Source organism: Fusibacter sp. JL298sf-3 (assembly GCF_053842995.1).
Window position 1 is genome coordinate 1551241 of sequence record NZ_CM132608.1, and the last position, 57671, is coordinate 1608911.

The 57671-nt window shown below is 48.3% G+C and carries 55 protein-coding genes and 2 riboswitches (2 of these 57 only partly in view); of the genes, 12 read left to right on the top strand and 43 right to left on the bottom strand.

Features of this window, described 5'->3' with window-relative positions; all coding sequences use genetic code 11:
* On the top strand, window positions 1-397 hold the 3' portion of the coding sequence (gene pdxT / locus ACR6HW_RS07520) for a pyridoxal 5'-phosphate synthase glutaminase subunit PdxT (RefSeq protein ID WP_455730533.1). The gene continues 197 nt to the left of window position 1, outside the view; the window shows 397 of its 594 coding nt (coding positions 198-594); its start codon lies beyond the left edge, outside the window; its stop codon occupies window positions 395-397.
* Window positions 373-1017 (top strand): lipoyl(octanoyl) transferase LipB, encoded by a 645-nt coding sequence (lipB, locus tag ACR6HW_RS07525; RefSeq protein ID WP_455730534.1) that lies wholly within the window; start codon window positions 373-375, stop codon window positions 1015-1017. The genes pdxT and lipB overlap by 25 nt, the downstream gene beginning before the upstream one ends.
* Window positions 1018-1131: 114 nt before the next feature.
* Here the strand turns inward: lipB and ACR6HW_RS07530 are convergent, their stop codons facing one another.
* The 31 genes from ACR6HW_RS07530 to pflB form a co-directional block, all read right to left on the bottom strand.
* A complete protein-coding gene (locus ACR6HW_RS07530; RefSeq protein WP_455730535.1) occupies window positions 1132-1983 on the bottom strand; it encodes a DMT family transporter in 852 nt (283 codons plus the stop codon).
* 76 nt (window positions 1984-2059) lie between these two features.
* Window positions 2060-2653: a CDP-diacylglycerol--serine O-phosphatidyltransferase gene (gene pssA, locus ACR6HW_RS07535; RefSeq protein ID WP_455730536.1), complete on the bottom strand. Its 594-nt coding sequence runs from the start codon at window positions 2651-2653 to the stop codon at window positions 2060-2062.
* 713 nt (window positions 2654-3366) lie between these two features.
* On the bottom strand, window positions 3367-3525 hold the full coding sequence (locus ACR6HW_RS07540) for a FeoB-associated Cys-rich membrane protein (RefSeq protein WP_455730537.1): 159 nt from the start codon (window positions 3523-3525) through the stop codon (window positions 3367-3369).
* A gap of 15 nt (window positions 3526-3540) precedes the next feature.
* The gene (feoB, locus tag ACR6HW_RS07545; protein ID WP_455730538.1) at window positions 3541-5481 is read right to left on the bottom strand and encodes a ferrous iron transport protein B; all 1941 of its coding nucleotides are present in this window, start codon (window positions 5479-5481) and stop codon (window positions 3541-3543) included.
* A 71-nt stretch (window positions 5482-5552) separates the two neighbouring features.
* Window positions 5553-5768 carry a FeoA family protein gene (locus ACR6HW_RS07550; protein ID WP_455730539.1) on the bottom strand — a complete coding sequence of 72 codons (216 nt, stop codon included), beginning with the start codon at window positions 5766-5768 and terminating at the stop codon, window positions 5553-5555.
* 245 nt (window positions 5769-6013) lie between these two features.
* Window positions 6014-6238 (bottom strand): hypothetical protein, encoded by a 225-nt coding sequence (locus ACR6HW_RS07555; RefSeq protein ID WP_455730540.1) that lies wholly within the window; start codon window positions 6236-6238, stop codon window positions 6014-6016.
* Window positions 6235-6705, bottom strand: a complete 471-nt coding sequence (folK, locus tag ACR6HW_RS07560) for a 2-amino-4-hydroxy-6-hydroxymethyldihydropteridine diphosphokinase (protein WP_455730541.1) — start codon at window positions 6703-6705, stop codon at window positions 6235-6237. The genes ACR6HW_RS07555 and folK overlap by 4 nt, the downstream gene beginning before the upstream one ends.
* Window positions 6698-7063, bottom strand: coding sequence for a dihydroneopterin aldolase (gene folB / locus ACR6HW_RS07565; RefSeq protein WP_455730542.1), 366 nt, complete (start codon window positions 7061-7063; stop codon window positions 6698-6700). Before folB ends, folK begins: the two co-directional genes overlap by 8 nt.
* Complete coding sequence (gene folP / locus ACR6HW_RS07570) at window positions 7051-7869, bottom strand: dihydropteroate synthase (protein WP_455730543.1); 819 nt, start codon at window positions 7867-7869, stop codon at window positions 7051-7053. The genes folB and folP overlap by 13 nt, the downstream gene beginning before the upstream one ends.
* Window positions 7870-7871: 2 nt before the next feature.
* The gene (gene folE, locus ACR6HW_RS07575; RefSeq protein WP_455730544.1) at window positions 7872-8438 is read right to left on the bottom strand and encodes a GTP cyclohydrolase I FolE; all 567 of its coding nucleotides are present in this window, start codon (window positions 8436-8438) and stop codon (window positions 7872-7874) included.
* A gap of 11 nt (window positions 8439-8449) precedes the next feature.
* Entirely contained in the window at window positions 8450-9253 is an 804-nt protein-coding gene (locus tag ACR6HW_RS07580) for an aminotransferase class IV (RefSeq protein ID WP_455730545.1), read from the bottom strand.
* Entirely contained in the window at window positions 9238-10629 is a 1392-nt protein-coding gene (gene pabB, locus ACR6HW_RS07585) for an aminodeoxychorismate synthase component I (RefSeq protein ID WP_455730546.1), read from the bottom strand. Before pabB ends, ACR6HW_RS07580 begins: the two co-directional genes overlap by 16 nt.
* Window positions 10620-11213, bottom strand: coding sequence for an anthranilate synthase component II (locus ACR6HW_RS07590; RefSeq protein WP_455730547.1), 594 nt, complete (start codon window positions 11211-11213; stop codon window positions 10620-10622). Before ACR6HW_RS07590 ends, pabB begins: the two co-directional genes overlap by 10 nt.
* A 20-nt stretch (window positions 11214-11233) precedes the next feature.
* Window positions 11234-11710 (bottom strand): HD domain-containing protein, encoded by a 477-nt coding sequence (locus tag ACR6HW_RS07595; protein WP_455730548.1) that lies wholly within the window; start codon window positions 11708-11710, stop codon window positions 11234-11236.
* Window positions 11697-12293, bottom strand: a complete 597-nt coding sequence (thpR, locus tag ACR6HW_RS07600) for an RNA 2',3'-cyclic phosphodiesterase (RefSeq protein ID WP_455730549.1) — start codon at window positions 12291-12293, stop codon at window positions 11697-11699. Before thpR ends, ACR6HW_RS07595 begins: the two co-directional genes overlap by 14 nt.
* Window positions 12294-12315: 22 nt before the next feature.
* Window positions 12316-13674 carry a sigma-54 interaction domain-containing protein gene (locus tag ACR6HW_RS07605; RefSeq protein WP_455730550.1) on the bottom strand — a complete coding sequence of 453 codons (1359 nt, stop codon included), beginning with the start codon at window positions 13672-13674 and terminating at the stop codon, window positions 12316-12318.
* 168 nt (window positions 13675-13842) lie between these two features.
* Entirely contained in the window at window positions 13843-14490 is a 648-nt protein-coding gene (locus tag ACR6HW_RS07610) for a 3-oxoacid CoA-transferase subunit B (protein ID WP_455730551.1), read from the bottom strand.
* Between the two features lie 10 nt (window positions 14491-14500).
* Entirely contained in the window at window positions 14501-15148 is a 648-nt protein-coding gene (locus ACR6HW_RS07615) for a CoA transferase subunit A (RefSeq protein ID WP_455730552.1), read from the bottom strand.
* 185 nt (window positions 15149-15333) lie between these two features.
* Window positions 15334-15687, bottom strand: a complete 354-nt coding sequence (locus tag ACR6HW_RS07620) for an Hpt domain-containing protein (protein ID WP_455730553.1) — start codon at window positions 15685-15687, stop codon at window positions 15334-15336.
* Window positions 15684-16103, bottom strand: coding sequence for a response regulator (locus tag ACR6HW_RS07625; protein ID WP_455730554.1), 420 nt, complete (start codon window positions 16101-16103; stop codon window positions 15684-15686). The genes ACR6HW_RS07620 and ACR6HW_RS07625 overlap by 4 nt, the downstream gene beginning before the upstream one ends.
* A 10-nt stretch (window positions 16104-16113) precedes the next feature.
* The gene (locus ACR6HW_RS07630) at window positions 16114-19194 is read right to left on the bottom strand and encodes an ATP-binding protein (RefSeq protein ID WP_455730555.1); all 3081 of its coding nucleotides are present in this window, start codon (window positions 19192-19194) and stop codon (window positions 16114-16116) included.
* A gap of 7 nt (window positions 19195-19201) precedes the next feature.
* Window positions 19202-19672 (bottom strand): chemotaxis protein CheD, encoded by a 471-nt coding sequence (locus ACR6HW_RS07635; protein ID WP_455730556.1) that lies wholly within the window; start codon window positions 19670-19672, stop codon window positions 19202-19204.
* Entirely contained in the window at window positions 19669-20685 is a 1017-nt protein-coding gene (locus tag ACR6HW_RS07640; protein WP_455730557.1) for a protein-glutamate methylesterase/protein-glutamine glutaminase, read from the bottom strand. Before ACR6HW_RS07640 ends, ACR6HW_RS07635 begins: the two co-directional genes overlap by 4 nt.
* Window positions 20686-20703: 18 nt before the next feature.
* A complete protein-coding gene (locus tag ACR6HW_RS07645) occupies window positions 20704-21519 on the bottom strand; it encodes a CheR family methyltransferase (RefSeq protein ID WP_455730558.1) in 816 nt (271 codons plus the stop codon).
* On the bottom strand, window positions 21519-23192 hold the full coding sequence (locus tag ACR6HW_RS07650) for a methyl-accepting chemotaxis protein (protein ID WP_455730559.1): 1674 nt from the start codon (window positions 23190-23192) through the stop codon (window positions 21519-21521). Before ACR6HW_RS07650 ends, ACR6HW_RS07645 begins: the two co-directional genes overlap by 1 nt.
* 13 nt (window positions 23193-23205) lie before the next feature.
* A complete protein-coding gene (locus tag ACR6HW_RS07655) occupies window positions 23206-23703 on the bottom strand; it encodes a chemotaxis protein CheW (RefSeq protein ID WP_455730560.1) in 498 nt (165 codons plus the stop codon).
* Between the two features lie 13 nt (window positions 23704-23716).
* Window positions 23717-25777 carry a chemotaxis protein CheW gene (locus ACR6HW_RS07660; RefSeq protein WP_455730561.1) on the bottom strand — a complete coding sequence of 687 codons (2061 nt, stop codon included), beginning with the start codon at window positions 25775-25777 and terminating at the stop codon, window positions 23717-23719.
* A gap of 281 nt (window positions 25778-26058) precedes the next feature.
* Window positions 26059-27192, bottom strand: coding sequence for a SpoIIE family protein phosphatase (locus ACR6HW_RS07665; RefSeq protein WP_455730562.1), 1134 nt, complete (start codon window positions 27190-27192; stop codon window positions 26059-26061).
* A 77-nt stretch (window positions 27193-27269) separates the two neighbouring features.
* On the bottom strand, window positions 27270-27908 hold the full coding sequence (locus ACR6HW_RS07670) for a Crp/Fnr family transcriptional regulator (protein WP_455730563.1): 639 nt from the start codon (window positions 27906-27908) through the stop codon (window positions 27270-27272).
* Window positions 27909-28005: 97 nt separating this feature from the next.
* The gene (pflA, locus tag ACR6HW_RS07675; RefSeq protein WP_455730564.1) at window positions 28006-28755 is read right to left on the bottom strand and encodes a pyruvate formate-lyase-activating protein; all 750 of its coding nucleotides are present in this window, start codon (window positions 28753-28755) and stop codon (window positions 28006-28008) included.
* Window positions 28756-28758: 3 nt separating this feature from the next.
* Complete coding sequence (gene pflB, locus ACR6HW_RS07680; protein WP_455730565.1) at window positions 28759-30990, bottom strand: formate C-acetyltransferase; 2232 nt, start codon at window positions 30988-30990, stop codon at window positions 28759-28761.
* 209 nt (window positions 30991-31199) lie between these two features.
* Window positions 31200-31295, top strand: a riboswitch (SAM riboswitch).
* 270 nt (window positions 31296-31565) lie between these two features.
* Window positions 31566-31663: riboswitch (SAM riboswitch) on the top strand.
* 116 nt (window positions 31664-31779) lie between these two features.
* On the opposite strand from pflB, the gene ACR6HW_RS07685 reads away from it, so the two are divergent.
* The 4 genes from ACR6HW_RS07685 to ACR6HW_RS07700 all read left to right on the top strand — a co-directional run bounded on the left by ACR6HW_RS07685 (window position 31780) and on the right by ACR6HW_RS07700 (window position 34916).
* A complete protein-coding gene (locus ACR6HW_RS07685; RefSeq protein WP_455730566.1) occupies window positions 31780-32772 on the top strand; it encodes a methionine ABC transporter ATP-binding protein in 993 nt (330 codons plus the stop codon).
* Window positions 32765-33415: a methionine ABC transporter permease gene (locus ACR6HW_RS07690; protein ID WP_455730567.1), complete on the top strand. Its 651-nt coding sequence runs from the start codon at window positions 32765-32767 to the stop codon at window positions 33413-33415. The genes ACR6HW_RS07685 and ACR6HW_RS07690 overlap by 8 nt, the downstream gene beginning before the upstream one ends.
* 3 nt (window positions 33416-33418) lie before the next feature.
* Entirely contained in the window at window positions 33419-34219 is an 801-nt protein-coding gene (locus ACR6HW_RS07695) for a MetQ/NlpA family ABC transporter substrate-binding protein (RefSeq protein WP_455730568.1), read from the top strand.
* Window positions 34220-34280: 61 nt separating this feature from the next.
* On the top strand, window positions 34281-34916 hold the full coding sequence (locus tag ACR6HW_RS07700; protein ID WP_455730569.1) for a nitroreductase family protein: 636 nt from the start codon (window positions 34281-34283) through the stop codon (window positions 34914-34916).
* Between the two features lie 150 nt (window positions 34917-35066).
* On the opposite strand, the gene ACR6HW_RS07705 is transcribed toward ACR6HW_RS07700, so the two are convergent.
* Window positions 35067-35495, bottom strand: a complete 429-nt coding sequence (locus ACR6HW_RS07705) for a flavodoxin (protein ID WP_455730570.1) — start codon at window positions 35493-35495, stop codon at window positions 35067-35069.
* Window positions 35496-35519: 24 nt separating this feature from the next.
* On the bottom strand, window positions 35520-36071 hold the full coding sequence (locus ACR6HW_RS07710) for a DUF3793 family protein (protein ID WP_455730571.1): 552 nt from the start codon (window positions 36069-36071) through the stop codon (window positions 35520-35522).
* A 250-nt stretch (window positions 36072-36321) separates the two neighbouring features.
* Here ACR6HW_RS07710 and ACR6HW_RS07715 point away from each other — a divergent pair, with 250 nt between their 5' ends.
* Window positions 36322-36999 (top strand): uracil-DNA glycosylase, encoded by a 678-nt coding sequence (locus tag ACR6HW_RS07715; protein ID WP_455730572.1) that lies wholly within the window; start codon window positions 36322-36324, stop codon window positions 36997-36999.
* 91 nt (window positions 37000-37090) lie between these two features.
* Here the strand turns inward: ACR6HW_RS07715 and ACR6HW_RS07720 are convergent, their stop codons facing one another.
* The 3 genes from ACR6HW_RS07720 to ACR6HW_RS07730 are packed head-to-tail and all read right to left on the bottom strand — an operon-like array spanning window position 37091 to window position 41380.
* A complete protein-coding gene (locus tag ACR6HW_RS07720; protein WP_455730573.1) occupies window positions 37091-38908 on the bottom strand; it encodes an ABC transporter ATP-binding protein in 1818 nt (605 codons plus the stop codon).
* Complete coding sequence (locus ACR6HW_RS07725; RefSeq protein WP_455730574.1) at window positions 38908-40944, bottom strand: ABC transporter ATP-binding protein; 2037 nt, start codon at window positions 40942-40944, stop codon at window positions 38908-38910. The genes ACR6HW_RS07720 and ACR6HW_RS07725 overlap by 1 nt, the downstream gene beginning before the upstream one ends.
* The gene (locus ACR6HW_RS07730; RefSeq protein WP_455730575.1) at window positions 40928-41380 is read right to left on the bottom strand and encodes a MarR family winged helix-turn-helix transcriptional regulator; all 453 of its coding nucleotides are present in this window, start codon (window positions 41378-41380) and stop codon (window positions 40928-40930) included. The genes ACR6HW_RS07725 and ACR6HW_RS07730 overlap by 17 nt, the downstream gene beginning before the upstream one ends.
* Before the next feature lie 214 nt (window positions 41381-41594).
* On the opposite strand from ACR6HW_RS07730, the gene ACR6HW_RS07735 reads away from it, so the two are divergent.
* Both ACR6HW_RS07735 and ACR6HW_RS07740 read left to right on the top strand, forming a co-directional pair.
* Window positions 41595-42929, top strand: coding sequence for a TldD/PmbA family protein (locus ACR6HW_RS07735; RefSeq protein ID WP_455730576.1), 1335 nt, complete (start codon window positions 41595-41597; stop codon window positions 42927-42929).
* A 9-nt stretch (window positions 42930-42938) separates the two neighbouring features.
* On the top strand, window positions 42939-44171 hold the full coding sequence (locus tag ACR6HW_RS07740; RefSeq protein WP_455730577.1) for a metallopeptidase TldD-related protein: 1233 nt from the start codon (window positions 42939-42941) through the stop codon (window positions 44169-44171).
* Between the two features lie 146 nt (window positions 44172-44317).
* Here ACR6HW_RS07740 and ACR6HW_RS07745 read toward each other — a convergent pair whose 3' ends face one another.
* The 5 genes from ACR6HW_RS07745 to ACR6HW_RS07765 form a co-directional block, all read right to left on the bottom strand.
* Window positions 44318-45067, bottom strand: a complete 750-nt coding sequence (locus ACR6HW_RS07745) for a nitroreductase family protein (protein ID WP_455730578.1) — start codon at window positions 45065-45067, stop codon at window positions 44318-44320.
* Window positions 45068-45126: 59 nt separating this feature from the next.
* Entirely contained in the window at window positions 45127-46551 is a 1425-nt protein-coding gene (locus ACR6HW_RS07750; protein ID WP_455730579.1) for a flavocytochrome c, read from the bottom strand.
* Window positions 46538-47224: a response regulator gene (locus ACR6HW_RS07755; protein WP_455730580.1), complete on the bottom strand. Its 687-nt coding sequence runs from the start codon at window positions 47222-47224 to the stop codon at window positions 46538-46540. Before ACR6HW_RS07755 ends, ACR6HW_RS07750 begins: the two co-directional genes overlap by 14 nt.
* A 12-nt stretch (window positions 47225-47236) precedes the next feature.
* Complete coding sequence (locus ACR6HW_RS07760) at window positions 47237-48784, bottom strand: ATP-binding protein (RefSeq protein WP_455730581.1); 1548 nt, start codon at window positions 48782-48784, stop codon at window positions 47237-47239.
* 169 nt (window positions 48785-48953) lie between these two features.
* Window positions 48954-50714, bottom strand: coding sequence for a flavocytochrome c (locus ACR6HW_RS07765; protein WP_455730582.1), 1761 nt, complete (start codon window positions 50712-50714; stop codon window positions 48954-48956).
* 280 nt (window positions 50715-50994) lie between these two features.
* On the opposite strand from ACR6HW_RS07765, the gene ACR6HW_RS07770 reads away from it, so the two are divergent.
* The gene (locus tag ACR6HW_RS07770; RefSeq protein WP_455730583.1) at window positions 50995-51177 is read left to right on the top strand and encodes a DUF6199 family natural product biosynthesis protein; all 183 of its coding nucleotides are present in this window, start codon (window positions 50995-50997) and stop codon (window positions 51175-51177) included.
* A 38-nt stretch (window positions 51178-51215) separates the two neighbouring features.
* On the opposite strand, the gene ACR6HW_RS07775 is transcribed toward ACR6HW_RS07770, so the two are convergent.
* Together ACR6HW_RS07775 and ACR6HW_RS07780 are read right to left on the bottom strand one after the other, a co-directional pair.
* A complete protein-coding gene (locus ACR6HW_RS07775) occupies window positions 51216-51740 on the bottom strand; it encodes a V4R domain-containing protein (protein ID WP_455730584.1) in 525 nt (174 codons plus the stop codon).
* A 17-nt stretch (window positions 51741-51757) separates the two neighbouring features.
* Window positions 51758-53854, bottom strand: a complete 2097-nt coding sequence (locus ACR6HW_RS07780; protein ID WP_455730585.1) for a methyl-accepting chemotaxis protein — start codon at window positions 53852-53854, stop codon at window positions 51758-51760.
* A gap of 169 nt (window positions 53855-54023) precedes the next feature.
* On the opposite strand from ACR6HW_RS07780, the gene ACR6HW_RS07785 reads away from it, so the two are divergent.
* Together ACR6HW_RS07785 and ACR6HW_RS07790 are read left to right on the top strand one after the other, a co-directional pair.
* Entirely contained in the window at window positions 54024-56789 is a 2766-nt protein-coding gene (locus ACR6HW_RS07785; protein ID WP_455730586.1) for a bifunctional diguanylate cyclase/phosphodiesterase, read from the top strand.
* Window positions 56790-56846: 57 nt separating this feature from the next.
* On the top strand, window positions 56847-57671 hold the 5' portion of the coding sequence (locus ACR6HW_RS07790) for a phosphotransferase (RefSeq protein ID WP_455730587.1). The gene runs 39 nt beyond the window's last position; the window shows 825 of its 864 coding nt (coding positions 1-825); it begins with the start codon at window positions 56847-56849; its stop codon lies off the right edge, out of view.

Below are 57671 nucleotides of genomic sequence, written 5' to 3' on the forward strand. Positions count from 1 at the left end.
ACATTTATCTGCGGGCCTTCCCGTTATGGGCACTTGTGCGGGTCTGATTCTCTTGTCAAAAACGCTGAGCAATAGTACACTAAAGACACTGGGAACAATGAACATCGTTTCAAAACGCAACGCCTACGGCAGGCAGCTTGCAAGTTTTGAGGCCAAAGCAGTGGTCCCTGTACTCGGTAGGGAACCGTTTCCCCTCGTCTTTATCAGAGCGCCTCATATTGAAGCTTTAGAAGCCTCTGTGACACCTTTGCTCTACTACGACGGCAGAACTGTCGCCGCGCGGGAAAAGGCCGCGTTAGCGCTCGCTTTTCACCCAGAGCTGACTGACGACCTCCGGTTCCACGAATATTTTGTAAAGGAAATGGTCGCGCGATGCAATTACATTATCAAGACTTAGGGCAGCGCCCCTATATGGAAGCGCTGAAAATTCAAGAAGAGACGCTGGCATCGGTTCAAAACGGTGCTGTGGATACGCTGTTTCTACTGGAACATCCCAAGGTGATTACACTTGGCTTAAACGCCGACGCCAATCACCTTTTGATGCCGGTAGAAACGCTCGTGGCAAAGGGGTACGAGGTCCTGTCAATTAAACGTGGCGGCGACGTCACCTACCATGGCCCCGGTCAAATCGTGGGGTACACTATTTGTGACCTCAAACGCCATCACGGACGAAGCATTAAACGGTTCGTCCACCAACTGGAAGGGCTGTTTATCGACTTTTTAAACGACAGTTATGGCATTGAAGCCAGACGCGATCCCGTTAATGCCGGTGTGTTTGTCAGCAACGATAAAATCACCGCTATTGGCCTCGCCGTAAAACGCGGTGTTACCATGCACGGCTTTGCCTTTAATGTCAACACCGCATTGGGCGATTTTGACGCCATTGTCCCCTGTGGCTTAAAAGACAGAGGGGTCACTTCTCTTGAAGTGCTTACCGGTTGCAAACACAGCATTCCACATGTAAAAAAACAACTGAGGGAACGCTTCGAAAAGACGTTCAGTTACACGCGTTTCTAATACAATCAAATGTTGCAAAGCCCCCAAAAACCTTGTGTTTTGAGGGCTTTTCTCAATTTATACGAATCCACTTTTGGTAAATTTAAGTGTTTTCGAGCACAAAAGAACCGTCCCCTAAAGACGGTTTCTTTGTATTTTGTAGTTGAGTACCCCGGCCGCAACGATACAAAGGCCTCCGAGTAGCGTCCACTGATCCGGCAGCTCTCGCCAGATAAGCACACCAAACAACAGTGAGAAAATGGTATCTGAATACGTGTATACGGAGATTTCTGAAGCCGGTGCATGCTGATACGCCGTGGTCATAAACAGTTGGGCAATAAGCGCCGATACACCAATTCCCGATAAAAAGAGGAGTTGGGAGACATTGGGAACAACAAAGCCCTGAATCGCCATAAACGGTATCATCACCACACTTGAGAACAAGCAGAAATAGAAGACGATGAGTACTGGTTTATCGTAGGCGGTAAGCTTTCGGATAACGGTGTAAGCCGCCCCTGCAAACATGGCCGACCCCACGCCGATAAGTCCCGGCAGCATATCGATGTTAAATGTCGGCTTCACCACCAAGAGTGCCCCTGCAATGGCAATCCCCATCGCCATCTTTTGCTTCGCTGTCACATGCTCTTTTAAAAATGCCATGGCGAAAATCATGACGAACACGGGCGAGAGCTTGTTGAGGATTACCGCATCTGCCAGTCTGAGTTTGGCAATGGCCGTGTAATAAAGCCCCACGCCGATAAGCCCGAACAAACATCTCAAAAACATCAGCTGTTTGTTTTTGGGGACGAGGGATACGCGCTTCCTAAAAAGCGTCACTGAAATGGCAACCAGACCGATAAAATTTCTGAAAAACATCTTTTGAGACAGTGGGATTTCAGGAACGGATTTAACAAACACCGCCATGAGTGAAAAGAATAATGCCGACATTAAGATGTATAAAATCCCTTTATTTTTTTCTTTGATCATTAAATATCTCCTTTAAAAACAGTCGCAGGGCGATGCTCAAAGCCCACTAACGCACTAAAAAAGAGCGACGCGACAATTATCGAGACGCTCTTTTAGACATGCGTTTACACTTGTAATACGTCCAGTTGATTCTCATGCGACAGATCATGTTAAAATCGTCAATGCGCTTAAAGCGCACGCGACTGACCATAGCCACCGCGAGAACGCCCATGAGCAATGCCGTCGGCAACGCGTCGTACCGATAAGAAGTCAAGTAATACAGGGCGAGCAAGATACCGCCACACGTAATGGGCATACCGCTGAACACCGTACAATCTTCTGAAGCGTTGTAACGCGCCAACCGATACGCACCGGAGGCCACGTAGAGCAACACGACAACTGCAAACCTCGAATCAAAGCTCGACAGTGCCGAGTGCCACAGCATCACAGCAGGTGCGACGCCAAATGTGACCAAGTCGCATAGCGAATCCAATTCCTTGCCGAGCTGACTCTGAGCGTTCAGACTTCTCGCCAGTTTGCCGTCTAATGTATCCAGCACAGAGGCTATAAGTATAAAAACCGCCGGCCATGCCGTGCCGTTGTTTTCAGTAATGAGCATGATAGACGCCACTCCAAGGCAAAGATTGGCCAATGTCAACCCATTGGGTATTTTTTTAGTTAACGATTCCATTGTCCCCTCTCTTTCTATACCCCTATAGAATATACGTACCTCTATTTTACCTAATTCTAACTGCTTTTGCACGCGATTTTAACGCTTTTCATCTAATTTTAATATTTTAGAAATTATTGTCAATAAAGCCGCATGCTGTTGACCGCAAAATCACTTTGCGCGTACAACAACATTTGACACACTTTCAGTGTATCAAAACGCCTTTCACTGATGTGTTCTCGCGTTGAACATTCGCGAGAACGCTTTAGGCTCAACGCTTGTTGTTTACAACATTTGACGCGCTTTCAGCGTATCAAAACGCCTTTCGCTGATGTGTTCTCGCGTTGAACATTCGCGAGAACTCTTTGGGCTCAACGCTTGTTGTTTACAACATTTGACACACTTTCAGTGTATCAAAACGCCTTTCACTGATGTGTTCTCGCGTTGAACATTCGCGAGAACGCTTTAGGCTCAACGCTTGTTGTTTACAACATTTGACGCGCTTTCAGCGTATCAAAACGCCTTTCGCTGATGTGTTCTCGCGTTGAACATTCGCGAGAACGCTTTGGGCTCAACGCTTGTTGTTTACAACATTTGACGCGCTTTCAGCGTATCAAAACGCCTTTCGCTGATGTGTTCTCGCGTTGAACATTCGCGAGAACTCTTTGGGCTCAACGCTTGTTGTCTAATTAAAAAAGCGCCCTTCTTATCAAAGAGCGCTTTAACAAAGTTGACTAGAACTTAATATCGCAAGTATCGGATTTCTTCGTCTTTTTCGAGTCGGAGCAGCTGCTGCACCCCGCACACTTTCCGCTTTTTAACGTACGTCTTGCATGGATAAAAGCCCATGCGAAAATCGCTAAAAACAATCCGCCTATTACAAAAGTTCCCATAAGCGCCACCTTTCTTTATTTCATATTAGAAGCCACTGTCGCTTGCTTCGGCCGCTTAATTAAATACGTAATCAGAACGGCGTAAGCTGCCAGAATAATCATAGCCGGTACGAAGCCCGTTGCCACCTTGCCGTAAATCACCAGCGAACCGACGTGGCTAAATAAAATCGCCAACAAGTAGCCGACACTGAATTGGAATGCCAGTCCTCGTGCAAGCCATTTTCCTGAACCGAGTTCTGAGCGCATTGCGCCAATTGCCGCAAAACACGGTGGTGTAAACAAGTTAAACACTAAGAACGCATAGGCAGTAACCGGGTTGAAAAGTTCCGCCATTGGGCCGCCGGACATGTGGAGCATATCTTCAGAAGCGGCGAGTAAGATACCAAACGTCGCCACGACGTTTTCTTTGGCTACAAACCCTGTAACAGATGCTGCACCTAACTGCCAGCCCACAAAGCCAAGTGGCAACAGAATTGGTGCAATCCATCCCCCGACACTTGCGAGGATACTCATGCTCTGGTCTTCAACAGGCTGAAGCGCCCAGCTGAACTCTTGCATAAACCAAACGAGTGTATTCATAACGAGAATAATGGTCGTCGCTTTGTAAATAAAGCCTTTTGCTTTTTGAAGCATCTGCGTCAATGCGTATTTAAGGCTCGGTACCTTGTACTCCGGCAACTCCATAATAAATGTCGATGTCGCTTCCCACTTGAATGCATTCTTAAGGAAGAGACCACCCAAAATGATGACGACAATCGCCAAAATATACATACTTGGGCCAACCCAAGAGGCATTCGGGAAAAACGCCGCAGAGAACAACGCAATAATCGGTAATTTCGCACCACATGGCACAAACGGTGTCAACAACGTGGTGATTTTCTTTTCATTTTCATCTTCAATGGTACGCGTCGCCATAACGCCCGGAATGGCACATCCTGAACCGACAATCATCGGAATAATCGACTTCCCAGACAGGCCGATGCGTTTAAAGTAACGGTCCATAATGACGGCAACTCTAGACATATAGCCACTGTCTTCCAACAGCGACAAACAGAAAAAGAGAACCATAATCAGCGGCAAGAACCCGATGACTGCCCCCACACCTGCTACGGCGCCATCGACAATCAGGCCTTGTAACAGTGGGTTGACCTCCACGGTTTCAAACAGACCGTTCAGTGCATTCGGAACGATTTCACCAAAGAGTGTGTCGTTAAAATACCCCGAGAGATAACCGCCTAGGCCTTCAATTGAAAACCAATACACGCCCCACATCACGAGGAAGAAAATCGGCAGACCTAAATACTGATGGGCGACAATTCGGTCGACCTTATCGGAAAACGTCACTTTGCTGAGATCTTTGGTACGCTTCATAGCGCTTTTAACGACCTCATCGACGTAGTTTTGTCTTTCTAAATCGGTACAGCTCTTTGCTAGGGAAAGGGCTTTTGGCGTCTCGCCCTTATCGACGAGTTCGACAGCTTTATCGATTAATTCGTTTAAGCCTTGGTTGCGATGCGCCACTGTTCGTATCACCGGACATCCCAATGTCGACTCGAGCTTCTTAATATCGATTTGATCGCCGCGACGGTTGAGGACATCGTCCTTGTTCAAGGCGATAACCATCGGCAAACCGAGCTCTATCAACTGTGTGGTGAAAAATAAGCTCCGCGACAAGTTGGCGCCGTCGACGATGTTGATAATGACGTCTGGGTTCTCGTCCATTACGAAATCTCGGGTGATGCTCTCTTCACTGGTGTAAGGTGAAATGGAATAAGCTCCCGGTAAATCCACGACGTGAATCTCTCGATCTTTCGACGTGTACTTGCCTTTTAACTTGGCTGCCTTTTTGTCAACTGTTACTCCCGACCAGTTACCAACTTGTTCTGTCTTACCTGTCAATGCGTTGTATAAAGTTGTTTTACCTGAGTTGGGGTTACCGGCTAATGCTATGCGCATACTGTTCCCTCCTAGCTATTAGTGATAATCATTATCGTAGATGTGGCTTAAAAAAATGCCGCTTTCGGCATTTAGTCTGTAATTTCAATGCTTTTCGCCATTTTTTTGTCAATGGCGTATCGGCTGTCTTTGATGTTGATGACGTAATTACCGGCCAATATAGAAACCAGTGTAATTTCCTGACCTTCATAACACCCCAGTGAAAACAAAAACTTCTTAATTTTTTCACTGCCGTCGATCTTTACTACTTTCCCCTGATGTCCTACACTTGCCTTGGTCAATAACATGCTTCCACCTATCTACTTTAAAAAAGTTTGTCTGTTTAATCTTTAACACGTCGCTCCGAAAAAAGTCGAGCATCGCTTTTTGTACAAGATAACAATTATCAGTTTCATAATCTATAGGTATTATAACACGCACTTTTCTGATTGACAACACAAAAAGAGGGTACTTTTATCTTTTTGGAGCATATTAATGTGTCGCGCGGGAGAACACGCCTTTTAGCCCGTTGCCCCCACGCGCGTAACGCCTTCTACTTGTGTTTGTTCTTAAAAATAGCTGCAATAAGAAACCCGTTGACACCAAGCAGTACCGCAATGCAAATCGTTATGGCGTAGTACGCCACTGTTCCGATTAAAGGCGTCGCCTGAAAGCGTTCGGGAAACAAAATCTGAAAGAGCGCAATGACAAGTACCAATACAAAGGCGATGTACTGAAACGTCCGCGCAAGTTTTCTCAAAAATTCAATGCGATTCATAAGGGGGTATTTTCTCCTTCCAATTCGTCGAGCCATTGGCGCACGGTTTTCCCCTTGAAGGATACCGTTTCATCTAAGGCGGCCAACGGCGTAAGTACAAAACCTCTTTCGTGCATTCTCGGATGTGGAATGGTCAACTCCGGATCATCGGATACGAAGTCGTCGTACAGGAGTACGTCGACATCAATGGTTCTCGGTCCCCATCGGATGAGGCGTTCGCGTTTTAAAGCAGTTTCCACAGCCTGACAGATGCTCAGCACCTCCAGGGGCAAAAGCGTGGTCTCTATGCAAACCACCGCATTGACAAAGGACGCTTGATCGAGGTAGCCCACCGGCGCTGTTTCGTAGTAAGGGGAACACGTCACTGCACAGACACCTTTAGAAGCTTCTATTTGCTTAACGGCGCTGTCGAGGTGCGCCCGTTTTGGCTCGATGTTGCTGCCAAGCCCTAGGTACACCTTATGCATGTCGCCTCCTTGTAATAACCACTTCAAAACTCTCGAAAATCCCGCTTACAGGTGCCTTTGGTTTTTTTACCGACACCGTCACTTCACTTATGCGCGCAAAGGTCGCGAGCAAATCGGTGGCGATGTTTTCGGCGAGGGCCTCTATCAGCCGGTAGGTCTTCTCCGTCACATGACGCTTGACCACTTCATAGGCCTCGCCGTAGTGCACAGTATCCACAACGTCGTCAGACCGCCCTGCTGCCACGAGATCAACCGCCATGCACACATCCAGTACAAAGGGTTGCCCCAAGCGATTTTCCTCTGCTAAAGCGCCGTGGTAGCCGTAGAAAGCCAAACCGTTCATTTTTATTCTGTCCACATCTGACCTCCTCTGACGATGGCGTCCGCCATTCGACACGCACGCACATTGGCCTGAATGTCGTGAACTCTGACGATTTCAACGCCGCTTTGAATCCCCATAGCTGTTGTAACCAGTGTGCCTACCAGTCTTTCATGCGCCGGCAAGTCGAGGACTTTGCCTATCATAGATTTCCGAGACGTCCCCAAAAGAACTGGGTATCCCAAAGCACAAATTTCGTCTAGTCTGCGCATCACTTCTAGGTTTTGACTTAAATTTTTTCCAAAGCCAATCCCGGGGTCCAACACAATTTGGTGCTTGGCCACACCGGCTGCCTCGGCTATTTTAAGTGAGGTCTCAAAAAACGCCGTCATCGCTGCCACGATGTCGCCCGCGTAGTGCGTCCCCACTTGATTGTGCATTAATATGGCGGGCACGTTGTAAGCTGCCGCCACTTTTGCCATCTCGCGGTCTTTTTGGAACCCCCAGACGTCGTTGATGATTTGAGCGCCCGACGCCAGTGCGGCTTCAGCCACTGACGCCTTGTAGGTATCGATGGATATAGGGGTATCCGTCACTTGGCGAATGCCCTCGATAACGGGAATGACCCGAGCGATTTCTTCTTCTGCGCAAACCGGTGTCGCCCCCGGTCGCGTACTTTCCCCGCCGACGTCTATAATGTCTGCGCCTTCTCGAACCATCTGCTCCGCGTGTGTCACCGCTTTTGAAACGCTCAGGTACTGCCCGCCGTCCGAAAAAGAATCGGGCGTTGCATTGAGAATGCCCATAACGTAAGTTTTTTTGCCGAACTCAAATTGAAACTGCATGTTTAACTCCTAAACTGAATCAGTGCCATCGCTTCTGCACGCGATTTGGCATCGGTTTTAAAAACCCCTCTCACCACCGACGTCAACGTCTTTGACCCAGGTTTTTTCACACCGCGCATGGTCATGCACATGTGCTCGGCTTCGACGACGACAATGACGCCGTGAGGGTTCAACTGCTCTTCTATGGCGTCTGCAATTTGTGCCGATAACCGCTCCTGAAGCTGCGGTTTCTTGGCCACGGTTTCGACGACGCGCGCCAATTTGCTCAATCCTGTCAACTTGCCTTTTCTCGGCAAATACCCCACATGCGCTTTTCCGTAAAACGGCACCAAGTGGTGCTCACATACCGAATAAAAGGGAATATCCTTTACAAGTACCAGTTCTTCGTGATGTTCTTCTTGAAAAAAGACTTCCAAATACTTTTTAGGGTCTTCATCGAGCCCCTTAAAAATTTCCTCGTACATATTGGCAATCCGCTTCGGCGTATCCAAAAGTCCTTCTCTGTCGGGATTTTCGCCAATGGCCTCTAATATATCCCGTACAGCGCGTTCTATTTTAGGTTTGTCCATATGAAGCCTCCTTAAAAAATGATGTTACAGCGCTGCATCAGCGCCGCTGTCTGAGCATCTGAAATAACGGGGAACACCTTGTCCTCCACGGCATTTACAGGCATCACCCCCATGAGGGCGTTGGTGAGAAATACCGATTCCGCCGCTTCAAAAGTCCCGCGATCAAACCGGCCTTCTACAACTTCGCCGCCGAGAGATGCCCATTCGGCCATCACCTTGGCGCGCATAGTCCCCGCAAGAATGCCGCAGGCCTGTGCCGGGGTGAACAAGCGCCTCCCGACTCTAAAAAAAATATTGCTCACAGCGCCTTCAGCGAGTTCTCCGCGTTCGTTAAAGAACAACACTTCGTCAAAGCCCTTGTCTCCTGCGGCTTTCTTTTCAAAAAGTGCCGCTGTGTAATTGGTGGATTTCACTCTGGAGAGGATGCTCGACGACGGCTTCACCGTCGTGCTAACTGAGACCCGAAGCCCTTTTTCATACTGCTGGGCCACGTAGGGGTACGGCGCCGTTTCTATTAAAAATACCATGCTTTTCAACAGAGGTAAATAGCGCCATTTCATTTTCCCTGTAACGACGCCATCGCGTTTCGCCGCAGTAAGCGAGGCTTCTAAAACAAATTCGTAAGGCGGAACCGCGGGAAGTTTCAACGCATCCGCACTCACCTTTAAGCGCCGATAGTGTGCCTCTAAAGCCTCGGGCACACCGTCTGAAAGGCGCAATGTTTCAAATAGTCCCGTTCCATAATGAGAAAAAGGGGCCGTCCACCAGTCGATGGTTTCCAGCGCCACCGGAACACCTTCTATATAGCCGTACATGGCGCCTCCTCCACTGTGGCGTTTAGCGCCTTTAAAAGAGCACGTCCCTTGTCGAGGGACTCTTGATACTCCGCCGACGGGTCCGAATCCCAAACGACACCGCCGCCGATGCCGAGATGCGCCCACCCGTCTTGGCAAAGCAAGGTTCGAATCACGATGTTGAAATCGGCATCGCCGTTGAGAGCGATATAACCGATGGCACCGGTATAGAGGTGCCTAGAAGTCGGCTCCAGTTCGTCGATGACTTCCATCGCCCTTATTTTAGGCGCGCCGGTTATGGAACCTCCCGGAAAAACAGCTTTGAGACACGACACGGCGTTGACATCGCTTCTGAGTTCACCGGTGACTGCGGCGACGAGATGGTGAACCGTCTCGTATGTCTCCAGTTTAAAGAGCTCCGGCACTTTGACCGTCCCGACTTTGGACACGCGACCTAAGTCGTTGCGTTCTAAGTCGACAATCATCAAGAGTTCCGAGCGGTCTTTTTCACTGTTTAAAAGGGCGGTTTGAATCCGCGCATCTTCCAAGGGGTCTAAGCTCTTTTTTCGCGTCCCCTTAATCGGCCGCGTCTCCACCACGCCATTTTGAATCTGTATAAAACGCTCCGGAGAGCTGCTGACAATATGTGCATCTCCTAAATTAAAATAGGCGGCAAACGGCGCCGGATTTACGGTTCTAAGCTTTCGGTACACCTCGTAGGGTGTCGCTGAAAGCGGCGCCTTCAACTGTTGTGTAAAATTCACCTGATAGATGTCGCCGCGCCGGATGTAGTCCCGTACCGACGCCACGGCTTCGAGGTATGCCGACTTAGAGAGGTTCGGATACGCCGCGCAAGATGCATTGGGGCGCGGCGGTACGTCGACAGCCACTGCACCGCTCAGCTTTTCGGACAGAGAAGCCACTGCCGTTTCGCCACTGCCAAAGCATTCGAGAGAGGCCAAGTACGCTTTTTCTTCAAGGTGGTCGTATATCAGTACCCCGTCGTACAAGCCGAAGAAGGCGTCGGGAATGGCCACCGCAGGTGTCGTCGTCTCGGGGAGCACTTCCGCATGATGCGCCATCCCATAGCCCAAGTACCCGACAAAGCCCCCCATAAAGGGCAATGTGGCGCGATAGGCCTTTTGGTATTTTTTAAACAGCGCTTCCAAAACGCCAAAGGCGTCACCTTCTGTTACTTGACGCTTACCGCAATCGTCCACTGTTATTTCTCGTCCCCTCACCGCATACGTCACTTCCGGGCAACACCCCATCATTGAGTAGCGCCCCTTGGTGACGTCGTAACGCGCGCTGTCCAAAAAAAACGCATAGGGTTCGTCTTTAATGGTCTCAAACAATTGTGCCGGCGATGCCACCGTCTCCAATAGCCTTATATACATGATTTTCCCTCCTGTTGCCGCACGGCGCTTAAAAAATTCGCCATTAACTCATGGCCGCATTCTGATAAAATGGCTTCCGGATGGAACTGCACCCCTTCTATGGCATATGTGCGATGCCGAAGTCCCATAATCTCTCCCGAGGCACTCCAAGCCGTCACCTCTAAAGACGCCGGTAACGTCTCCGGTGCCACTACAAGCGAATGGTACCGCGTTACATTTAAGGGCGACGGCAGTTCGCTAAAAACCCCTTTCGACGCGTGTTCAACGGCGTGTACTTTCCCGTGAACGGGTTCTTTAGCACGCACGATTTCGCCCCCAAAAGCAGCGGCAATGGTCTGGTGCCCCAGACAAATGCCCAGTATCGGGATTTTGCCCTTAAAATGCCGAACGATATCGAGACAGATGCCCGCTTCTTTGGGACTCTTTGGGCCCGGAGACAAGACGATGACCTCTGGGGCCAGCGTATCAATCTCGCTCACCGTAATGGCATCGTTGCGAAAGACGGCCACTGTTTCGCCGAGCTCAGACAAATACTGTATGAGGTTATAGGTAAACGAATCGTAGTTGTCAATCATCAGTATCATAGTACACACTCCTCGATAGTTTAATACATCAGCGGCTGCTGTTTTTGATTGTCATTTTTACAAAGCGCTTTTGACGGACACGAAAAACAAGGCCTCGAGGCCTTGTCTGCACGATAAACAATCGATTCAAGGGCATTTGCGTCCGGCGTCTCTTTTCTATGCTTTGCGATGGCCGCGCACACGGCTTCTACATCGGCCTTGCCGAATCCGGCTGAAATCAAGATAGGGCGTGCAAGCCGTACACTGGCAAGGGCGTGGTCCTCGCCGGTCTCGTACTGCACAAATCGCCCGATATCGTGTAGCAGGCCACAGGCGTAGTACACGGCCTTGTCGATACCGGCCTCGGATTCGAGCCCCATAATGTAGGCGATTCTGGAAACACTTAAAAAATGGTTCATATCGTGTCTGCAAAATGGGCGTTCGCTCTCGTGTTTCTCTATTTCAAGTACATAACGCCGATACCGCTCATCTTCTAAAATTCGGTTAACGCGCTCCATCTAATGGGTCTCCTTTCAACGCATGGGCACTCAGCGGTGTGTAAATGCGGCGAATCCCTTCGTGCTCGCTTTTAAACAGGGAGGCGGCGTCTATGACAATGCGTTTGTTCAATTGGCTGACGGCCTTTCGGATGTGTCTGAAATCGCAGTTGAAAACCATTTGTTCGCCAAGGGCGATATGGGGCACATACCCTCTCAAATTAGCGCTGAACCCATGGCGTATTAACGCCATTTCGATGTCGTACTGCAACGCCTTCAGCGCTTGAGTGTCCCCGTGTACACCAATCCAAAGGGTCTTCATGCCACACATGCCATTAGGCGTGAGTTTGGGGTCCAATCCGTAGGCGCCTACAGAGTGAAGTATCAGTTCAAACGGCGGCGTTTTTTGCGTCACTTCCGTCAGTTTCTCTTCCACTAATTGCCGCTGACCATCACTGATCTCACCCAAGAACTTAAGATTGAGATGGTAGTTGTATTTCGACGTCCAACGTCCTTTGAGGGCATGCGGATTCAACGTCTCTTTTAAGCGGTAGATATCTTCTTTCACATCGTTCGGCAAATCGATACCGATAAAACTTCTCATAAACAACCTCCCAAGTCTTTTTCTACGGCTTCGACAACTTTTTGTAGAGCCCCGTTCTGTGTATACCCAGTTCCCGTGCGGCCAGCGCTTTATTCCCCCCGCAGGCCGCCAACGTCTCTTCTATAATCTTGCGCTCGTAGTAAGCGAGCTGTACCTTTAAACTCTTGCCTTTTAAAGCAACCGGCGCTTCGGGAAGGTCTTGGATGTTGAGGTCCTCCGATTCAATCACCGAATGATTGGTCAGCGCTACAGCGCCTTCAACGACGTTTCGAAGTTCCCGAATATTCCCCGGCCACGTATAACTGCGCAGCGCCGTCCAGGCGCCATCTGAAAAGCCCGAAATCTCTTTTTGCGCCTTCTGTGCGTAGATTTTCAAAAAATGCACCGCCAAGAGGTCGATGTCGCGCGCTCTGTCTGCCAATTTGGGCAGTGCAATGTGGACGACGTTGATTCTGTAGTACAAATCCTTTCTGAATCGCCCTTCGGAAACGGCTTTTTCAAGGGGTTCGTTACTTGCGGCAATAAGGCGAATATCCAGTGGGATCCGCTCGTGACCACCGACCCTCTCAACTTCACGTTCTTCTAAAACGCGCAACAACTTAGACTGCATTTCTAGAGGCATCGAGGTAATTTCATCTAAAAACACCGTACCGCCACTTGCCAACTCAAACTTACCGAGTTTGCCATGGGTACTGGCGCCGGTAAAAGCACCGGCTTCGTAACCAAAGAGCTCTGATTCAAACAAGGTCTCGGGGATGCTGGCGCAATTAACCCGTACAAACGCGCCGTATCGCCGCGTGCTCTCACCGTGTATGGCATGTGCAAAATATTCTTTACCCGTGCCGCTATCGCCTTCGATGTAGACACTGGAGTCCGTCTGAGCAGCGCGACGCGCCAAAGTCATCACGTGATGCATGTTCGAATCATTGGTTAAAATGCTGTCGAATGAATACTTTGCCATGTGCAAACGCTTGAGGTCTTTTTTGTATTTGCTCACATACTGTTTCATTTGGTCAAAATGTTCAGCCATATACCGGACTTCGGCGACGTCTTTAAATAAAATCGTCCCCACCACGCCCACTACGCGACCTTCGCGTTTGATGGGGATGCGAGACGTCACCACGCGGTGCCCTTTAATCAACTGGATGTCGCCGAGCTCCGGTTCGCCGGTCTTCAAAACATGGTGCAATCTGGTGTTTTCTATAACTTCTGTAATCGGCTTTCCGAGAACCTCTTCTTCCTTTATACCCAAAAGTTTCTCGTACTTAAATTTGACAATGAGGCCTTTATCGTCAATAATAACCAGGCCCTCATAGGCTTTTTCTATAAACTCATCTATCAGCGCCATCTCCCACTGAAGCTGCGCGTATGTCTTCTTCATGGCATTAATCTCCTTACTATATAATATACCACAAAGGAATGCCGTCTGTAATTCGAATTTTTAGGCAATTCAAAAGGACCCCTCGTGTACGATTCGCTAAAGGCGCTCGACGTCGTTTTCAAAAAACAAAAAAACCGACGCTTTTGCGCCGGTCTGCTCAATTTCAACTTAAAGCATAGGCTTTAACTGTGGCGAAACCTTTAGTGTCGCCTCAGTTACCGCCTGAATTTCTTCCACGGTGTATTCGGGGTTGTACTCTACAAGTTCAAGGCCCTCTGGCGTAACATCGATAACCCCCATCTCCGTGACAATTTTACGCACTTTTTTTGCCGCTGTCAAAGGGAGGTTGCATTTCTTCATTATTTTAACAGCGCCTTTGGCTGTATGAGTCATTGCGACGATAACGTTTTTAGCACCGCCTACCAAATCCATTGCGCCACCCATACCGGGCACCAGTTTCCCCGGAATCATCCAGTTGGCGAGATTGCCTTCTTCATCTACTTGTAAGGCACCGAGCACCGTTGCGTCGAGGTGTCCCCCTCTGATAATGGCAAACGACATGGCGCTATCGAAAAACGTCGCACCAGGAATGGTGGTTACAGGTTGACCGCCTGCGTTGACCATATCCATATCGATGTCCTCTTCTGCCGGTGCCGGGCCAATACCTGTAAACCCGTTTTCAGACTGTAGAATTATTTCTACATCTTTGTCGATGTAGTTGGGAACCATTGTCGGCAATCCGATTCCGAGGTTCACCACATCGCCGTCTTTAAATTCTTTGGCCACTCTCTTTGCAATAATCTCTTTTGCGTTCATTGGAAACCTCCTAACCTTTTACAATATAGTCGACAAATAACCCCGGTGTCATAACGAGATGCGGGTCGAGTTCCCCCACCGGTACCAGCTTTTCCGCTTCAACGATAACCGTTTCCGCCGCAGTTGCCATTAACGGGTTGAAGTTGCGCGTCGCCTTATTGTAGAAGATATTGCCTTTTTCATCGACAATTGAGCCAAAGATTAACGCCACATCGGCTTTTAAAGCTTTCTCCAGCAAATACGTCTTGCCGTCGATGAGCAAATGGTCTTTGCCCTCTGCCACAGGGGTACCGATTCCAATTGGCGTCAAGACACCTCCGAGTCCGGCCCCACCGGCGCGCACTTGCTCTGCAAGGGTGCCTTGAGGAACGAGTGCCACTTCCATCAGCCCCTCGTTCATTAGCCTACCCGTCTCTTTGTTGGTGCCAATGTGTGAGACGATGACTTTTTTCACTTGGCCGTTGACAACTAAGCGACCGATGCCACGGTCGACAAAACTCGTGTCGTTGCCTATGATAGTTAAGTTTTTAACGTTTTTTTTGACAAGAGCATCGATGATTTTATGCGGTGTACCGCAAGCTAAAAAGCCGCCGATCATCAACGTCATGCCGTCTTGAACAGACGCCAGCGCCTCGTCCATACTCACTGTTTTCTTCATAGATTGACCTCCCACTGATAAACTGCTCTATGTGCTTACACCTTCTGGTGTTGCAAAATGGATGCCAGTATCCCCCCTATTGGCTGAAAGGCGCCTCGTTGCCAATTTATCTTGCAATATAAAAGCTGAACAGACAACCGTTCAGCTTAAAAAGTGTCGTTTTTTTTATACAGTCGATGCATGATTTATACACCTTTCAACAGAGCGGCTTCAAGCAGCATCAGCTCTTTTCGAATGGCCTTCACCACTTCCGCTACCCCTTTTAAATCCCTTAACCGGCAGCGCTTCTCACCGTTCTGCGCCAAATCATAAACGCGAACAATGCGGACGTTGCCTGAAGACCCTTTGAGTTTATGAAACTGCTCTTTTAAATTCTCAAAATCAAAGCGGTATTGTGTCACACTGGCCTCCATGATGTCGAGAATCTCTTTTGACTGACGCACATAAGCCTCTAAAATGGTGTAGCTGGCGCTTTCGTCCAGCCCCACAGCTTCCATTAGCGCCTTTAAAGACGCATTGACATCGTAGGGCTCGCTCATACTTCTACCTCGGCACTTTTTTTCTGAATGCCCAACTTGCTGAGCACATTAGACAGTTTTAGCGTGTCAATCGGTTTTGAAGCATAGGCGTCGCAACCGAAGTCAAAGGCGCGCTGAACAATTTCCGTTTCCCCCAGCGCTGTGGTCATGACAATTTTAACGCGATCGGCCTTTGGCACATCGTTTTGATTTTCAAGCTCTCGAATGGCTTTTAACACTTTGACACCATCGACTTTCGGCATCATAATATCCAGACAGATTAAGTCATAAGGTGTCTGTTCTTTAATTGAAAGCAGAAAGGCATCAATGGCTTCGAGACCGTCTACCACCATGTCGCATTCCCCGTAGGCGCTGAGAAAGCGGTTTAAAAATTTTCTGCTAATCATATCGTCCTCGACAATTAGAATCCTGTTCATCTTCACCCTCCTATGCATCGGGATACTCAAACATCCCCAATATATTATTAATCTGCTCGGCGATGGTCGTCGCTTCGCTCAGACGCTCTTTCCTTATTTCGAGTTCCATTTTAAACGCCAACTGTTTCAGTTCCTCTGCCCCCATTTTTTCAAACGTCTGTTTGAGACCGTGTGCTTCCGACTCCAGAGCGCCCCAGTCTTCTACAGTCAAGTGTGTAAGAATCATTTCAAGTCTGCGATTGGCCTTGTGTACGTCTTCAGCTTTTAACTTAAGCTTCTGCTCTGTCTCAAAAGCTTCTATGCGCTCTTTGAGCAACACGTCTACTTCTGGCGACTTGGTGTATTTTTTAATAACTTTGGTAAGGGTTGCGCTCTGTACGGGTTTCGACATATAGCCGTCCATGCCACTGGCCATGAAAATCGCCTCGTCCCCTTCTAAAGCATAGGCCGTTAGTGCGATTATCGGCGTCTTTTTTCGTCCGCTTCTCTTTTCGAGCGTCCGAATGCGTTTGGTCGCCGCTATCCCGTCCATTTCCGGCATTTGAATGTCCATAAAAATCAAGTCGTACACATTTTCTTCCCATTTGGCAACGGCAATCTTGCCGTTTTCCGCATAATCAACTAAAATTTTCATTCTGTCGAGAATTTTCCTCATGACCACTTGATTCACGCGGTCGTCTTCTACTAACAGCAACCGCACGCCTTCAAAGTGTTCAATTTTTGGTGCCTGGACATCGCTTTCCTTTTTAAACGACGTACTGAGTTTCAGCGGCACAGAAAATTCGAAGGTACTGCCTTTACCGGGGTCGCTCTTAAAGCTGATGGCACCGCCCATGAGTTCAATCAACTGCTTGGAGATAACGAGGCCGAGTCCCGTGCCGCCGTATTGCCGCGTATACGACCCATCAATTTGAGTAAAGCTTTTGAAGAGCTGGTGTTGCTTGGACTCTGGAATTCCGATGCCGGTGTCCACCACTTTTACATGGAGCGCAAATGTATCCAGCATAGCGGTGACTTCTTCTCGAACCAGTACGTCAACCGATCCGCTTTCTGTAAACTTAACCGCATTGCTGATGAGGTTGTTCAGCACTTGCCTGATACGCTTGCCATCTCCAACGAGCAACGGCGTCATCGGCGTCAAATAAGAGACGCCGAGCTCTACAGCCTTTATTTCAGCGTGCGGGACATGGGGCTTAACTGTAGCGTCTATAAGCGCTTTAACATCGATGTTCTCCGGTTTAATGGTGAGTTTCCCCGCTTCTATTTTGGAGAACTCCAAGACGTCGTTAATAATGTCCATTAACGTCTTCACGCAATCCTTTGCCGTATAGAGGTTTTCTCTCTGTTCTTCTGAAAGCGCCTCTAAAAGTGTCAAATCAATCATGCCGACAATGCCGTTCAGCGGCGTTCTAATTTCATGGCTCATATTGGCCAGAAAATCGCTTTTCGCCCGACTGGCTTCTTCAAATCGCTCCTTTGAAGCCTTGAGTTCCAGTTCTGCGCGCTTTTGAAAGTCCACATCCGACGCGAGGACGGCGACGTAATCTTTTTCAGGCGAGTATATAGAGATGTCAATCCATTTTTTAATCGGTTCAAAATACAAATCGCTGAGCCGTATGCTGACGTTATCCGTCAACGCCTTTCCAAAGCGGTTGAGCAATTTTGCCTTTAGCGCCTCTGGAAAACTGGCAATCTCTGAAAGCTTCTTGCCTTTCCACCCCGCCGAAGTTTCCCCAAAGAGTTGCTCTGTGGCGGGATTCGTCTCGATTATCTCAAAATCGACCACGCGGTCGCCTTCATCTTTAATCACGCGGTGATAGCTCATGCTCGACTCGAGATTTTCAAAGAGCAATTGATACTTGGTCTGACTCTTCTCATAGAGAGCCTTTGCAGTCTTCATTTCGTGTATGTCCAAGAATATGCCGATGACACCGGCGAGTCCCAGCTCGTCTTCAATCAGCGGCGTCATCAAGGTCAACATCGACCTGAATTCACCGGTTTTAGAGCGAATGGCCGTTTCAAACTTGCACACTTTGTGTTCGTAAAAACAATGGTTTAAATGCCGTCTAAAGTGCGCATAATCCTCTGCGGACATCTTGTCTTCTAAAAAGTGATCAAAGGCGCCGACTTCCATCGTCATCTCCAAGTACCCTCTAAAAGTTTGATTTACAAAGGTACATTCTTCATTGGAGCTGTATCTAAAAATCATCACAGGCAGATTGTCGAGTAGGAGCAAACTGTTATTCCGCGCTTCTTCCAGCGCCCTTTCATGATAGACGCTGTCTGTAACGTCGTCGACCGTCATCAAGTAGCACCAGTTGTCTTCCAGGCTAATGGGCATAACATTGACATTGACCCATTTGCTGACGAAACGCTCGCCCTTGACAACGGTTATTTCCACCCGTTCATTGCGAATCATTTGGTGTTCGTGGTTCAATCGGGCAATCAATTCCCTAAACTCACAAAATTTGCACCGGTGTGACTGACCACAGCCCTTTTCTAAACGCCAAGCGCATCTTATGGCCTCGCCCAATGTCTTTTCATAAACGTCGCTCTCCACTTGATGAAACGCCTTGAGAAAAGTCGGGTTTACCTTTACGACTTTTAGTTCCCGGTTGAGGATTACCATCCCCGTCGGCAGAATGTCAAACATGCGCTCCAAACTCTCTTTTTCTCGTTGTACTTGCTTTTCCGTGGCGATAATATTGGTGATGTTTCGAAACACCAAAACAAACCCGAGAAAGCCTTCAACTTTGGACTGAAGCACCGTCATCTTTGCCGATAGATAGGTTTTTTCTTTAGCCGCACTGAGCAAATACGCGCCCTTGGGAAGCCCCTCTGTGTAAAAAGCTGTTTCCGTTGTACAGTCAAAGAAGAGGAGTGGGCGCGCCTCGCTCTCTACGTAAACGGTAAAGACCTCGTGAAAAGAACGGCCTAGAATTTCTAACATGTCAAGGCCGATTAACGCACAGGCGTAATCGTTACAAAACGTCACCACGCCACTTTGATTCGTCGTTACAATTGCATCGGCGACGCTTGTAAGTGTCGACGCCAGCCAATTTTTATTTTTATCGAGTAATAAGTCCCACATAGCCCACCTAGCCCATTATTTTTTGCCTTAAAACCGTCAACGCCCTGTCATCAAAACTAAAAATGACTGTTCTGCTCAGCATGCCACCGGTTTCGATATAGTCCGGTACAATGGTGTGAGCCTTTAAAACGGCTTGTGCCATCTCCACATTCCTCAGGCCCACTTTAAATGGATCCGCCACTGAACTGTCAGTGCCACCGACCAGCGCACAATATACTTTCTGAGGTTCTACTTCTGACCGTCTTAAAAATTGTTGAATCATCTGTGTCAAACCGGTGTCCACATAGTACCCGCGACGGCTGTCTGCTGCCGTGTACGCGCCCTTCGTCGGCAAAACAGCGTGAATCATGGCCCCGATGGCGCTCTTTTCCTCATACAACACCACGGCGATGCAGCTGCCGAGCGCATGTGTTACCAGCTGACCTTCTCCTTGGGCAAACTGCAAACCGCCAATGCCCACATGGTAGATGCCACTCAAGATTTGACCCAGTTCATAATGGCGCGTGGCATGTCTTCAAGCGGCAGTTGCTTTACCACGCTCCCTACTTCATACGCCACTTTGGGCATGCCGTAAACCACTGAGGACTTTTCATCTTGACCAAGGGTAAATGATTTGTGCCGTCGCATACTCAAAAGCCCTTTGGCGCCGTCGTACCCCATGCCGGTAAGTATCACACCGAGAGCGTTGGTTCCCGCGACTTTCGAGATTGACTGAAACAACACGTCCACAGACGGACAGTGTCCGTTGACTTTCTCACCGGAAAATACGTCAACTTTAAACCCGTCGCCCTGTTTCACCACTTTCATATGCCGGTCTCCCGGCGCGATAATCACCCGTCCAGGCAACACCCGATCACCGGTTTTCGCTTCGAGAACTTCCAGCCCCGTCTGGACGTTTAAGCGCTCGGCAAACATCTTCGAAAACATCGGTGGGATGTGTTGAACGACGACGATACCCGGAATTTCTTTGGGCAGCGCTTTGAGAATCTTGTGTATGGCTTCTGTGCCGCCAGTGGAGGCGCCTATGGCGATGATGCGGTTGCACGACGGTTTGGATTCGGCGGGAACCGCCTTTTTCAGCTCGCCGTGATGACGCTTCACTTTGGCACGCGCCGCCACTTGAATCTTCTCTATAATCTCGCTGATAAAGCCGTCGTAGTCCCGCTTCGACTGTCCACCGGGCTTCGATACAAAATCCACCGCCCCAGCGTCCATAGCGTCGAATACCGAATCTCCAATGGCGCTGATGACAATAATCGGAACGGGATGTTGCGGCATCAATTGCCTGATAAACTCAATGCCGTCCATCTTGGGCATCTGCACATCACAAGTGATGACATCGGGGTTAAATCGCTCGATAAGCTCGACGGCATCATAAGGATTTTCAGCAGTTCCCACAACGCGTAGACTACTTTCTTTGGATAAATTTCTGCTTAGCACTTCTCTAAAAACGATACTGTCGTCTAAAATAAGTACTTTTATTTTTTTCAAAGAGCCCCTCCCCCTTAGCTATATTTTTCTGTAAACTGAAGGACAAACGTATTTAAAAGGGTTGCCGCGTCTGCCGATGGATTCTGAATGGCCGATAAACAAGTACCCGCCATCTTCCAGCAAATTGTAAAACTCCCGTATAAGGCGGTCTTTTGTCTGCTGGTCAAAATAAATCATCACATTGCGGCAGAAGATGACGTGCATTTTCTGCTTAAAAGGAAAAGGGTAATCCATGAGATTCAGACGTCTGAAAATCACCTGACGCTTAATCGGATCCCTCACTTTCATATGCGTTAAATCGTGCCGCATAAAATACTGGTTCAACCACTTTTTAGGCAGTGGTGCCAGTCGATCGTTGTCGTAGACGCCCTGTCTGGCTTTTTCCAGAGCTTCACTGGAGATGTCCGTGGCGAGAATTTTCGTGTCCCAAAGGGGCAAAACATCTTCAAAGGCGTCTCTGATAATCATCGCCAACGTATAGGGCTCTTCGCCACTGGAGCTGGCAGCGCACCAAATGCGCAAATCTCGCCGTCTTAAATTTTGTTTGTAAAACGGCAACACCTGGTCCTTGAAGTACTCGAAGTGCTCGGACTCTCTCATAAAATACGTGTGGTTCGTAGAGATGCGATCGACGAGCTCTGCCACAGCAAAGCCCGTTGAGTCACTTTTGAGGTACTTGTAGTACTCTGAGAAATTGTCGACACCCTTCGACATCAAGACTTTATGCAATCGGCCAATCATCATGGCCTTTTTTTCTTTTTTCAGATGGATGCCGTAATTCTCTTTAATAAAAGCCGCCATCTGATCGAACTCTTTATCGCTGATATCAATCATCAGTACTTCCCAAAGTCGTTGTCACTGAGTACGATACGCTTCTTCGGGGCCTCTGCTTTCGGCTCATCATCATACGCGTAAGGGTCATCTAACAACTTTTGAGGTGTCTTTGAAGCGGTTCCTCGGTTTCTAAGTTTGAAGCGCATCACTTGATCTTTCAGCATATCTGCCTGACTGGACAGTTCTTCGCTGGCTGCCGCAGTTTCTTCAGAAGTGGCAGAAGTGGTCTGCACCACGTCGGCGATCTGATTGATACCTTGGTTGATCTGCTCGACGCCTTGTGCCTGTTCTGTCGACGCAACAGCGATGTCGCTTACCAGTTGAGAAACGCGTTCAATGCTGTCCACTATAGCTTCAAGCGCTTCTGCCGTCTCGTTGGCGATAGCTGTGCCACCTTCGACTTTCTTAATTGAGCCCTCGATCATCGTCGTCGTTTCTTTTGCCGCATTGGCCGAGCGCGCGGCTAAATTCCGAACTTCTTCGGCGACTACGGCAAAGCCCTTGCCGTGTTGACCTGCCCTAGCGGCTTCAACAGCGGCGTTCAGCGCCAGTATATTGGTTTGGAAAGCAATTTCGTCAATGACTTTGATAATCTTAGAAATATTGTTGGACGACTCGTTGATTTCTTCCATGGACATGAGCATTTCCCGCATTTGAACATTGCCTTTTACCGCGTTGCTCTTTGCTTCGTCTGAGAGGTCGTTGGCCTCTTGGGCGTGTTCGGCGTTGAGCTTTGTCTGGGAAGAAATCTCCTCTATTGAAGCGGTGAGTTCTTCTATCGAGCTGGCTTGTTCAGTGGCCCCTTGAGAGAGGGACATGCTCGAATCGGAAACTTGGCTGGACCCTGCGGCCACTTGCTCAGAAGCGGCGTTGATGTTCGACATAACTTCGTTGACATTTTCCGCCATGCGCTCAAATGCCGAAGCGAGAATCCCGATTTCGTCTTTGGAATTGACGTTGACGTGTACATCGAGATCGCCGTTGGCCATTTTTTCTGCGGCGTCGACCATTTGATAAATCGGCCGTTTGATGCTTCTCGAAATAAAGTACCCGAGGCCGATAGACAACAGCATGCCTAAGACGATGAGAATTAAAGTCGTGGTAACAGAAGTTTCTGTTGTAGCTTCGTTGGTGTCTGCTGAACGCTTTGCCATCTCGATTTTAGCGGCAATGATGTCTCGATAATCCGTTTCGATATTTTTTCGAATCGCTGCCATTTCACCGTTGAGGAGTGCCATAGCTTGATCGTCTCGGTTTTCCTTTGCCAACGCGATAACGGTTTCAGCATGTTTGTCATAGTTGATTTTCTCTTCGAATATCCGATCGACTGTTTGCTTGCCTTCATCGGTTAGCAATGTCTCTTGGATGCTTAATAGATTTTCAGTAAACTCCGCGTTGCGCTGTTGAATACGCGCTTCAAAATCTTCAATATCGTTTTGAGCGGTCGCCAAGACCATGTCTTTTAGGTTGCCGCGCATCCGCTGGAAAGACTCGGCGACGTAAATCATCTCGCCGAGGGGCACCGTCATGCGGCGGTACGATGTCCTATCGTTTTCCTGTACTTTTCTGATGTTGTATATGCCGAGAAGGCCGATGCCACCGGCGATTAAGGCGACGATTAAAAATGCCACCACCAATTTCGTTCCTATTTTCATATTGCGATACCAACCCATGTGTTCTACCTCCTTAAAATGCTTCCAAACCTTCAAATGCTTCTAAGTCGGAAGCACTCAACAGTTTTTCACAATCCAAAAGCAATTTGACGTGATTGTCCACTTTACCGATACATTTGATGTACTTGTTTGCCGTTCCAGACGAAAGCACCGGCTTCTCGACAATGTCGCCATCCAATATTGTCGTCACTTCTGAAACGCTGTCGACAATGAGGCCGATGGCGCTCTCTTCAATTTCTATAACGATGATACAAGTCCTTTCATTGTAGGGGACAAATTCTTTTCTAAACCTCAGGCGCATGTCCATTACGGGGATAATCCGCCCTCTTAGATTCATAATGCCTCTGATGTATTCAGGCAACTCGGGGACTTCTGTGATTGGAAGTATGCCGATAATCTCTGTGACGTACTCAATGCCGATGCCATAAGATTCTTCGCCCAAATCAAATGTAAGGTACTTGCCTTTTTGCGTATCTTCTTCAGTCAACAAATCCTTATTTGATTTTTCCATAAGTGCCTCCTTATCACCTTACGCGGAGTCCAGTTAGACCCGCTATGTCGAGTATTAGGCTGATACTCCCGTCTCCGAGGAGGGTACAGCCGGAAAGTCCCAGTATATTTTTAAGTTTGCGAACGTATTCGGGCAACGATTTTACCACCACTTGCTGTTGTCCCAACAACTCATCAGCAAAGAGGCAAATCACCCGTTCGTCTTGCTCAACCATAATCAGAATGCCGTCTTCAAGCCTTTCCACGGCGTTTTTTACACCGTACAGCGCATGTAATCTCAGGATTGGGAAACATTCCCCCCTCACCATGACCATTTCGTTGCCGTCTGGATCGACGATACAGTCTTCAGTCTTCGGTCTAAACGACTCTTTAATTGCCGTCAGGGGCACTGTGTAGCGCGAATTGCCCACGCGGAGATTCATTCCCTCGACAATGGCCAACGTCAGCGGAATCTTCATGGTAATCGTCGTCCCCACATCCGGTTCGCTTTCGACGACCACTGTGCCGCCCACGGATTCGAGTTTTTTGACGACGACGTCCATGCCTACGCCACGGCCTGAAAACTCGGAAATCTCTTCTTTGGTTGAAAAACCGGGCAATAGAATCAGGTTGTAAATTTCCCGGTCCGACAGTTCTTCCTCGGGTTTTGTGAGCAAGTGATTCTCTTTGGCCTTTTCCAAAATCCGCTCTCGATTCAGCCCCTTACCGTCGTCTCGTATGACAATGTGCACATCGCTGCCGACATTTTTAGCTTCCAGATAGATATGCCCTGCTTTGGCTTTGCCTTTCTCTTCCCTGACCTGTTCTTCTTCAATGCCGTGGTCAATGGCGTTGCGTATAATGTGAATAAAAGGATCCGATATGTGTTCAATGATGTTTTTATCCACTTCGGTCTCCTCGCCGGAGAGTTGTAATTCCACTTGTTTGTCGAGCTTTTTACACATGTCCCGCACGATGCGGTGCATCTTCATAAACGTCGTCGACAGAGGCACCATCCGTATAGACATCACCATATCCTGTAACTCGCCTGTTATTTTATGAAGCATGCGAGAGGATTTTAAAAAGCCCTCTGTGGCGTTGTTCAAAACGGATGGGTTCTGCGTTACCATCGCCTCTGAAATCACCAGCTCACCAACCATGTTCATCAAACGATCGAGCTTCTCCACGTGAACACTGATCATATGCTTGGAGGTCGACGACTCTTTAACAGGTTGCTTCGACGCCTTCTTTTCGATCTTCGGAACTTTTATTTCTTCCTTCGGTGCCGTAAGGGTCTCGACGACGGGTTTCTCCACAAACGGTTCAAAAGCGCTTTCATCCACTTCCTTAATGTCCATCCGGTCGAGGAAGACAGCCTCTTTAAAATGCGCTTCCAATTTTTCAAGCGATTCCTCCGACTTGATGTAAAGGTCAAATCCATTTTCTCTAATTACAAATGCGGAGGCTTCGTTTTCTGCAATATCATTTGGTATGTAATAGACTTCTTCTGCTAAATCTGTTAATCCGAAAACTAATGTGTAGGCTCTGATGTTCTCCATTTCACAGCCCTCTTGAAAATAAACTTTGGCGTAATAGTAGTTGCTCTCTCCCTTCGCCTTCTTATCTTGAGGGATGTAATACTGTATCCGCTCCGGCTCCGGTGCGGCGACAGCCTCTTCAACTTTCTCGCCTTTCAGCGTCTTTAAAAGCCCGGCGACTTTTTCAATTAACCCTTCTGCGTCACCGTCTAAGTCGTCCTGATTTTTAATCTTAGCAACTTCGACTTTGATAAAGTCGACGCCTTCGAGGACGATATCCGAAAGCTCGCTAAACGGGAGGTCATCGGGCTTTTTCTCTCTGATAAAGTAAAACACATCTTCGAGTTTGTGCGCCACTGTTGCTATGGTATCGAACAACATCATAGCGGAAGAGCCTTTTATGGTGTGCATACATCTGAATATTTCGTTGACGCCCTCTTCGCTGAAGGCCATATTCTTTTCACTTTCGAGCACGATATATTCTATTTTTTCAATTTGCTGCTCTGTTTCAAACATATAGACTTCGAGCATCGGCTCATTTTCAAAATTATTGGACAACTTGATCACCTCTCTTTTTACACCACGTACTTTGGCTCAACTCCCGACCGACGGTTGCCGTATAAAAAAAAGCGCACGGTAGCACAGGCTACCTTCCGCTCCCTTTTGTCATCTATTCTGCTGTTGCGGCAAGCGCTTAACGCTGATTTTGTTTTAAGAACAGTCGGTATGCGGTCCTCCACTTTTTCTCCTAAACACCCTAAGAATTTTATACACCAGTTTTAGGCGTTTAAACATTTAATGTGCATAAACCGCATGAGATTCGGTTTTCCCTTTCGTTCTTAAACCCCGTCGCGCGCCACCATAAAGACGGCAATATCATCTGAGATGTCGTCGATTTGGTCGACCTTAAAAAACTTCAGCAACCTGTCCAGCCACATGTCCGCGGAAAGCGCCTCCCACGGCAACGTTTTCACAATATGCCGCATATCGTCGGACAGTACGCGCACTTTCGTCGTGTCGTACCCCGCATCGTAAAGGCCGTCTGTGTAACAAAACAAACGATCGCCGCGCTCAAAAGGTTCCGTTCGCAGTTCGTAAGTCGCATCGTCAAAGAGGCCCGCCATAAACCCGGACAGTGCCAGACTCTTACAGCTGCCGTCCGCCTTTAAGACCAGTGGGTACGGGTGACCGGCACTGGAATAGGAAAGCGTCGTCTCATCGATTTTACAGACGAAAGCGGTGAAATTCATCGCGTTGTCTTTGTCAAAGAGGTGACAAAAGAATCGATTCATCTCTGACAGTACCGCATCGGGCTGTGTGTGGCGCTCAACGGCGTAGCGAAACATCACCTTTACCATCGTTGACAACATCGCAGAGGCGACACCGTGGCCCATGACATCGGCAATAATCACCCAGAGAGTTTCCGCATCTGCCTTGACGAAATCAAACATGTCGCCGCTGACGCCTGCTGAAGGGTAATACAAATAATCCACCACATATGGTGATAAGTCGTCTTCAATTTTAACCATGGCGCCTTGAAGGGCCCTTGCCACTTCAATATCCTTGGTAATCTTCTTTTGCTGTTCATAATATTTTAAAGCGTTTTGTACTTTAAGCGGCACGATAATCTGAATTTCGGTCTGTGTCAACGGCTTGAAGAAAAAGTCCAATGCGCCGAGTTCAAGCGTCTTTTCAATGCTCACGAGGTCGTGCGCCGCCGTGTAGACAATCACGGGAATATCCCGTGTAAGAGGATTTTGCTTCAGTATTTTCAGAACTTTAAAGCCATCCACTTCCGGCATCATCAAATCCAGAACAATGAGATCAATGGATTGTTTGAGCACAAACTCCAGAGCTTCACGCCCATTTTTGGCGTGTTCAAAACGATAATTCCCCATTTTTTTCTTAATGACATTTTCCATGATGACGCGATTCACTTTTACATCGTCTACCAGTAAAATCGTATAAGACACGTGGACACCTCCTTTTCAAAAGGCTATATACCCGTTCAGCGCATAAAAAAACTGCCGAACAGGTTTATTCGGCAGTTCTATTTGATCATCGCCCTCAACTGTGCGATGTCGTATATGAGTATTTTTTTAGCGCCTATAAGCTGTATAAGCCCCGCCTCTTGAAAGACTTTGAGCTTTCTCGACATGGTTTCTCGCGCAATGCCGGCGTAGCTGCCGAGTTCCTCTCTATTCATGGAGAGTTCCAGCAGAACCCCTTTCGGCGTCGTCCGACCGTGGTCGTTGGCGAGGTCAAAGAGCAACCCGAGCACTTTGGAATCCGGATTGCCACTGGACAACCGAGACACCAATGTCTCCGCTTTCTGAATGCGCTCGTAAGCTTTTTCAAAAATTTTTAATGTTATTTCGGGATTCGACAGTATAATGGCGTCAAATGCCGATTTAGCAAGCATACTGATATGCGTCGATTCCAGCGCAACACAACTGGAGTCGAACTCATCTTCTTTAAGCAAGTTAAACGCACCGAAAAAATCGCCGTCGGAAAGCAGGTAAAGAATCTGCTCTTTGCCGTCCAAAGTATTTTTAAAAACTTTGGCCTGACCTCTACAAATGATGTACAAGCGATTGGCTTTCTCACCTTCTTTAAAAATCACATCGCCTTTTTTAAAGGTCCTCGACGAAATACTCGCAGAAATTTTGTCGATTTCATCCGAGTCCAACGTTGAGAGCAGGGGAATGTTGTGGATACACAATTTTTTCCCACAGTCGATGCAATTTTCCTGATTACATGTGAGCGCTTTTATAAGATCACCTTTTCTATACCGCGACTTTCGCGTCTTTTGCTGTTCTCAACCACTCGTTGATCTTGAGCTCAAAAGCCTTTGCCGCCTTAGGGTCCATTTCGTCGACACCTGTGAGCAAATAAGGCAAATTCAGTTGAGAGTATTTTTCAACACCAGCTCTATGATAAGGTAAAATCTCAATTTTTTCAATACTTTTCTGAATAGGTTTAATAATATTTAACAACTTGTGCATGGCTTCGTCGTTGTCTGTTTCGCCGGGAACCATCACGTGGCGCACGACGATTTGACCGCCAAAGCGCTTAAGATGCTCTATAAACTCCAGTACGCCGTCCATTGGGCGACCGATTAACCGCTCGTGGTCAGCGGCGTCGACGTGCTTCACATCCAGTAAGATCACATCGGTGTTTTCAAAGATGCTGTCGTAATACTTTGAAAGACCATACCCTGACGTGTCTATGCAAGTGCCGATACCGTTTGATTTTAATGCGGCAAGCGTCTCGACGAGAAACGCCCCCTGCATTAAAGGTTCGCCGCCGGAGAAGGTCACCCCGCCTCCGGTGGCTTTATAATAATCCACATAGCGCGTCGCCATGGCGACGACTTCCTCTGTGGTAATGGTATTCTCGCCCATAAAGTGCTGAGAATCCGGGTTGTGACAGTATTGGCATCTCAAAGGGCAACCTTGCAGAAAAAATATGGTTCGGATGCCAGGGCCGTCGACAAGTCCCATAGTTTCTATTGAATGTAAAGTTGCCTTTGCCATAGCCTACACCCTTTCGTGGAATGTTCTAGCGATTACCTCTTCCTTCTGCTCTCTTGTGAGGCGGTTGAAGTGCACCGCATAGCCTGAAACGCGGATTGTCAGCGTCGGGTACTTAGAAGGGTTTTCCATTGCGTCTTCTAAGAGCGCTCTCGACATGACGTTGACGTTTAAGTGGAATGCCTTTTTGCCAAAATAGCCGTCTAAGAGACCCGCGAGGTTCTTGTAGCGGTCTTCATCTTCTCTGCCCAGCGCCGTTGGCACGATGGAGAAAGTGTTTGAAATACCGTCTTGGCATACTGACTGGAACGGAATTTTCGCAACGGAGTTCAGCGATGCAAGGGCACCCATGTGGTCTCTGCCGTGCATTGGGTTGGCACCTGGTGCAAACGGCTCGCCTTTGCCTCTACCGTCCGGTGTAGAGCCTGTTTTCTTGCCGTAAACGACATTTGACGTAATGGTGAGTACGGAGAGCGTGTGCTCGGATTCTCTGTACGTCTCGTGCTTTTTAAGCTCTGCTGTGAAGAACTCGAGAACTTCTTTTGCCAAGGTGTCGACGCGGTCGTCGTCGTTGCCGTATGTCGGGAACTCACCGTCGATTTTAAAGTCCACTGCAACGCCCTGTTCGTTTCTCACCGGCGTTACTTTCGCGTATTTAATGGCGCTCAAGGAGTCTGCGACAATTGAAAGACCAGCGACGCCAAAGGCCATATAGCGGTGTACTTCTGTATCGTGAAGGGCCAATTGACCACTTTCGTAAGCGTATTTATCGTGCATGTAGTGAATGGTGTTCATGGTGTTGACATAGAGCTTTGCCAATTTTTCCATAACCACTTTAAAGTTGGCGTACACTTCTTCAAAGTCGAGGGCGCCGTCTTTAACAGCCGGGATGCCGCCGATGACTTCAATGAGGTTGCCCGATTTGTCGAGTTTCAACTCGTCTTTTCCGCCGTTGATGCTGTATAGAAGTGCTTTTCCAAGGTTTGCTCTCGCACCGAAAAACTGCATTTCTTTACCGATGCCCATTGGCGATACGCAGCATGCGATACCGTAGTCGTCGCCGTAGATCGGACGCATTAAGTCGTCGTTTTCATACTGAATGGCGCCGGTTTCAATAGACATTTTCGCACAGTAACGCTTAAACGTTTCCGGCAGTTCCTGCGACCAGAGCACAGTCATGTTCGGCTCCGGTGCCGGTGTGAGGTTCGTCAAAGTGTGGAGGAATCTGAACGCCGTCTTTGTAACCAGGGTTCTGCCGTCAGTTCCCATACCGCCGATAGACTCTGTTACCCAAGTCGGATCGCCTGCGAACAAAGTGTTGTACTCAGGGGTTCTCAAATGTCTCACCATTCTCAACTTGATAACCAATTGGTCGATCAGCTCTTGAGCTTCTTCTTCAGTGAGTACGCCGGCTGCGATGTCTTTTTCAATAAAGATGTCTAGGAAAGCTGTGTTTCTCCCCAATGACATCGCCGCGCCGTTGTTTTCTTTAACAGCAGCCAAGTAGCCAAAGTAGAAAAATTGAACCGCTTCTTTGGCGTTTTGTGCCGGCTTTGTAATATCGTAACCATAGCTAGACGCCATGTTTTCAATTGCTTTAAGGGCTCTAATCTGCATAGAGACTTCTTCTCTAAGACGCATCACCGCTTCTGTAGCAGGCTTTTCTGCAAGTGCGACAAAATCTTTGCGCTTTTCTGCAATGAGGCGCTCTGTGCCGTAGAGTGGAATTCTTCTGTAGTCGCCGATAATTCTGCCTCTACCGTAAGCATCCGGTAGTCCCGTGAGCAAGCCCACGCTTCTCGCCTGTTTCATTTCCGGTGTATAGGCGTCAAAAACACCTTCGTTGTGTGTTTTTCTATACGTTTTAAAATCGTCCGCCATAGCGTCTTCAATGTCGTAGCCATAAGCCTCGAGTGATTGCTCGAGCATTCTGAATCCACCGTATGGGTTCATGATGCGCTTGAGTGGTGCATCGGTTTGGAAGCCTACGATAACTTCGTTTTCTTTGTCCATGTAGCCGGCTTCGAATTTGTCAATGCCTGAAAAACATTTGGTTTCAATGCCGATGATGCCCTTTTCAATTTCCTCTTGAATCAGCGTTTCCACTTGTTCAAAAAGTTTCTCAGTGCGCGTGCTCTTACCCGCTAAAAACGCTTCGTCGCCGTGATAAGGCGTGTAGTTTTTTTGAATGAAGTCGCGTACGTCGATTGCGCCTTCCCATGTCCCCTTATTAAACATTATCGCATGCCTCCTTGAATTTTTTCGGATGGTCTAAATTTCCCCCTCATTATAAGAGTTTCTCTCTAGAAAAGATGTGACCAGACGCACTTGTGACAATGTTTTAAAGAGTTTTTCGTTTTTGTATAATGTATACATATCGTTTTTTTGAAGATTCCTATTGACAAGTAAGTGCCGACTAGCGTATAATTCGATTCAACAATTTCATTAGCTTATCAAGAGCGGCTGAGGGACTGGCCCTGCGACGCCCGGCAACCTATTGGATTAGGTGCTAATTCCAGAGACTTTATGTCTGAAGATAAGGAGACGACTGTACGCAACCGCTTCTGTTTTTCAGGAGCGGTTTTTTTAACAACAAGATTTGAGCCGAAAGGCTTTCTGCGACTATTCAACGCGGAAAGCTGTCAGCGAAAAGCGGTTAGGGATGCCGGAGGCATTACTAATGTTGTTAACAACAAGATTTGAGCCGAAAGGCTTTCTGCGACTATTTAACGCGGCAAGGCATCACTAATGTTTTTAATTTGACAACAGACTTCGTGGCAAAACGCGAAGGACCCCTGTTGTTTCATAAAGTAATCATATCCAGAGCGGTGGAGGGAACGGCCCGATGAAACCCGGCAACCTATTTTAAGTTAGGTGCCAATTCCGGCAGCGAAAGCTGCAAAGATGTGAAAGCACACCCCCTTTCACGCAAAGGGGGTCTTTTTTTGCCATATAAGGGCTATATTAACAACTCGTTACCCGAGGTACAATGCGGTACAGCCGTCTCGTGAAACAGAAAGGATTTTTATGATCAGCATTCAGAACCTAAGCAAAACGTATATTAAAGAGCACCGAGAGGTACAGGCCCTCAAAAATGTCTCCATTGACATCGGGCGCGGCACCATCCACGGCATCATCGGCCTCAGCGGCGCCGGCAAATCTTCGCTGGTACGCTGTATCAATCGATTGGAAACACCTACAGCCGGTACAGTCTTCGTCGCCGGCGACAACATGATGGCACTCAAAGGCACTGCGCTAAAGCGAAAACGCCAAAAAATCGGTATGATTTTTCAAAACTTCAACTTGCTCTCCAGCAAAACCGTGTTTGACAACGTCGCTTTTCCACTTGAAATCATGCATAAGTCGAAACAGGAGATTCGAAGCCGCGTGGTGGAACTCCTCGCCTTAACGGGGCTCTCTGACAAAGCAGACGCCTACCCGGCGCAGCTGAGCGGTGGCCAAAAACAGCGGGTCGGCATCGCAAGAGCCCTCGCCAATGCCCCCGATGTGCTCCTCTGTGACGAAGCGACCAGTGCGCTGGATCCTTTAACCACGGCTCAGATTCTCGACCTCGTTCGAGAAATTAACGAGAACTTGGGGGTCACTGTGGTGGTCATCACCCACGAAATGGACGTCATCAAGCGCATTTGTCACGAAGTGACGCTTCTCGAAGGCGGCGAAGTGGTGGCGTCCGGCGATACGGTTAAGCTCTTTACGCAACCTGAGAACGAAGCGGCGCGGCAGTTTTTCTCAAGCGACGATGTGCCGCCCTACTACGCCGAAGACAGCACGGTCTGTCACTTGATTTTTAAAAGAGGCAATGTCGACCAACCGGTGCTCAGCAAGCTCATTCGCACACACGACGTGACGGTGAACATCCTCAGCGGAAAGATAGAGACGTACGGCCGTCAAACGGTGGGCGAGCTCACGGTGGCTCTGACGGGAAGCGATGCCGCTATTGCCGACACGCTTAAAGCCCTCGAAGCCCATCAGGTGATTACGGAGGTGTGCCATGTTTAATCTCTTACTTCCCGCCACTTTGGAAACCCTCTACATGGTAGGGGTCTCGACGCTCTTTACGGTTTTGCTCGGCCTCCCGCTCGGCATTTTACTCACTCTAATCGGAAGGGGACACTTGCTGTCGTGTCCACCGGTGTACGAGGCGCTCTCTTGGCTTGTGAACATTATGCGCTCTCTGCCGTTTATCATCTTGATGATTTTTATTATGCCGTTTACGCGGTTGGTCATCGGTACCGCCATCGGCACCAATGCGGCGACGTTGCCGCTGATTATTGCAGCCGTCCCCTTTTTCGCCAGACTCACTGAGGGTGCGCTACGCGAGGTGGACGACGGCGTCGTAGAGGCGGCGGTGGCCATGGGGGCTTCCACCCCTCAAATCGTCGTAGGGGTCATGCTCAGAGAAGCGCTCCCGAGTCTGATTTTAAGCGCTACGACGACGACGATTAATTTAATTGGGTATTCCGCTATGGCTGGTGCCGTCGGAGGCGGCGGCATTGGCGATCTGGCGATTCGATATGGGTACCACCGTTTCAGACTGGACATTATGTTTGCCACTCTCGTCATTTTGGTGGTGTTGGTGCAAGTGGTTCAGTCTTCGGGACATTATGTTTCACATCTCACTTTAAAAAACAGGAGGAAATAACACATGAAGAAGATTTTAAGTTTGGGTTTTGTTTTGATTGTACTCGCCGGGGTTTTAATCGGCTGCGGCAAAGAAACAGCTGAGGAGACGACTTTAAAGGTGGGCGCGACGCCGTTGCCGCATGCAGAACTGTTGGCACTGATTAAAGACGACCTCGCTGCTGAAGGCATTGAACTCGAGGTGGTGGAGTTTACCGATTACGTGACACCCAACCTCACTCTCGGCGAAGGCGAAATCGACGCCAACTTCTTTCAGCACGTACCGTACATGAACAGCTTTGCCGATGAGCACGGTCTCGAACTCGTTTCGGCAGGTGCCATCCACGTGGAACCGCTGGGCGTCTACTCGGCTTCTACTGAGGCGCTTTCCGATTTGAAAGACGGCGCCACCATTAGCATTCCAAACGATCCAACCAATGAAGGCCGCGCGCTCTTGCTGCTCCACAACGAAGGGCTGATTACTCTGAAAGACCCTGAAAAACTCGAATCCACACCTGAAGATGTTCTAGAGAACCCACGCAAGTTTGTGTTCGAACCCATTGACGCCGCACAGCTTCCTCGGACGCTTGAAGATGTGGACGCCGCTGTTATCAACACCAATTACGCACTCGAGGCCGGTTTAAACCCACTGGAGGACGCCCTTGTTCTCGAAGGCGACGATTCGCCTTACGCCAACATTGTGACGGTGCTCCCTGAGAAACTGGAAGATCCGGCGATTCAGGCTTTGATTAAGGCGCTTCAGAGCGAAAAGGTTAAAGCGTACATTTTGGAACACTATGAAGGCGCTGTAGTCCCTGTATTTTAGCTTGTTCTTTCGAGGAAAAGCCTGTACAATGAAGACGACAAATCAAACTTAGGAGGTTGCCATGTCGTCTTCATTAGATTTTATTTACAAACGACACAGTGTGCGTCAGTTTAAGGCCTGTGATGTGCCAATGATGGACATTGAAGAGATGCTGAAAGCCGCGTCTTATGCCCCTTCGGGCAAAAATCGTCAAAACTGGCACTACGTTGTCATCAAAGACAAGGCGTTGATTGAATCTATCGCCCAAGCGATTGAAGGGGTTCACGACGACATCGTCGAAAAGGTCGGGGATGTGTCTAAGACCCAAGAGATGACTAAGTTTCTGAAGTACTACACGATTTTCCGGTCGGCGCCGATTCTCGTGGCCGCCTATGTAGGCCCCTACCCCAAAAGCGAGGTGGGTCTGCTGAAATCCATCGGTATGGAAGCTCAAGCGGAACGCGTCGAACGCATGAATTCCGGGCTACAAAATGTGGCGGCTTCTCTCGAGAACTTTATGCTCGCCGCTGCCAATCTCGGGTACGGCACTTGCTGGATGACGGGGCCATGCTTTGCTTCTCTGGCTATTGAGGCGCTGATCCCTTTTGAAAAAGAGGGCTACGAGCTCATGGCGGTGACGCCGCTGGGACTCCCGGCTTCTGAAGGGCGTTCTCCTGCACGGCGACCGGTGTCGGAGATTTACACGTTGATTAAGTAAGGGCTCGACGTTTGTACAAGTGCTTTCACGATGAAAAGCCATGCGCGGCTGCGCATGGCTTTTGTTGTTTGTGCGATAATACGCTGTATTGTTCGCCGGCCACCACACGGGTTAGCGCGGGTGTCTTCGGCCATCTAAGGTTCTATCACCTTAATACGCTTGAAAGCGTTTACCAAATTCTTCACAAAGTGAGACGCCTTCAGCATCCGGGGTTTCGTTAACCATTAACCCTTCTTCAAAGAGGTTGGCGCCGGTTTGTTCGGTGCGTTCTTGCCAGTCTCTCATCCACTGGCCGTCGCCCCAGCCGTAAGAGCCGAACAGTGCGACTTTTTTGCCGGATAGGTTCTTTTCGAGGTCTGTAAAGAATGGTTCGAACTCGACTTCTTCTAGTACTTCAGCACCCATTGAAGAGCAACCGAGGCACAGTTTGCTGTAGGCGCTTGCTGCGTTTGCATCTATCTCCGATACCGGAAAGACTTCGACTTCGCCACCTGCTGTTTTGATGCCGTCTGCGATTGCGTTTGCCATGGCTTCTGTGTTGCCTGTGCCACTCCAATAAACGACTGCTATTTTTTCCATTTTGAATTCCCCTTTCCTGTTGTCCTATGCGACAGAAACGCACGCTTCTATGCTGTGGCCATCTGAGAGGGCGCACAGCAGCCGGTCCCTGCACTGGTTAAATTGATCAAAAAGCGATTTGGCTTTTTCTGCGTCGCCATAGACTTTCCAATAACCACAGAGTTTGCAGTTTTGCCCTCTATGCTTGATAAAGCCCACGACGTCTTCGAGGGGGTACCCAAGGAAAACGCCGATTTCATGCGGAAAGCCACCTGTTTGGGCCACGCGTTTTTTAAGGTGGCGCAAAATCTCGTCGAGTCCTTCATTCATCGGATACCCTTGTGTCACTAGAAATCCCCATATTTCGGGGCGGTTAAGGTGCGCTATCAGCATGTCCTTTTGGTAGACAAGTGTCAGCAGCTTGCGCTCACAACCGCATAGGCGCTCGATATAGATGCCTCGTGCATTGAGCTTTTGAATCGCTTCGTCTGCATCGGGCATGTGCTCAAAGTCTTCTTTTACTGAATGAGAAATTAAGTTTGCAGGCTTGAGCCCAAATAGTGTCGGCGCACAGTGAAATGCCAATAGTTTGTCCATAACGTTCATTTAAAGTGTTTCCTTCCTCTTTAAAGCCAATTGATAACTTCTCTCATATGATAATATTTATCATTTGAAATGTCAACAGTTTTTTAGGGGACGGTTCTTTTGTGCCAGAATCCTATAATTTATTCCATTTATGTAAACCTAGTCAAAGCACCACTTTGTCGATTTTTCAATTGGTTGGATGCTATTGAACCCGACTTCACACTGTGATAAACTATTTAAAATAAAACATTTGGAGGCCACAATGTCTAAAATTCTTAAAAACGATTGGGACGATGCTTTGGCACAAGAATTTGATAAACCTTATTACCAATCGTTGCGTCAGTTCTTATTAAATGAATACAAAACACGCACCATTTTTCCGGGAATGTACGACATTTTTAATGCCTTGCATTATACGCCACTGAGCAAAGTAAAAGTGCTCCTGTTGGGACAAGACCCTTATCACAATGTCAATCAAGCACACGGTTTAAGTTTTTCTGTTTTACCTGGGCAACAGATTCCGCCATCTCTACAGAACATCTACAAAGAACTTAAGGAGGATCTCGGTATTGAACCGCCTCATCACGGCTACTTGAAGAAGTGGGCAGACGAGGGTGTGTTGTTGCTCAATACAGTCCTGACTGTTCGCGCGCACGAAGCCAACTCTCACAAGGGAATGGGCTGGGAAACGTTTACCGACGCCGTCATAGAGGCCATTAACGCTCAAGACCGACCAATTGTCATCTTCTTATGGGGGCGCCCTGCGCAGAACAAACAAAAGATGCTCAACAACCCCAAACATCTCGTTCTCAAGGCACCGCATCCGAGCCCGCTTTCTGCTTACAGAGGATTCTTTGGCAGCAAGCCCTTCAGCAAAGCGAACGATTTTTTTGCCACTCACGGTATTGCCCCTATTGATTGGCAGATTGAAGATTTGTAGAAAACATACAAAAGGCATCCGACTAAAAATCGGATGCCTTTTTCTATTTTTGGAAAAATATATAGGATTTCGGCACAAAAGAACCGTCCCTCTAAGCGTTGTAGAGATCTGCGTAGAACCCTTTGCGCGCAAGAAGCTCTTCATGCGTGCCCTGTTCCACAATATCACCGTGATTGAGCACGAGAATCGTATCGGCGTCTTGAATTGTGGACAGACGATGTGCAATAATAAAGCTCGTCTTATCCTTCATCAACCGAAGCATTGCATTTTGAATCTGCACCTCAGTTCGCGTATCGACCGAACTCGTCGCCTCATCTAAAATCAACAGCTTCGGATTGGCCAAAATAGCCCTCGCAATCGTAATCAACTGTTTTTGCCCCTGAGAAAGGTTGTTTGCCTCTTCGTTGATTTCCATGTCATAGCCCCTTGGAAGCATGTGCACAAACCCGTCCACATGTGCCGCCTTCGCCGCTTCAATAACCTCTTCATCTGTGGCGTCCAGCCTGCCGTAACGAATGTTTTCCATAATAGAGGCATTGTAGAGCCACGTATCCTGTAGCACCATGCCAAACTGGCTTCTCAAGTCGTGACGCGACACCGCTGTAATTTCCGTGCCGTCAATCGTAATGCGCCCCTTTGACACATCGTAAAAGCGCATGAGCAATTTGACGAGCGTCGTCTTTCCTGCACCAGTTGGACCGACAATGGCCACCCGTTGCCCCGGATGAACATCGAGATTAAAATCGTTGATGACCGTTTGCTCCGGATTGTAGCCAAACGATACGGATTCAAACCTCACAGCGCCCTTCACATCTTCGAAAGTCAACGCATCTTCGCGCTCCTTCACTTCTTCTGACTCGTCTAAAAACTCAAATACGCGCTCAGCTGAAGCCACTGTTTGCTGAAGAATGTTTGAAATATTGGCCAGCTGCGAAATCGGCTGGGTGAAATTGCGGACATACTGTATAAACGCCTGAATATCGCCGACTTCAATCGCCTGACGTGCCGCGAGGGTACCGCCGAGCACACAGACCGCCACATAGCCGAGATTCCCGACGATGTTGATGACCGGCATCATAATAGAAGACAAAAACTGTGCCTTCCACGACGTCTTGTACAAATCATCGTTGAGACCTTTAAACGTTCCAATGCTCTTCTCTTCACCGTTAAACGCCTTGACCACTCGGTGACCGCCGAACATTTCCTCCACATGGCCATTGACGTGGCCGAGGTACTTTTGCTGACGTTTAAAGTACTTTTGGGATTGCTTCACAATCACCGAGACCACAATCATCGACACCGGGATAATCGCCAGCGCCACCAACGTCATCCAGCCGCTGATGCTAATCATCATCACCAACACGCCGACGACAGTGGTAAACGATGTAATCATCTGCGACAAACTCTGATTGAGGGTTTGGCTGACTGAGTCCACATCGTTGGTCATACGCGACAACACTTCGCCGTGGGTGTTTTCATCAAAATACTTAAACGGCATCCGGTGCATTTTCTCTTCTATCTCACGACGCAAATTGTAACTTACGTCCATGGAGACACCAGACATGATATACCCTTGAATATAGGCAAACAGAGCACTGAGACCGTAAAGGCCCACCAGCGTCAGCAATATGCCGCCCACATAACTGAAATCAATGCTGGCACTCGTGTCGACAAACTTCTGCATAACGCCTTCAAAGATACGCGTCGTCGCTTTACCGAGCAGTTTTGGCCCGAAGATACCGAAGCCGGCACTGACCGATGCAAAGACCAAAACGGCGATCATTTTCATGCGATAGGGTTTCAAATAAGTGAGCAGGCGTCCCATTGACGCTTTGAAATCCTTTGGTTTGGCGCCGGTGAGTCGCATGCCGCCCGGACCGTGATTGCGGTTTTGTTTCTTTTCACTCATCAGATCGCCTCCTCTCCTAATTGTGACACTGCAATTTCTCTATACGGCTCACACGTTTCAATCAACTCATCGTGTGTCCCGCGACCTACAAGTCGACCTTCGTCGAGCACCAAAATCTGATCGGCATTTCGAATGGTCGATACCCGTTGAGCGACCAACAAGAGCGTCGTATCACCTGCTTTTTCAAGCAGCTGCGCCCTCAAGCGCGCATCGGTTTTAAAGTCCAGTGCCGAGAAACTGTCGTCAAGTACCAGAATTTTCGGCTGTTTGGCCAGTGCCCGTGCAATAGAAAGCCGTTGCTTCTGGCCACCGGAGACGTTGCCGCCGCCTTGTGCAATTGGCGCCGCAAGCTTTTCTTCCTTTTCTTCGACGATTTCACGTGCCTGTGCGATGTCGATGGCCGTGTTCATGGCCGCCGGCTCAACAGTGGCGCCGCCAAAGGTGAGGTTGCTCTCTATGGTGCCGCTAAACAACACCGACTTTTGAGGCACGTAGCCAATCAACGTTCTGAGATCGTGCTGTGTCATCGCTCTGACATCGACGCCGTCGATGGTAATGGCGCCGTCTGTGACATCGTAAAACCTCGGCACGAGGTTCAACAGCGTGGATTTACCGGCACCTGTCGACCCGATAATCGCCGTCATCTGGCCCGGTTCACAGGTAAACGAAAGCGCTTTCAACACCGGTTCTTCTGCTCCCGGATACTTAAAGGTTACGTTGTCAAATACCACTTTGCCCACGCCGTCTGCCTTAGGCTGAACGGGTTTTTCAGGGTCTTTGATAAGTACCTCGCGATCGAGGACTTCTGCCACACGCAACGCAGAGACCGACGCTCTCGGTACCATAATAAACATCATAGACATCATTAAGAACGCAAAGATAATCTGAAGAGCGTACTGCATAAATGCCATCATATCGCCGACTTGTAGCGCCGAGGCTTCGATTTGGTGCGCCCCCACCCAAATAATCAGCAAGGTAACGCCGTTCATAATCAACATCATCAGCGGAAAGAGCACCACCATAACGCGGTTGACGAACAGGTTTGTCTTGGTCAAATCGCTGTTGGCTTTGTCAAAACGGTTGCTTTCGTACCCTTGGGTATTGAATGCTCTGACGACCATCATACCGCTGAGTTGCTCCCGCACGACGCCGTTGAGTCGGTCCACAAGGCGCTGTACCGCTTTAAATTTCGGCAATGCAATGACAAAGACCACGGCGATGACCCCCATGAGGACGATAACTGCCAGTGCGATAATCCACGACATCGAGGGACTTTTGTCCAGGGCTCTAATGGCGCCGCCAACGCCGATTATCGGCGCATAGAACAGCATGCGAATCATCATGACGAGTAGGGTCTGAATCTGCGTGATGTCGTTGGTGGTACGCGTAATAAGGGATGCCGATGAGAAGTGGTCCATTTCAAAGCTTGAGAACTGTGCCACTTTTTCAAAGACAGCTTGTCTCAGGTTGCGACCGACGCCTGAAGCGACTCTCGCCGCAATAAGGCCGACGGCAATAGAGGCCACCGCCCCGACGAGGGCGATTAAAATCATCTGTCCGCCCACTTTCAATATATAGCGCATCTGTTGCCCTTCGACGTCTTCACCGAGGCTTTCGTTATAGCCTTTTACCATGCCGATAGCCACTTGGGTGCGCATGTCGTCTGTTAGGCCTTCGGTTTCAATGGGCAGGCCCATTTGCTTGGCGGATGCGATGAGAAAGTCTACGGTGACGGCTTCCAGTTCGGTTTTTTGCTCCGCATCGATGCCGCCGAGTACGTAGTAGTCGCCGTCTTTTTCATAGGCGTCCAGTGCCGATGCCCTGTCGCCCGCCACTTGTCTGAATACGGCGTAGTCCTCTGCTTTCAATACGTCCAGTACCGCGGATTCATACCCGCTTTGCTGGATGCCCGTGTTGACGATTTTGGACATGTAATCCGGCAGTGCGAGATCGGCCATTGCCTGGCCGTACAAAAGGACGACCGCAACTATTAAATAAAAGACAAAGGGCTTTAAAAATCTAATCAGTTTGGTCATGTTCACCTCCTACGAGCATTGCTTCCAGTATCGCCAGCCCCTCGATGACTTTTTCCACATCGTCTGGGTCCGAGTCCTTTATGCGCTCGATCCACTTCATTTCTATTTTCTCAAAGATGCATTTAGAATTCTTTTTAAAGGTCTCGTCTATGGCGACGAGTACCACGCGCCCGTCCTCCGGACTCTTTTGTCTGCCGACGACGCCGTCGCGTTCCAGTCGATTGACAATTGCCGACACGGTGCTGTTGGACAAACCCATTTTATCGCTGAGTTCTGTTATGCGTTGGGGCCCGTGTTTGGAGATGATGCCGACCATCATGCCCTGTGGCGCTGTCAACTTCGTCTCTTTCAGTTCTTCCTGTATAACGGTTTGAAACGCACTGTGTATGCGTTTTATGCGCTTCATCACTTCATAGCTTCTCTCTAAACCTATCATGGCTTCACCTCCTATAATTATTTCGCTTACGAAGTTTCGTGTACGAAGTAATTATAAACGCCAATTGTGAACTGAATATGAACGCCAAGTAAATTCGATTTGCATCTACATGGTAGATGATTATCAAATAATTTAAAAATTCTAATGGACTTTTAACGTTTTCACTGAAAAGCTGTGGTACAATAGAGGCAACTTAATTTAAAAGGAGGCATTTATGTACAATTTCCCCGAAGGGCTGTACACCGATGTGCGCATTGAAGAAACAGCTACGACAAAAATTTCATTTAAGAATTTGGAACTTGAAGAAGAGAAGATTCGACAAAATAAAGGCGCCTTTATTCGCGTTTTCGACGGCACCAAGTGGTATTATGCCGCTTTGACCGACCTCGACGCCATTCAGGCGGAAATCGATGCGTTGGCACAGATGGCAGCGCCAAATGCCGACATTTTAAACCACCCCATTGTCAAAGCGTTCGAAGTCCATCAAGAGGTATGCATTCAATACGAAGACAAAAGTGTCGCCAAAGTTTCGTCAGAAGACAAAACGGCACTTTTAAAAAGTTACATTGAGGCCATTGGCGACGAGACGATTCTGAACCACAAGTCCTACTACGTAGACACCAAAATCAAGAAGACCCTTTACACTTCAAAGGGATCGGACATTACGTTTGACAAGCAGACGTGCGGTTTTCGCATCGGTCTCGACATGGCGTCAGGGGGCAACAAAGAACAGATGGGCCTCTCACGTGCCGGTATTTTCTTCGACGACTTAAAAGGCCTCGCCTCGGATGTCCAAGGGGAAATTCTAAAGTGCATCGACTTTGTGAAGAACGCAAAGCCGGTGAAGCCCGGGGTCTATCCGGTGCTGATGAGTCCTGAGGCCGCAGGGGTTTTTACACATGAGAGCTTCGGTCACAAGAGCGAGTCCGATTTTATGGTAGGCGATGAAACCATGAAGCGCGAGTGGGCCCTTGGCAAAAAAGTCGGTGCGGATATTTTGAGCATTATCGACGACGGCACCGTCCTCGGCAACGGGTATGTGCCTTACGATGACGAGGGCACCAAAGGACGCAAAAATTACATTATTACTGACGGCAAACTCACCGGTCGCCTCCACTCAACGGCGACGAGCGCCGTCCTCGAAGAAGGCCTTACCGGCAACGCCCGAGCCATGAACTTCGAGTTCGAACCCATTGTCAGAATGACCACGACCTACATTGAAAAAGGCACGCGCCCACTGAAGGACATCGTCGCAGAAATCGACTACGGCATCTACATCGACACCATCAACCACGGTTCGGGGATGTCGACGTTTACCATAGCGCCATCAAGAGCCTACGAAATTATCGACGGTGAAATTAAAAATCCGGTAAAAGTATCTGTTGTAACAGGGAACGTCTTTGAAACCCTCGGCGAAGTCGATGCGGTCAGCGAAGAATTTATGCTGCACAGCTTTGTCGGCGGCGGCTGTGGCAAAATGGAACAGTGGCCACTTCCCGTAGGCTTTGGCGGTCCTTACACACGTGTTAAAAAACTAAACGTACAATAGGGGGCACAGATGAAAAAAGAATTTCTAACGCAAACGACACAAGAAATGGCGATTAAAGTGCGCAATACCCGCGTCGAAGCCATCCGCAATAAAAACATCACTAAGAAGGGCGTTCGCGTCTACAAGGACGGCTTAATCGGCATCTCAGGTGCCATAGGCGACGTCGACGACGCCGTGCTTTTAAAACAGGCCGAGGACAATTTAAAAACGCGACTCCCTTACCCTTATGCGTTAAGCGCAGGGGTAAAAGACCACCGCAGCTACTGCGAAAACACCACAACAGCAAGTGAACTTCTCAATCATACAACGGAAATCCTCGAGACACTTCGAACAGAGTACCCCGCTTTTGACTTTAGCGAAACGGCCTTGCACAAGACCTCTCGCGTTCAATTGACCAACTCCGAAGGGCTCGACCTCGCTTTTGAAACCACGACTTATGAACTCGGCTTCTTGCTCAAGGACAAAAAATCCGCCAACCTCTTTGACGGCTTTCTCTTGAACTCAGGGCATCGCTTTGATCCGGACGCTTTTTGGGCGTTTAACCGCGAACTGCTGGACGCTTACAGCAACGAAGTACCACTGCCTGACAAAGAGGAGATGCCGGTGATTCACCTCGCCCCAGGTGTGGCACAGATTTTCTTAAACCGCTCTCTCAACGGCGAGCGCTACGCTCTCGGCAGTTCCCTCTTCTCCGGTAAAATCGGTGAAAAGCTCTTTGACGAGCGCGTGACCGTGGAACAATCGCGCGACCCGCTCTTATTTAACGAACCCTTTTTCGACACTGAGGGCACTGTTGTTGAGAACGACGCTTACCCACTGATTGAAAACGGCGTCCTGAAAAACGTCTACACCGACAAGAAAATCGCGCACAAATACGATTTGCCGCACACTGGTGCAGCTGGGGGCGGTTACGACGACCTGCCGACACTCGCGCCTCAATACCTCTTTATACGACCGGATTCAGAGGACTTAAAGGCCGCGTTAAACGGCGAACCGGCTGTTCTCGTCGTCATCAGTTCAGGCGGCGACTTCACGTCTGACGGCGATTACGCCGCGCCGGTACAGACCAGCTTTTTATTTGACGGCGAAAAAATCGTCGGCAAGTTGCCGGAGTTCTCCATCCGCTCAAATATCTTCGACATGCTCGGAAAAGACTACATCGGCACATTTAAAAACCGAGTCTTCTATATGGGTGATTTTGAAAACCACCTGCAAGTCAGCAGAATGACCATCGTCCGCTAATTTGTAAACAAAAAACGCAGGCTCTTTTGTAGTGCCCTCCCGAATAGGCTAGATTTTAAGTCTAACTTATCGGGAGCGGTTCATTCACTACTTAGAGCCTGCATTTTTAATTTAGACCACAAGCGTTCAACCGGCAATCATACCCTTTAACCGATTTCAGCGCTCATCATGTAATAATGCCCCTGAATGGCCTCAACTTCCTTGACATGCCTTAAAAAGAATCGGCAAGCGCGCCCTTCGAACTGAGCGGCAACCCAAATGTGACACAGGGCAATGCCGATGTCAATTTGATTCATTCGGTCGAGAAAAAAACCTTTAATGGGGTTGTTTTTAATGCGGTACACGTCGATGCCGTCGGGTTTCGTCACGAAATACCAGGGCTGTGCATTGGTGGCAGACGGCGCCAAACGCGCCGCTTCGATTAACGGCTTGTACAGATTCCCGTCTTGTATGGCTTCATACGCCTTTCGGCTGCGGCCCTCTGCCGTTTGATACAGGGCCCCTGTGGGCTCGCCAAACGCGTAGGCGATGACAAAAGGCAAGTCGAGCATTTGCTTGACTTCTTTCATCGGCTTGGCCATTCCCACCCAGCACCCACCGATGCCTTCGGCAGCAAAGAATAAATCCAGCTGCTGCAATAGGAAGCCGACATTCATCAAATGGCCGCTCACTTCTTCTGCACCCACGAGGATATAATGCGGCGCCTTGATGCCGATAGCACCCTTTACAGCGTCTCCGCTCACAATTTTAAACGTCACGGCACACTCTGCCAGCAAGGGGGTCAGCGTTTGGACAAAGGCCTCTACCTTATTGAGCATCTCCTTTTCTAAAGGGGTACCCATGTAGCGCCGTGTCGACTTTCTTTTGACGATGTAAGGATATAGTTGTTTTTCCATAGTACCTCCGTCTCTTTTTGCGCCTCAGTGCGCGTACTGCTTGTTCTCCCCATAGGCGCCTATTCTAATTCTCCTGCACTCGTACCAGCAATCCTGCCAAAGACCACCGCGTCGAGCAATGAATTGCCCCCTAAACGATTTTTCCCATGAACCCCTGTCGTCGCTTCACCTGAAGCGTACAATCCCGATATGGGTTGATTTTTAGAATCCATGACACGTGCTTCGGCGTCTATGACGATGCCTCCCATGCAATAATGCACGCCGGGGATCACTGAGACGACGTAAAAAGGGCCCTTGTCCAACGGTTTGTCCAGAGATTGACGGCCGAAATCCGCGTCTTCACCTTTGGCGACAAATGCGTTGTACCGCGATACAGTCTCCAACAAAGCGTCGCTTGGAACGCGTATGAGGGTGGCCAAAGCCTCTAAGTCGTTTGCTTTTTGCACAATGTCCATATCGATGTAATCGTCACTGGCTTTAAGCGACTTCCGTATTTCTTCGTTAAAAATAAGATAAACTTCTCGGTCCTTCTGAGCCAACAAATCTTCACTGAGAAAATCCCGATTCTTCAGTTCATCGGCAAAACGCTCGCCCTGATTGTTGACTAAAATACCGCCATTGCCTCTAATCGCCTCTGTTATCAACACGCCGTAATCCTTGGAAATCGTCGGATGCGTCTGAATATAGGCCATATCCTTCAGCTGCACGTCGAGCCCTTGCACCAGTGTCACAAAATCACCTGTGGCCCCCGGCGTATTGGTGGTCTCATACCCTTTGAGCTTTTGATTGTAGTACACAAACGTCTCCGGGCTCCCCCCGAAGCCACCGGTGGCAATCACCACACTTTTACAATCGATGGTGTACTGTTTACCGGACTTATCGACGACATCGACACCGACGACTGCGCCACTAGAGTTCGTTAATATTTTAACCGCTTTATGCTCAACGCGCAAGTCTACAGGACTTTTTTCTATTTCTTCTCTGAGAGTCCTCACAATTTCAGCCCCAACGGGCTTGCCACCGGAGGGTCGGTGCGTTCTCGACGCCCCGTGTCCCGCCAAAAGCCCCACATCACTGAGATCAGCCCCCTTTGATGCAAGCCACTGAATCGCTTCGGCACTCTCGTAGGCCAGTAGGTTCACGAGCACGCGGTTGTTTTCCTCGTGCCCCGACGCCAAGGTCTCTTCTATAAAGGCCTCGATAGAATCCTCGATGCCCTGTGCCGCCTGTGCTTCCGTTTCAGCGCCGTTCATACCGCCCGTCGCGCGAAACGTATTGCCGCCGACGTAGGGCATTTTTTCGAGCAAAACGACTTCGCGCCCCATTTGACTGGCTTCCAGTGCGGCACTCATACCGCTGGCCCCTGCGCCGATAACCACGACTTCCGCCGAATCATCGGGCTCGTAGAGCCAAAATGCCGCAAAGAGGAAGCCCACGACGATTGCCAATAGTCCCAGACGCCACTTCAAACTATTTTTTGACATCTCTCGCCTTCTCCTTTATCCAACAGTACGCTTTCTGAGGTCTCCCGACTTTGCCGTATTGAAAAGTCTCCGTGACCAAGCCCTCCTCCAACATGTGCTCAAGGTACCGTCTAACCGTCACCCGAGCAAGGTCTGTGCGCGCGCTGATTTCTTGTGCCGTAAGCGGTTCATCTGAAGCCGCTATTGCCGTTCGAACGCGCTCATAGGTACTCTGATTGACCCCTTTTTCAAACCGCACCTCCCGCTTGACGCCGGCGCGGATGATGTCGTCCAACTGCGCTTGACTGACGTAATGATCCTCTTTAATTTGCCGACGGCTCAACGCATTGACAATCGCCTCTTTAAAGCGGTCGTAATTAAACGGTTTGATTAAGTAATCCACTGCCCCGAGTCTAAACACGGTCTCCACCGTTTGCGCACTGTTGTCCGCCGTAATCAAAACCACGTCCATGTCGAGGCCCTCGCCTCTAATCCATTTCAAAAGGTCCGGGCCACTTTCCTCACCGAGGTAGACGTCCAATAGAACCAAGTCGATTTTATTTTTTTCAATACACCCTTTTGCCTGGTCGATTGTCGCCGCTTCCCGAATATCAAAATGGGGATCGACTTTCCGCAAAAATCCGGCGTTGATACTGCGCACCATCGGGTCGTCTTCGACAATTAAAACTCTCATGTTGCCCCCTTTCTAACGCATCGGCAATTTAACTTGCACGACGAGCCCCTCTTCGTTTCGCATTTCAATGTCGCCGCCGCAGACGTCGACAATTTCCTTCACAATAAACAACCCGTACCCGCGATCCTGACCTTTAGTACTCAGACCCTTTTCAAAGCAATGGGCCATAACCGCTTCTGGCATCCCCGGCCCCGTATCGGAAACACTCATATAAAAAGCCACCTCGTCGTGGTAAAAATCCAAAACGATTTTGCCACTTTCCCCTTGCATCGCCTCGATGGCGTTGTCGATGAGATTGCCCAGTACGCTGGTGACATCCGCCTCGTCTACTTGTGCCGGGAGTTCTGTTACCACAGCGTCTTCATCTAATACCACCTCGATATGCCGCTCTAAAGCTTTGGAATACTTCGCCAGTATCAGCCCTGAGAGCACTGAGACTTTGATGCGCTTGTTTAACGATTCAACCATCTCCTTTCGGGATTTGGTAATCGACTCGATGTACCCCAGCGCATCGTCGTACGCCTCCAGCTGTATCAGTCCGGAAACGGTGTGGAGCTTGTTCATAAACTCGTGATTTTGAGCTCTCAAAGCTTGGGTCAACTGTTTCATATTGGTCAGTTCTTCCGCACGGGCCCTGACGAGACTCATGTCTTCAATTTTAAAGAGAAAGCCCGATTGATTGCTCAGTGCACTGAGACCAATCATGTGAATGGATAAAATCTTACCGCCTTCCATGCGCCATTCCCCCTTGATTTCCGGCATTTTCTCCCTGTAGTACCTCAGTTCAAAATGCTTGTAAAAGGGCATGTGCCGCATTAAATCTCCCAGTGCTAAACGCTGGAGACGCAACAACTTTTTAGCGTTTTCGTTCACCATGACCACCTTGCTGTTTTGATCGGTGGCGAGAAGGCCTTCCCCAATCTGTTCGAGGATGGTCTCCTGTTGGTTGAGGAGCAATGCAATGGCTTGCGGTTCGAGACCATACATAGCCTTTTTAATATTCTTTGACAGCACATATGCCATAGCAATGCCTAAAATAAGTACAGTCACCGATACAAACAGAAGCCTAAACGCGTGTCCGCGAATGGTCTGAAGAATTCGACCGTTGTAGATGCCGATAATCACCACACCGCTCTTGACGCCGTCGGTGTATATCGGCATATAGGCTTCCACCATGGCATCGCCTTCTAAAGTATCGTAATAACCCCCTTCTTCCACTAGGGGGTTTTTCTTTGTGTCGCCGTCTCTATAGGACGTATTCAGTTTTTCAGGTATGGGATGCGCGTAATAGCGCCCGTCTCGGCTGACGATGTACAGGTACTGAATGCCTGTTTTCAGTTGAATGGCTTCAACAGCTTTGTTTACCGTGAGGTAGCCGTTCTCTTCCGCCATTGCATCCTTAATAATTTGTTGCTCGGCAATAATCACCGCTTGGTCTTTGGCATCCAGTGCCACTTGCTTCTGTATGGAATCAAACCACTGGGTGTACATCAAAACGGATAGAACAAGGGTAATTGCCGAAATCATGCCGACGAGCGTTACCGCAATCTTTGTTTGCATGCGCATGGTCGCGCCTCCACAATTTTTTCTCGCCGCTTACTCACTAGTGGGCAAACGGCTTTAGAACCTTCTTTTTTCTATTTTAACACAGATGAAAAAGAGAAGTCATTACAACTTCTCTTTCCCTGGGTGTTATTATGAAGAAATCAGATTATGATAAACACTTTTTTTATTTTGCCGCTTCTGCAGCTTTAGTACCGGCGATGCGGCCAAAAGTTGTAATGTCTGAAAGTGCGTTACCGCCGAGACGGTTGTTGCCGTGAATGCCACCTGTTACTTCACCGGCAGCATAAAGGCCTTTGATGACCTCACCAGATGCGTTTAGTACTTCAGCGTCTGTTGTAATTTCAAGACCACCCATTGTATGGTGAACAGCCGGTGCCACTTCTACAGCATAGTAAGGGCCAACTGCTAATGTCGTCTTGAGATCTTGTCTTGCAAAGTCTGCGTCTTCACCGGCTTCAACGTAACCGTTGTACGTGTCGATTGTCGCTTTTAAAGCCGCTGGGTCAACAGAGATGAGCTCAGCTAAAGCTTCTGGCGTCTCTGCTTCTAAAAGGAACCCTTTGCTGTGGTATTTTTCAATAGCTTTTAGACTTTCTCTTACCGATTGGTCGAACACTAAGAATGCGCTGGCACCCGTTTGTGCGAGCTCTGCATTAGAAACATTTGCACGCGTCTCCAGTTCGTTGACAAAACGTTGACCTTCTCTGTTGACGAGAATCGCCCCGTTACCTCTTACCGCTTCGGTAATCATGTAGTTGTTAGACGGCATTACGGTTGGATGCGTTTGAATTTGCTCCATGTCTACATAAGAGACGTTTAAATTCTTAGCAAAGTCGACGACATCACCTGTCGCGCCGGGATGGTTGGTTGTTCCATAGCCTTTTAAGTCTTCTTTGAAAGAAGCTACTCTGTCGTTATCAGCGCCAAATCCGCCTGTTGCAACGATTACCGCTTTTGCATTTATTGTGAACTCACCGGCTTCTGTTTTAACTTTAACGCCGGTTACAGCGCTTTCATCGCCGATTAATTCGATGGCTTCATGACCTAAAAGAACTTCAATGCCCATTTCAGATGCTTTTGCGTTTAACACTTCAACTAAGTGGTTACCCACTGCAGCACCGCCTGTCGGTCTGTGCGTTCTGTCTGCACTTGCACCACCCATTCGACCGACATCAGAAAGGTCTGCGCCGATAGAAACGAGCCATTCAACTGTTTCAGCTGAGTTGTTGGCTAAAACGTCAACGAGTTCAGGGTTGTTGAGGTCTCCGCCACCTTTCATCGTATCGCTGATGAATAGGTCAATAGAATCTTCAATGCCTTTTTCTTTCTGAACAGCTGTCTCAGCAGCGTTAAGACCGCCTGTTGCATACTTTGTATTACCACCAATTAATGGCATTTTTTCGATAACGACAACTTCTGCGCCACCATTTTTCGCTTCAATAGCAGCGGTTAAACCGGCACCACCTGCACCGATAACCACAACGTCTGTGTCTATATCTTCAAGCGTTGTCTCTCCCGGTTCTTCTGACGGTTCGTCTACTGGTGTTTCTGTTGATGCCGCACCGTCGATAAGCGCCTTTGAAAGCGCGTCGTTAACCGCTTCTAAGATACCTTTTGATGTTTGAGAAGCACCGGCTACACCATCGACGTCGCCGCTGTTGGCTTCAATAATTTTTTTAACCAACTGGTCAGCTGGGTCAACTGCAAATTCTGAATCACTAAATTCAACGATTTCAATTGACTCAATTTCTGTCTCAGTAACGGTTACATTGACCACCATTGTACCTGAATGGCCTTGTCCCTTACCTTCGTAAGTACCCGCTGTATAAATAGCTTTTGAAGCTTCGTCTTCTTTTGCACCGCAACCGGCAAAAAGCCCCACGACAAGCATCATTGTCATTAATAGACAAAGGTGTTTTTTCATTAATTTCTCCTCCTCGTATTGGATGAATCTATATCGTCTGAAGGTAGTGTAATACTTTGATAATTATTTAGCAATCTTTTGTTCTTTATAAATACTTTTGTTCATTTAGTTCTATAGAAAATAGCAAAATCATCAGTTTTTTTCCCTAAATAAGAGAATCTTTTGACTTTCATTTAATATTTATATACAATATAAGGGATTTAACCATTTATCTTCATCATCTTTTTTCACTTCTTTGTTAATTTTAAACAGACTTAATTTACAGAAATGAGAGGTTGATATGACTTTTTTCTTGCTGCTCTTCGGTTTTCTTTTTCTACTTGCGCCAAAGGCGATGTGGTTTTTAGAAATCGGTTGGAAGTTCGCTGACAGCGAACCCAGTGAAGCCTATCTCGTCTTCCACCGTCTTATAGGCGTCATTCTAGTGGCTATTGGTTTTCTAAAGTTCTTTTTTCGCGGTTAAATGTAAAAACGAGGAGGCTTCAGAGGCCTCCTCGTCACTTACACGTCTGTAACTTTTGTAATTTTAAATCGACAGGTCCGATCGCCCGTGCACCAGCAATCGATTTCCTCGACGTGGTGCGGTACGCCTTTATAGGCTTCAAAGACCCCCGACAAAACCCCTTCTGTGTACTGACACATCTCGTAATCCATCACCGGCAAGCCCGAGCACTCGAGGTCTTCATCAATGCTGATTAACAGTTCTTCAGCATCTTCCGATTGTGATTCGAGATTCATGTACCCGATGCCGAGATCGATTAATAGCCGTCGACAGCGGTCAAAAAAGGTTTCTGTAGACGTCATACCTTGAAAATAGTGTTCGTAAAACGCCTTACCTGCTAGATAACCGGCCTCTGTAAAAAGCGCTTCTACCTTTTCAGTTCCAAAGCTCTTTTCCATCACATCCTTTAATGTAAACTGAAAGAGACGCAACATTTCCACACTGGCCATATGGCCGAGATTGGGACGCCCCATCTCGACGTCGCCAATCAGTTCCCACTTAAATTGATACTTTCTGCTCTGCATATCAACCGCTCCTATGATTATAATTTAAAGAACTTGATTTCCTCTGTTATTTTTTGAACCTGCGCATTGAGTTCTTCAACTGTCTCCTGACTGCTGGAAAGCGCGTTGACAATTGTATCAAAAGATTCTGTACTCTCAAATACCAAGGACTCTATATCAATAGCGTTTTCAGCAATATCGCTTACAGCTCTGGTAATCTCTTCAGAGGCAATCATCTGTTCATGCGAGGCGCTTTCAAGTCCCTTCACATGAGTGAGTGTGTTTTTAATCTGATCGAGAATGGTAAAGATGCTGTTTTTCACTTTTTCTGAAGTTGCGATGCCTATAGCGACGCTCTCTGTCACTTGATGATTGGCACCTTCTACCACGCGCACTTCATTTTGAATATTTTCGACAATAGACGTGATTTTGTCTGTTTCCGCACTGGTTTGCTCAGCCAGCTTTCGGATTTCCTCGGCGACAACTGCAAACCCCCTGCCGGCCTCACCTGCACGTGCGGCTTCAATCGCCGCGTTCAAGGCCAAAAGATTGGTCTTCTCAGAAATTTCGTTAATTGTCAATAAAATGCCGCCGATATCCTGTGACAACTCGGTTAACTTTTTAACTTGAACATTTGCTTCGGCGACGTGTTCATTGATGTTCACCATATTTTGATTCATAAGATCCACGTCGCGACCGCTCTCACTGGCGTGTTCAGAAGTTTCTTCAGAATATGCAAGCGTTTCTTTCGTCTTGTCGTAAGATTCCTTACTGCTCGCCAAAATCTCCTGTAGCCCGGCAAGCGACTCTTCTGTTCCCGCCGCTTGATTTTTGACATTGTCTAAAACGCGGGTTAAGTTGTCACTCATCTTAATCATCCCAGTATCCACCGGATGTGCCACTTCACTTGCGTGGATACTGTCTTTACCTCTAATAATCGTGTCGACGCTCTTGTACACAGCGTTGTTGTTGTTTGTCGCCGCAACCAAGACGCCGTTAATGTCTTCAATCACTTGGTGAATGCGTCCAATGAACCCGTTGAGTTCTTCACTCATAACGCCGAACTCGTCTTTGGATTCCATTTCAACGCGAACGGTCAAGTCACCGCCTGCCCCCTTTTCAAACGCTTGCTTGAAATGCGTAACGGAGCGACCAAGTTGTCTCCCCATAAAGACGGCAATCCCTACGGCGATGGCGATGCCTATGACGCCAATTAACAAATAGATTGCGGTCAGCCGATTGAGGTCTGCATAGATTTCGCGCATTTTGGGATTGGCCGTAATATACCACCCGTTGCTAAGTCGTTTATAGGCGACGAGTTTATCTTCGCCCCCCATCTCGTAAGTCAATACGCCGAGAGCTTCACCACCTTGAATCCGGTCGGCCAATGAGCTTAACGCCCCCTCGTCGAGGGTCTTCAAATTCTCCCCCTGTGCCGTCGGGTGGTAAATAAAATCGAACCCTTCCGACATAAGTGTCACATAGCCCGTCTTGTAGACGCTTATCTCACTGAGCCGTTTCCCCAGTGCGTCGTAAAAGAAGTCCGTCCCCACGACGCCAATCACTTCTCCGCCAATGGTTACCCCTTGGCTGTAGGAAATGATGTTGGCATCCCAAGGTTCCCAATAGTAAGGGGAGGACCAGTTGTAGCCGTTTTCGACAGCGCCCTTATACCAAGCGTCTTCCGCATAGCCGTCGGCTCTTACATTGTAATCGGCTTCCCGGTTGTAATCGCCTTTAGAACGTCTGGTAAACGACAAAATCCCCGGCGTCGTTAGCGTGCCATCGTCAAAAATAAACCAACCGCTCTGTGCGTCAAATGTCGTCAAAGCCCCCGAAAAGGTCTCTTCGATCTCATCTTTAAAAACGCCCATTGCACTTGGGTTGTTTCGAACATTTCTCAAGTCTATATTGGTCACTACGAGGTTTTCCAGTTGATCGGCAATCACGCGCATTTCTGTAATTGAAGTTTCTATCTCCCCGGCATTTTCATTGACGATGTTTTTCAGATTGTCTTCTGCCTGACTCAACAACATCTTGCGCACACTGATGTAACTGACGCCCCCCATAATGCCAATGACCACAAGTGCCACCAAAACCATTGCCGCTATAAAGCGCGACGCTATTGTTCTCATATGTTCACCCCTCCGTCTTCTCCTAAATCATTATTTTTATCATTCATATCCGTTTTTAACTTTTGCGAAACATTTTTTAACATTTAGAAATCATTAAGAAATTTTCGCATTTTTCAGGAGGTTTCGGGTAACAACTAATACAAGATTCTTTACTATGGGGGCATTCAAAATGAAACGGTTCACACTCAAACACATAAAATCTAAAATAGTCTTCTTCTTGGTTCCAATCGCCCTAATTATGATTATCGTATTCGGGGCAGTCATGTTACACATCGGTCACAGCGCACTGGAAAACGAAACCACGGAAAAAATGGAACAGACGCTTTTGGGCATTAAGTACCGATTTGACAGCAACTTATTTGAAGCGAAGAAAGTGGTTCGCGTCCTCGAAAACGAGGTCACACAACTTGTGGATTTTGACGCCGTTGACGACGACGCTTACCTCGAAGAGATTGTGCGGGCTCTCACTCCCGTTGTAAAACGCGAAGCGCAAAACCACTACCAGAGCATGACGGCCTACATATTCTTCAACCACGCACTTACAGGAAGCCCTCACGACGTCTTTTTTGCAGATGAAACAGGCGACAGTATTGTCAAGCGCCAAAAGCCGCTACCCGCAGACTATTACACGAGCGGACCTACCCCTGTAGACGACAAGAGCTGGTGGTTTGGCGCTGTAGAAAGTCGTCAGCTCTACTGGACCCGCCCTTACGACTGGACCATGGACAACGGCAAGACCATGCGCTTCGTCTCTATCACAAAAGCACTCTACTACAAAGACGAACTCATCGCCGTCGTCGGCACCGACATCTCTTACGATATGCTGAAAAAGACCATTGATTCTTATCAAATTGGCAACAACGGCTTCGCCTACTTGCGCGATGCAACGGGTGAAATACTGTACACGCCGGAAGTCTTCAGCGATACCCCTGACGATGTGTTTACATTAGAAGCGCCTCTGGACAACGGTTGGTCAATTGGGATTCAGGTCGACCGAGACGAAATCTTTAAGCCGCTGCGCAACTACGTTCTCTTGGTCATTATCATACTCATCGTCACATTTTCCCTAATCGTCCTCGTAGCGCTAAAACTTTCGGATACCATCAGCAGACCCTTGACACAAATTACGGGGATTATCAATCTCAACAGCAACTACCTGTCGCCCATGACGCTACCTGAATCCCTAGCCAGTCGCGCCGATGAAATCGGCGTCTTAGCGCAGGCACTCGTCAATATGAACCAAAACCTCATTGCTTCACATGAGCGCGCACTTGCCGAGCGACATCTTCGAAAGGATACGGAAACGCAACTGGAGCTTTTGACCAAAACACTCGAACGCAGTGACAGCGGCTTTTTTATTACCAACATGAACTTCCAGTTGATTTATGTCAACAAGACCTATATCGAAATTACCGGTTTCGATGTCACACTGAACCAAGATATTCTCGACGATAACGGCGTCTATTTAACCAAATTCCAAAAAGAGCGTTTGGAAGCCTCTAAAATGATACAAGGTGAGTCCGAACAGTTGCGTGCAGATGGAACGCCGTATCCGCTTCAGTTTTACATTACAAAACTTCTCGAGCCCAATGTCTACTACTTGGGCATTGTAAAGGATTTAACTCAATCAAAACTCAAGGAAAAGAAACTCAACTACATCAAATACTACGATAGTATGACACAGCTCCCCAATCGAGAACTCTTCTACGACAGCGCTGAAAAGCTACTGGAGACGGTGCAAGAGATGCAGTACGTCTGTGTGCTACTCAACCTCGACAATTTCCGAGTGCTCAACAGCGTCCTCGGAACGGAGGCGTGTAACCGCGTCATTATGCAGGTCGCTACACGCTTTAAAAGTTTTGCCAAAAACCGCGGGGTCATTGGCCGTATAGAAGGCGACGAGTTTGCGCTGTTCTGTCACATCGATTCGCCTAAAGATGCCGAATTGTATTTAAAACAGTTAAAGCACGTGCTCTCAGAGCCCTACACCATAGATGGCGAAAGCATCTACGTTACTTTTAGCGTCGGTTACGCCCTATATCCTGAAAGCGGCAACACGTTTGCACAGCTGATTAAAAACGCCAACACGGCACTGATTCAAATAAAGAGCGCCGGGAAAAACCAAATCCAAAAGTTTATACAAGCGCACAACACCCTTCACGAAAATGAATACGTGTTGCTTAAAAATATTCGTTTTGCTCTGGAACGCGAAGAATTGTCTCTCGTGTACCAACCGCAGGTCGATGTAACCACGGGAAAAGTTACAGGTGTCGAAGCGTTGCTCAGATGGTCTCTAGAAGGTAACGCCGTTAACCCGTCGACGTTTATCCCCATCGCCGAACAGTCGAGATGGATTGTTCCCATTGGCGCCTTTGTCCTGGAAGAAGCGTTTAAAACCGCTTATGAACTCTCCCAAATCGACGCGTCCATAGACGTCTCCATCAACTTGTCTGTGGAGCAACTGAAATTCAATTTATTGGTCAAAACCCTAGGCCAGCTGCTAGAGAAGTATCCGGTTGCCCCAGATTGTATCACTTTTGAAGTGACAGAAAGTCTCCTTGTAACAGCCGTTCCGGAAGCCGTAGAAGTCATTCACTACCTCAAGGAAAAAGGCTTTAAAATTGCACTGGACGACTTCGGAATGGGCTACTCCTCCCTCAGTTATCTCAAGCGCATCCCATTTGATGTCATCAAGCTCGATCGGACATTTATTAAAGATTACCCCGAGAAAGACACGGGGAGCATCGCCAGCCTCATTATCCATCTGGCTGCTGAACTGAAAGTCGATTTAATTGCCGAAGGTGTGGAAAGCGAGGCGCAAAAGGACTTTTTACTCGACAACGGTTGCCAGACGATACAGGGGTATTTGTATGCAAAACCACTTGAAAAAGACGCAGCCATCCAATACATTCAAAAACACAACACCCTTAATTGAATTTTAATAAAAACATGTTACAATAAACACATTATTCTATAAAATCGAGAGGTCTTCATGCATCACAATTGTCTACGCGAACTTCAAAAATACGCTATTTTGCCGTCCTATTGCGCGCAAATCCACGCCAAAGACGGCGTTGAGCTCTATCGGATTGCCTACAAAGGGGAATCCATGGTCTTAAAACTCTTTACAAGGGGCGATTTCACCCGTGAAATTAGCCACTACAAACGCTTGAGTCAGTTGGGGGTACGGACACTAAAAATTCACGACGCCACAGATGTCTCACTTTTAATGGAAGACCTTGACGGACACCCCACCTTGCGTTTGGGAACCCCAAACGATCTTTACGAACCGGAGGTTCTAAGGCCTCTCGCCCGTTGGTACAGCGCCCTCCACAAGAGTGGCCGCACACTGGACCTAGACGGTGACTACAAAGAAACCGACTGTTTGACCTTGGAAGCACTTGAGAAAGTCATGCACTTAACACAAACACAGGCCATGGACTTCTGGCCAAAACTTTTTTACAATTTTCATCACATTGAGTCGCTCCTTGACAATCAAGCGCTGACATTGACTTACAACGATTTCTTCTGGACAAACCTCGTCGTAGCAAAAGACGGGAGCGACGCTTTTATGTTCGACTACAACATGATGGGGGCAGGCAGTGCCTACAGTGACATCAGCAATGTTTGCAGCAGTTTGCCTGAGGACAGCAAACCGATCTTCCTCAAAAACTACGGCCCTGTAGATGCCCTTGAAGCGCACTTAACCCATTTGACCGCAGACCTCATCGGCCTCATTACCGCTTATAACAGACCGGTCTTTCCGGCTTGGGCCGCTTCCTCTGTTGAAGCCATTAAAGACGGTTCGCTCACGGCA

Bases quoted from the DNA above. Each gene is read 5' to 3' on its own strand.
- pflA (WP_455730564.1), bottom strand. From the start codon at position 28,755: ATGGCAAAGGCAACTTTACATTCAATAGAAACTATGGGACTTGTCGAC.
- pflB (WP_455730565.1), bottom strand. From the start codon at position 30,990: ATGTTTAATAAGGGGACATGGGAAGGCGCAATCGACGTACGCGACTTC.
- ACR6HW_RS07630 (WP_455730555.1), bottom strand. From the start codon at position 19,194: ATGTGGGACTTATTACTCGATAAAAATAAAAATTGGCTGGCGTCGACA.
- ACR6HW_RS07615 (WP_455730552.1), bottom strand. From the start codon at position 15,148: ATGAAGAAAACAGTGAGTATGGACGAGGCGCTGGCGTCTGTTCAAGAC.
- feoB (WP_455730538.1), bottom strand. From the start codon at position 5,481: ATGCGCATAGCATTAGCCGGTAACCCCAACTCAGGTAAAACAACTTTA.
- ACR6HW_RS07540 (WP_455730537.1), bottom strand. From the start codon at position 3,525: ATGGGAACTTTTGTAATAGGCGGATTGTTTTTAGCGATTTTCGCATGG.
- ACR6HW_RS07730 (WP_455730575.1), bottom strand. From the start codon at position 41,380: ATGATAGGTTTAGAGAGAAGCTATGAAGTGATGAAGCGCATAAAACGC.
- ACR6HW_RS07765 (WP_455730582.1), bottom strand. From the start codon at position 50,714: ATGAAAAAACACCTTTGTCTATTAATGACAATGATGCTTGTCGTGGGG.
- ACR6HW_RS07705 (WP_455730570.1), bottom strand. From the start codon at position 35,495: ATGGAAAAAATAGCAGTCGTTTATTGGAGTGGCACAGGCAACACAGAA.
- ACR6HW_RS07620 (WP_455730553.1), bottom strand. From the start codon at position 15,687: ATGAGCGAGCCCTACGATGTCAATGCGTCTTTAAAGGCGCTAATGGAA.
- ACR6HW_RS07655 (WP_455730560.1), bottom strand. From the start codon at position 23,703: ATGGAAAAATCAAATAAGGATTTGTTGACTGAAGAAGATACGCAAAAA.
- ACR6HW_RS07610 (WP_455730551.1), bottom strand. From the start codon at position 14,490: ATGAACGCAAAAGAGATTATTGCAAAGAGAGTGGCCAAAGAATTTAAA.
- ACR6HW_RS07695 (WP_455730568.1), top strand. From the start codon at position 33,419: ATGAAGAAGATTTTAAGTTTGGGTTTTGTTTTGATTGTACTCGCCGGG.
- lipB (WP_455730534.1), top strand. From the start codon at position 373: ATGCAATTACATTATCAAGACTTAGGGCAGCGCCCCTATATGGAAGCG.
- ACR6HW_RS07645 (WP_455730558.1), bottom strand. From the start codon at position 21,519: ATGATTGATATCAGCGATAAAGAGTTCGATCAGATGGCGGCTTTTATT.
- ACR6HW_RS07750 (WP_455730579.1), bottom strand. From the start codon at position 46,551: ATGTCAAAAAATAGTTTGAAGTGGCGTCTGGGACTATTGGCAATCGTC.
- ACR6HW_RS07650 (WP_455730559.1), bottom strand. From the start codon at position 23,192: ATGGGTTGGTATCGCAATATGAAAATAGGAACGAAATTGGTGGTGGCA.
- ACR6HW_RS07605 (WP_455730550.1), bottom strand. From the start codon at position 13,674: ATGAAGAAGACATACGCGCAGCTTCAGTGGGAGATGGCGCTGATAGAT.
- ACR6HW_RS07725 (WP_455730574.1), bottom strand. From the start codon at position 40,944: ATGACCAAACTGATTAGATTTTTAAAGCCCTTTGTCTTTTATTTAATA.
- ACR6HW_RS07690 (WP_455730567.1), top strand. From the start codon at position 32,765: ATGTTTAATCTCTTACTTCCCGCCACTTTGGAAACCCTCTACATGGTA.
- folE (WP_455730544.1), bottom strand. From the start codon at position 8,438: ATGGACAAACCTAAAATAGAACGCGCTGTACGGGATATATTAGAGGCC.
- pabB (WP_455730546.1), bottom strand. From the start codon at position 10,629: ATGTATATAAGGCTATTGGAGACGGTGGCATCGCCGGCACAATTGTTT.
- ACR6HW_RS07625 (WP_455730554.1), bottom strand. From the start codon at position 16,103: ATGAACAGGATTCTAATTGTCGAGGACGATATGATTAGCAGAAAATTT.
- ACR6HW_RS07595 (WP_455730548.1), bottom strand. From the start codon at position 11,710: ATGGAGCGCGTTAACCGAATTTTAGAAGATGAGCGGTATCGGCGTTAT.
- pssA (WP_455730536.1), bottom strand. From the start codon at position 2,653: ATGGAATCGTTAACTAAAAAAATACCCAATGGGTTGACATTGGCCAAT.
- ACR6HW_RS07700 (WP_455730569.1), top strand. From the start codon at position 34,281: ATGTCGTCTTCATTAGATTTTATTTACAAACGACACAGTGTGCGTCAG.
- ACR6HW_RS07555 (WP_455730540.1), bottom strand. From the start codon at position 6,238: ATGAATCGCATTGAATTTTTGAGAAAACTTGCGCGGACGTTTCAGTAC.
- ACR6HW_RS07580 (WP_455730545.1), bottom strand. From the start codon at position 9,253: ATGTACGGCTATATAGAAGGTGTTCCGGTGGCGCTGGAAACCATCGAC.
- ACR6HW_RS07590 (WP_455730547.1), bottom strand. From the start codon at position 11,213: ATGATACTGATGATTGACAACTACGATTCGTTTACCTATAACCTCATA.
- thpR (WP_455730549.1), bottom strand. From the start codon at position 12,293: ATGAGAAGTTTTATCGGTATCGATTTGCCGAACGATGTGAAAGAAGAT.
- ACR6HW_RS07770 (WP_455730583.1), top strand. From the start codon at position 50,995: ATGACTTTTTTCTTGCTGCTCTTCGGTTTTCTTTTTCTACTTGCGCCA.
- ACR6HW_RS07685 (WP_455730566.1), top strand. From the start codon at position 31,780: ATGATCAGCATTCAGAACCTAAGCAAAACGTATATTAAAGAGCACCGA.
- ACR6HW_RS07745 (WP_455730578.1), bottom strand. From the start codon at position 45,067: ATGGAAAAACAACTATATCCTTACATCGTCAAAAGAAAGTCGACACGG.
- ACR6HW_RS07715 (WP_455730572.1), top strand. From the start codon at position 36,322: ATGTCTAAAATTCTTAAAAACGATTGGGACGATGCTTTGGCACAAGAA.
- folK (WP_455730541.1), bottom strand. From the start codon at position 6,705: ATGCATAAGGTGTACCTAGGGCTTGGCAGCAACATCGAGCCAAAACGG.
- ACR6HW_RS07780 (WP_455730585.1), bottom strand. From the start codon at position 53,854: ATGAGAACAATAGCGTCGCGCTTTATAGCGGCAATGGTTTTGGTGGCA.
- ACR6HW_RS07710 (WP_455730571.1), bottom strand. From the start codon at position 36,071: ATGGACAAACTATTGGCATTTCACTGTGCGCCGACACTATTTGGGCTC.
- ACR6HW_RS07760 (WP_455730581.1), bottom strand. From the start codon at position 48,784: ATGCAAACAAAGATTGCGGTAACGCTCGTCGGCATGATTTCGGCAATT.
- ACR6HW_RS07530 (WP_455730535.1), bottom strand. From the start codon at position 1,983: ATGATCAAAGAAAAAAATAAAGGGATTTTATACATCTTAATGTCGGCA.
- ACR6HW_RS07740 (WP_455730577.1), top strand. From the start codon at position 42,939: ATGAAAAAAGAATTTCTAACGCAAACGACACAAGAAATGGCGATTAAA.
- folP (WP_455730543.1), bottom strand. From the start codon at position 7,869: ATGCAGTTTCAATTTGAGTTCGGCAAAAAAACTTACGTTATGGGCATT.
- ACR6HW_RS07775 (WP_455730584.1), bottom strand. From the start codon at position 51,740: ATGCAGAGCAGAAAGTATCAATTTAAGTGGGAACTGATTGGCGACGTC.
- ACR6HW_RS07735 (WP_455730576.1), top strand. From the start codon at position 41,595: ATGTACAATTTCCCCGAAGGGCTGTACACCGATGTGCGCATTGAAGAA.
- ACR6HW_RS07550 (WP_455730539.1), bottom strand. From the start codon at position 5,768: ATGTTATTGACCAAGGCAAGTGTAGGACATCAGGGGAAAGTAGTAAAG.
- ACR6HW_RS07720 (WP_455730573.1), bottom strand. From the start codon at position 38,908: ATGAGTGAAAAGAAACAAAACCGCAATCACGGTCCGGGCGGCATGCGA.
- ACR6HW_RS07755 (WP_455730580.1), bottom strand. From the start codon at position 47,224: ATGAGAGTTTTAATTGTCGAAGACGACCCGATGGTGCGCAGTATCAAC.
- ACR6HW_RS07785 (WP_455730586.1), top strand. From the start codon at position 54,024: ATGAAACGGTTCACACTCAAACACATAAAATCTAAAATAGTCTTCTTC.